A 57,671-nucleotide genomic window follows, 5' to 3' on the forward strand; every position below is an offset into this window, starting at 1 on the left:
AGCTCGACATGGAGTTCGCCTTCGTGCGCGAACGCGACGTGCAGGATTTCGTCGAGGACATGATCCGCGCCATCTTCAAGGAAGTGGTGGACGTCGAGCTGGCGGCGCAGTTCCCGCGCATGACCTGGGCCGAGGCGATGCGCCGCTATGGCTCGGACAAACCGGACCTGCGCATCGATCTGGAATTGGTCGATGTGGCCGAGCTGGTCAAGTCCAGCGAATTCCCGGTGTTCACCGCCGCCGCCAACGATGCCGACGGCCGCGTTGCCGCGTTGCGCATCCCCGGTGGCGCCACGCTGTCGCGCAAGCAGATCGACGAATATGCCGCGCATGCCGCCAAGTACGGCGCCAAGGGCCTGGCCTACATCAAGCTTTCGGAGACCGGCGAGGTCAGCTCGCCGATCGCCAAGTTCTTTTCCGAAGACGCGTTTGCCGCGCTGCTCAAGCACGTCGGCGCCGGTAATGGCGACATCGTGTTCTTCGGTGCCGGCGGCTACAACACCGTGTCCGATTTCATGGGCGCGTTGCGCCTGAAGGCCGGCAAGGAGTTCAACCTGGTCGCCGATGGCTGGGCGCCGCTGTGGGTCACCGATTTCCCGATGTTCGAATGGGACGACGAGGCGCAGCGTTACGTCGCCTTGCATCACCCCTTCACCGCACCGGCGGTGGACGATATCGCCGACCTGCGCGCCAATGCCCGCACCGCGGTGTCGCGTGGCTACGACATGGTGCTCAACGGCAATGAAATCGGCGGCGGCTCGATCCGTATCCATCGCCCGGACATGCAGAGCGCAGTGTTCGAGCTGCTCGGCATCGGCGCCGAAGAAGCGCGCGCCAAGTTCGGCTTCCTGCTGGATGCCCTGAACTACGGCGCACCGCCGCACGGCGGCATCGCCTTCGGTATCGATCGCATCGCTGCGCTGATGGCCGGCACCGAATCCATCCGCGACGTGATCCCGTTCCCCAAGACCACCGGCGCACAGGACCTGATGACCGACGCCCCGTCGCCGATCGCCGCCGAACAGCTGGCCGAGGTGCACGTGCAGGTGCGCCCCAAGCAGGCCTGACCCGCGTGCAAGCACGGCCCCGCCCCGCGCGTGGCCGTGTTGCCCTGCCAGGCGCCAACGACCTTGGCGAAGTAGTGGCGACCCATCCGTGCGCCGCGCTCAAGCGCCGCATCTGCCGATTCCCGATTCCCCCACTTGCAGCGGCGCCGCCGCATGCGAGAAGCTGCCACGTCCCATCCGGTACGAGAGGCCCGCATGACCCGCATTCGCCGCGCCACACCGGACGATGCCGAAGCGCTGTCGCTGTTGGCCGCACAGACCTTTACCGAAACCTTCGGGCATCTGTATCCAGAAGACGACCTGCGTGGTTTTCTCGAAGAAACGTATGCGGTCGAGCGCGCGCGCATCGTGCTGGCGCATCCGGACTACGCGATCTGGTTGCTGGAGATGGACAACCTGTTGGTTGGCCATGCCGCCGCCGGCCCCTGCGGGCTTCCGCATGACGACGTGCGCCCAGGCGATGGAGAGCTCAAGCGGCTGTATCTGCTGAAGGACTACCAGAACAGCGGTTGGGGCAGCCGGCTGTTCGAAACCGCACTGGAGTGGCTGGAGCGCGACGGCCCGCGCACCCTGTGGATCGGCGTGTGGTCAGAGAACTTCGGCGCGCAGCGTTTCTATGCGCGCTACGGTTTCGAAAAAGTGGGGGAGTACGATTTTCCGGTTGGCAAAGTTGTGGATCGCGAATACATCCTGCGTCGCAGGCCGCTGGTTGCAGCCGATTGACGGCATGCCGGCACCGTCCGCACTTGCCCGGCGATTGCGTGCCACCTGCAGGCAATCGCGCTGATGCCCGGCGCGGCCGCTGCATTTCCAGGTGCAGCCAGGCGCGCCTCGCGCAAGCCGGCGACCACCGCCACCGCCGACGTGCTGCTGGTCCACGGCATCTGGAACACCGCGCACTGGCTGCTGCCGCTGGCCCGGCGGCTGCGGGGCGAGGGACTGGCGCCTGCAGTGTTCGGCTATGCCAGCGTGTTCGGCGGTCCGGCGCAGGCAGTGCCGCAATTGATCGCAAGGCTGCGCGCCAGCCGTGCACAACTGTTGATCTGCCATAGCCTCGGCGGCCTGGTGGCCCTGCAGGCGTTGCAGGACGCGCCCGATCTGCCGGTGCGTCGAGTGGTCTGTCTTGGCTCGCCGCTGCGCGGCAGTGCCGCCGCGCGCAGCCTGGCCCGGCATGGCTGCGTATGGGCCATGGGCCGCAGCGCCGCGCTGTTGCAGCACGGTTTTAGCCGTTGGGACGGGCCGGCCGAGATCGGCCAGGTGGCCGGCTGCGTGCCACGCGGCGTCGGCCGCTGGCTGGCGCCACTGGACGCCGGCTCCGACGGCACCGTTGCGCTGGCCGAAACCCGCCTGCCCGGCCTGCGCGACCATTGCGTGGTGCAGGCCAGTCACAGCGGCTTGTTGCGCTCACCCGAGGCGGCCCGGCAAGCCCTGGCCTTCCTGCGCAACGGCCACTTTGCGGCTTGAACATCCGCTGGCGCATGTCGGCGCCCCGGTGCGGGCGGGCAATCAGGTAAAATCCGCGCCCTGTCATCCAAGCCAGTCTGGAACCACCCATGGGTAGAGGCCCCTCGATCGAAGGCCGCAAGAACGCCTCCGACGCCAAACGCGGCAAGATGTTCACCAAGATCATCCGCGAGATCAGCGTGGCCGCCCGCGCCGGCGGCGGCGATCCTTCCAATAATCCGCGTCTGCGCACCGCCATGGACAAAGGGTTGTCGGCGAACATGTCCAAGGACGTGATCGAGCGCGCCATCAAGAAGTCCACCGGCGAGCTGGAAGGGGTGGAGTACGAAGAAGTGCGCTACGAGGGCTATGCGCCCGGCGGCGTGGCGGTGATCGTGGACTGCCTGACCGACAACCGCGTGCGCACCGTGGCCGACGTGCGCCACGCCTTCAGCAAGTGCGGCGGCAACATGGGCACCGATGGCTCGGTGGCCTTCATGTTCAAGCGCCTGGGCGTGCTGAGCTTTGCCGCCGGCGCCGACGAGGACACCCTCACCGATGCCGCCATCGAGGCCGGCGCCGACGACGTGGTGGTGTACCCGGAAGACGGCGCCATCGACGTGCTGACCGCCCCGGACGCCTTTGCCCAGGTCAAGGACGCCCTGGTCGCTGCCGGGCTGGAACCGGCGCATGCCGAAATCACCTTCCGCGCCGACAACGACATCGCCGTGGACGGCGACACCGCCGTGCAGGTGCGCAAGCTGCTCGACATGCTCGAAGACCTGGACGACGTCCAGGACGTGTATTCGAACGTCGATCAAGCGGCGCTTGGCGCCTGAGGCGCCGGGAATCGGGAATGGAGAATCGGGAATCGAAACAGCAGCATCCTGCATCGCTCGGCAATGTCGAGCACGCCAGTAGGCCGCTTTACCCATTCCCGATTCCCGACTCCCAATTCCCGGCCGCTCAATGACCCGCATCCTGGGCATCGATCCCGGCTCGCAGCGCACCGGCATCGGCATCATCGATATCGACGAGGGCGGGCGCAGCCGACATGTCTACCACGCCCCGCTGGTGTTGCTGGGCGAGGGCGACTTTGCGCAGCGGCTCAAGCGCCTGCTGCACGGGCTGGGTGAGCTGATCGAGACCTACCGGCCGGACGAGGTAGCGATCGAGAAGGTGTTCATGGGCAAGAGCGCCGATTCGGCGCTCAAGCTTGGCCATGCACGTGGCGCGGCGATCTGCGCGGTCGTCATGCGCGACCTGCCGGTGCACGAGTACGCTGCCACCGAAATCAAGCTGGCGCTGGTCGGCAAGGGCGGTGCGGACAAGGTGCAGGTGCAGCACATGGTCGGCATCATGCTCAACCTGAAAGGCAAGCTGCAGCCCGACGCTGCCGACGCACTGGCGGTCGCCATCACTCACGCCCACGTCCGCGCCACCGCGCAACGTCTGGGCGTCAATACGCAACAGGCCTGGAGCCGCAAGAAATGAGAATCGGGATTCGGGAGTCGGGATTGGGGATTCGCAAAAGCGGGTCCGCCTGTGCTGAGCTGATCGGGCTGTACGCGGCAGTCCGTAACGGCCGCGCGGGAAATAACCAATCCCCAATCCCGAATGCCCAATCCCGGCACCGCCCCGGCGGTGCCCAATGATCGGCCGTCTGCGCGGGATCCTGGCCTACAAGCAGCCACCGTGGCTGGTGATCGACGTGGGCGGGGTGGGCTACGAGCTGGAGGCGCCGATGAGCACCTTCTATGACCTGCCCGACGTCGGTCGCGACGTCATCCTGTTTACCCATTACGCGCAGAAGGAAGACAGCGTGGCGCTGTACGGCTTCCTGCGCGAAGGCGAGCGGCGGCTGTTCCGCGACGTGCAGAAGGTCACCGGCATCGGCGCCAAGATCGCGCTGGCAGTGCTGTCCGGAGTCAGCGTGGACGAGTTCGCCCGCCTGATCACCAGCGGCGACATCACCGCGCTCACGCGCATCCCCGGCATCGGCAAGAAGACAGCCGAGCGCATGGTGGTGGAGCTGCGCGACCGCGCGGCCGACTTCAGCAGCGGTGCGCCGATCACCGGCCAGCTCGGCCCGGATGCGGTGTCCGAAGCCACGGTGGCCTTGCAGCAGCTGGGTTACAAGCCGGCCGAGGCCACACGCATGGCACGCGAGGCCGGGGCGGAAGGCGACGACGTCGCCATGGTCATTCGCAAGGCTCTGCAGGCCGCGCTGCGTTAAGCAGCCTCGACCTTTCCCATTCTTCACGCCCTTCGGCGATACCCTGCCAACCCATGTCACAGACCTCCACCCCTGCAGCGGGCCACGGCCACGCGCCCGCCAACAGCCATATGGCCTTGGTCATCGGCGCCATCGGCGTCGTGTTCGGCGATATCGGTACCAGCCCGCTGTACACCCTGAAAGAGGCGTTTTCGCCGCACTACGGGCTGAGCAGCGACCACGACACGGTGCTGGGGGTGCTGTCGCTGGCGTTCTGGGCACTGATGATTACGGTGACGCTCAAGTACGTCACCATCATCATGCGCGCCGACAACGAGGGCGAGGGCGGCATCATGGCGTTGATGGCGCTGACCCAGCGCACCCTCAAGCAGGGGTCGCGTTCGGCGTATGTGGTGGGCATCCTCGGCATCTTCGGCGCCTCGCTGTTCTTCGGTGACGGCGTGATCACCCCGGCCATCTCGGTGATGGGCGCGGTGGAAGGCCTGGAAATCGCCGCGCCCAGCCTGCATCCCTTCATCGTGCCGATCACCGTGGTGGTGCTGCTGATCGTGTTCATGGTGCAGCGTTTCGGCACAGAGACCGTGGGCAAGGTGTTCGGCCCGATCACCTGCCTGTGGTTCCTGTCGCTGGGCGCGATCGGCGCCTGGAACATCGTCGATGCACCGGAGGTGATGAAGGCCTTCAATCCGTGGTGGGCGATCCGCTTCTTCATCGAGCACGGCTGGCACGGGGTGTTCATCCTCGGCGCGGTGGTGCTGGCGGTGACCGGCGGCGAGGCGCTGTACGCGGACATGGGGCACTTCGGCGCGAAGCCGATCCGCCACGGCTGGTATTTCTTCGTGCTGCCGATGCTGCTGCTCAATTACCTGGGCCAGGGCGCGCTGGTGCTCAATCACCCGTCCGCGCTGAAGAACCCGTTTTTTGAAGCGGTGCCTGGCTGGGCGTTGTACCCGATGATCATCCTGGCCACGCTGGCGGCGGTGATCGCCTCGCAGGCGGTGATCACCGGCGCCTATTCGGTGGCCCGTCAGGCCATGCAGCTGGGCTACATCCCGCGCATGCTGATCAAGCACACCTCGCGCGACACCATCGGCCAGATCTACGTGCCCGGCATCAACTGGCTGCTGATGGTGATGGTGATCGCGCTGGTGCTGATCTTCCGCAGCTCCACCAATCTGGCGGTGGCCTACGGCATCTCGGTGTCGATGACCATGCTGATCGACACCCTGCTGCTGGCCCTGGTCGCCCGCGCGCTATGGCCGCGCTGGCGCAACTGGGTGCTGCCGCTGTGCGTGGTGTTCTTCATCATCGAACTGGCCTTCGTGATCGCCAACGGCGCCAAGCTGCTGCAGGGTGCCTGGTTCCCGCTCGCGCTGGGCATCGTGGTGTTCACCCTGATGCGTACCTGGCGCCGCGGCCGCGCGCTGCTGCGCGAGGAAATCCGCAAGGACGGTATCCGCATCGACAGCTTCCTGCCGGGCCTGATGCTGGCCCCGCCGGCGCGCGTGCCGGGCATGGCGGTGTTCCTGACTGCCGACCCGATGGTGGTGCCGCATGCACTCATGCATAACCTCAAGCACAACAAGGTGCTGCACGAGCGCAACATCTTCCTCAACGTCGATACCTTGCCGATTCCGTATGCGCCGGTGGACAAGCGCCTGCAGATCGAATCGATCGGCGACGAGTTCTACCGCGTCTACGTGCGCTTCGGCTTCATGGAGACGCCAGACGTGCCGCTGGCATTGATGCGCTCCTGCGACCAGGGCGGCATCCATTTCGATCCGATGGACACCACCTTCTTCGCCAGCCGCGAGACCATCGTGGCCAGCGCCAACCGCGGCATGCCGATCTGGCGCGACAAGCTGTTCGCGCTGATGCATCGCAATGCCGCGCCGGCCACCGGTTTCTTCCGCATCCCGGGCAATCGCCTGGTGGAGCTCGGCGCGCAGGTGGAGATTTAAATGCCGGGACCCGGGACCCGGGGCCGGGGACCGGTAAAAGCGGGCTGCAGTCTTCTACAATTGCCGGATCATGATTTCTTTCCTGTCCTCCGCTGCCCCGCCCGCAATCGCACGCCATGCGCTTGCCGGGTCCCCGGTCCCCGGTCCCGGGTCCCGCTGATGGACCAGCGCATCATCGCCGGCAGCTCCACCCGCGAGGACGAAGCCGCCGATGCGAGCATCCGTCCCAAGCGCCTGGCCGACTATCTCGGCCAGCAGCCGGTGCGCGAGCAGATGGAGATCTACATCCAGGCCGCCAAGGCGCGCGGCGAGGCCATGGACCATGTGCTGATCTTCGGCCCGCCCGGGCTCGGCAAGACCACGCTCAGCCATGTGATCGCCAACGAGCTGGGCGTGAGCCTGCGGGTGACGTCCGGCCCGGTGATCGAGAAGGCCGGCGATCTTGCGGCGCTGCTGACCAACCTGCAGCCGCACGATGTGTTGTTCATCGACGAGATCCATCGCCTGTCGCCGGTGGTGGAGGAAGTGCTGTACCCGGCGATGGAAGATTTCCAGATCGACATCATGATCGGCGACGGCCCGGCTGCGCGCTCGATCAAGATCGACCTGCCGCCGTTTACCCTGATCGGCGCCACCACGCGTGCCGGCCTGTTGACCGCGCCGTTGCGCGACCGCTTCGGCATCGTGCAACGCCTGGAGTTTTATTCGCCCCAGGAGCTGACCCGCATCGTGATCCGCTCGGCCGCGATCTTGGGCATCGACTGCACACCCGAGGGCGCCGCCGAAATCGCGCGCCGCGCCCGCGGCACCCCGCGGATTGCCAACCGCCTGCTGCGCCGGGTGCGCGACTACGCCCAGGTCAAGGCGGCCGGCCACATCGATCTGCCGGTGGCGCAGGCCGCCATGCAGATGCTGAAAGTGGACCCGGAAGGCTTCGATGAGCTCGACCGCCGTATGCTGCGCACCATCGTCGAGCATTTCGATGGCGGCCCGGTCGGCGTGGAATCGCTGGCCGCCTCGCTGTCGGAAGAGCGCGGCACGCTGGAAGACGTGATCGAGCCCTACCTGATCCAGCAGGGCTTCCTGATCCGCACCGCGCGTGGCCGCATGGTCACCACCAAGGCCTATCTGCACCTGGGCCTGAAGCCGCCACGCGACCGCGCCGCAGGCATCGGTGAACCGGGAGACCTGTTTTGATGGCGCTCCGTTCGTCGCCAGCCGCGGCCGTCTCGACCAACAATCGGTGCCCATGACCACCAATCCCGTCATCCCGAATCCCGAATCCCCGCCTGTATTCAGTTGGCCGACACGCGTCTACTGGGAAGATACCGACGCCGGCGGGGTGGTCTACCACGCGCGCTACGTCGCCTTCCTGGAACGTGCGCGCACCGAGTGGATGCGCGCGGCCGGTTACGGGCAGGAACTGATGCGCCAGGACCACGGTCTGGTGTTTGCGGTCCGCTCGATGCAACTGGATTTCCTCAAGCCGGCCCGGCTCGACGACGCGCTGTCAGTGTCGGCGGTGTTGTTGAAATGCAGACGGGCCAGCCTGCAGTTTGCGCAGTCGGTCCGCCGCGAAGGCGAAGTGCTGCTGACGGCCGAGGTGCGGATTGCCGCACTCGCTGCCAGCGACTTCCGCCCGCGCGGCATGGACGATGCGGTATACGACGTGTTGAAAGCTCTAGAAACCACAGAATCCGATTACTGAGGAACGAACGGATGTCGATTGCATTGCTCCTGGCCCTGCAGGACACGGTAGTGGAAGCACTACCGCAGGACGTCACCGCGGCCGCGGCGCAAACCGCCACGGCGGCGCACAACAGCAGCATCAACTACGTGGATCTGATCCTGCGGGCCAGTATCCCGGTGAAGATCATCGTGCTGTTGCTGTTGATCGGCTCGTTCATCAGCTGGGTCATCATTTTTCGCAAGGCGCGCGCGTTCAAGCAGGCCAACCGCGAGGCCGATGAATTTGAAAACCGCTTCTGGTCCGGTGCCGACCTGGCCAAGCTGTACGCGTCGGCGACCGACCGCAACCGCACTGTCGGCGGCCTGGAATCGATGTTCGAGAGCGGCTTCCGCGAGTTCTCGCGGTTGCGCGACCGCCGCCGCCTGGACGCACGCGTGCAGCTGGAAGGCGCACAGCGCGCCATGCGTACCGCCTTCACCCGTGAGGTCGACCAGCTCGAGCGCAATCTCGAACTGCTGGCCAACATCGGTTCCACTGCGCCCTACGTCGGCCTGGTCGGCACCGTGTTCGGCATCATGGTGACCATGCACGACATGGTCAGCAGCGGCGAGCAGGCCGGTATCGCAGCGGTGGCACCGGGCATCTCCGAAGCCCTGTTCGCCACCGCCATCGGCCTGTTCGTGGCGATCCCGGCCGTGTGGGCCTACAACCGCTTCACCACGCGCGTGGAACGGCTGTCGGTGCGCTACGAGACCTTCGCCGACGAGTTCAGCTCCATCCTGCAGCGCCAGGCCGGCGCGGACGAGTAATGCGCGCGCCTTGCAAGCCTGTGACGGTTCGCGCATCCGGCCATGGGCGCCGCGCCGCAGTGGGTGGAGCCCGCCGCGCGCAAGTCAGCCCACGGACGTGCGCATCGGCCTGCACTAGCGAGCCACTCGCGACAGATCGCACATGCATGTGCGAGGGATTAATTAGGAACGTTTCGCGATGATCTCCGGTATTTCCCGCCGTAAGAAGCGCAAGCTCAAATCCGACATCAACGTCGTGCCGTACATCGACGTGATGCTGGTGCTGCTGATCATCTTCATGGTGACCGCACCGTTGTTGACCCTGAGTACAGATGTCAGCCTGCCGAGCTCGCGCGCCAAGGCGCTGGAGAGCAAGCAGGACCCGATCGTGGTGGTGGTCGCCGCCGATGGCCAGCTTGCATTGCAGCTGCCCAAGGGCAAGCCGCAGGCGATGGATGTCGCTGCCCTGCAGGCGCAGTTGGCCGCCATCGTGGCGCAGGACAAGGACGCGCGCGTGGTCGTGGCCGGCGATCGCGCCGCGCCGTACCAGAAGATCATGGACGCCATCGACGTGCTCAAGCAGGCCAAGGTCGAGAAGGTCGGCCTGATCTCCGACTCCGGCGGCACTGCAGGCAGCGATGCACGCTGACGCACTCCCGACCCAAGGCGCGCGCGAGGATGGCTGGCTGCGACCGGTCATGCTGGCCCTGGTCGTGCACATTCTGGTCGCGCTGGTGTTCATCGCCGGCTGGCTGTGGTCGCCCGAACGCTCGGTCGAGCCGGCCGCGGGCGACCCCAGCATGGAAGCCTCGCTGGATGTCTCTGCCGCGGAGGCGCGCGTCGCGCGCCAGGCGTTGAAGGCCACGCCGGTGGAAGCGCCGCCTCCGCCGGCACCATTGCCCGAGCCCGCGCCGGAAGACACCGTGCCGCCACCGCAGCCGATTCCCGAGCCGCGCCCGCAGGACGCGCCCACGCCGCAGCAGGCGCAGGCGCAGGAACGCGTGGCCCAGCCGGACAAGGTGGACCAGGAGAAGGTCGACGCATTGGCCATTTCCGCCGAAAAGGCCAAGCAGGAGCAGGAAGCCAAGCGCCGCCAGGAGCAGATCGACCTGACCGAGCGCAAGCGCCAGGAAGAGGCCGAGCAGAAATTGCGCCTGGCCAAGCAGCAGGAAGAGGCCGACGCCAAGAAGAAGCAGGCCGCCGCGCAGCAGGCGGCCGCCGATGCCGAGCGCGAAAAGAAGATTGCCGACATCCGCCGGCAGCGCGAGCAGGCCACCAAGGAAGCGGCACTGGCCGAACAGAAGCTGCGTCAGGTGGCTGCCGCGCGCGCCCAGCAGGCGTCCGCGGCCGCGGCGTCCAGCGCGCAGCCGACCGCGGGGCAGGGCGGTACCAGTACCGATTTATCGGCCAAGTACGCCGCGGCGATCCAGCAGAAGGTGCTGGCCCAGTGGGTGCGCCCGCCGTCGGTGCCGCCGGGTCAGAAGTGCACCATCAACATCCGCCAGTTGCCCGGTGGCAGCGTGATGGAGGCAAAGGTCGCGCCAGGCTGCCCGTATGACGAGGCCGGCCAGCGTTCGATCGAAGCCGCGGTATTGAGTGCGCAACCGCTGCCGTACCGTGGCTTCGAATCGGTGTTCCAGCGCAATCTGACCTTCGTGTTCACCGCGCAGGACCAGTAAACGCGTCGGTACTGGCCGGGCCGCGGCTGCCTGCGCGCGCTGCAGCCCGGCGACGACGGCAGGGCCGTCGGAGCCGGTGTACGCGTGACCGCCGCCGCCAGGCAGTGGCGCAGTTGCTGCGCACCGGCGATTGGCCGGCAGTGCCACCCAATTCGCTACACGATCAATCGCTCCATTTTCACGTTGTCTCGTTCACGATTGCGAGTATGTTCACTCGCTGATTGGTATCCCTTGCCCACTTTTCCTGCCCGATCCGAGCCGTCCATGAAAAAACCGCTGCGTTGGCTAGCTGCCCTGACCGCCCTGTTGTTGCCGCTGAGCGCGCTCGCGCAGCAGCAGGGTCTTACCATCGATATCGTGGGCGGTAGCGCCTCGGCCACGCCGATCGCGATCATCCCCATGCCGTATCAGGGCTCCGGCGCTGCGCCGCAGACCGACGTGTCCGCCGTAGTCGGTGCCGACCTGGATCGCTCCGGCCAGTTCCGCACCTTGCCGGCTGCCCAGATCGTGGAAAAGCCGACCCGCGGGACCGAGGTGCAGTTCCCGACCTGGCGCACCCTGAAGCAGAACTACATCGTCGTCGGCCGCGTGATGGACGCAGGCGAGGGCGCGTATCGCGTCGAATACGAACTGTTCGACGTGGCCAAGGGCGAGCGCCTGCTCGGCCTGGCGATGACCGCACGTGCCAACGCGATGCGCGATGTTTCGCACCAGATGGCCGATGCGATCTACGAAAAGATCACCGGCGTGCGCGGCGCGTTCTGGACCCGCATCGCCTACGTCACCGCCAGCGGCAAGGGTGGCGCCATGCGCTATGCGCTGATGGTGGCCGATTCGGACGGCTACAACCCGCAGACCATCGTGCGTTCTGCCGAACCGCTGCTGTCGCCGAACTGGAGCCCGGACGGCAAGAAGCTTGCGTATGTGAGCTTCGAGCGCGGCAATTCGTCGATCTATCTGCAGGACATCGCCACCGGCGCCCGTGAGCTGGTGTCCAGCTTCCGCGGCATCAACGGCGCACCGGCGTTCTCGCCCGACGGCCGTCGCCTGGCCCTGGCCCTGTCGCGCAGTGGCAACCCTGAGATCTATGTGATGGATCTGGGCAGCAAGCAGCTGACCCAGCTGACCAACCACTTCGGCATCGACACCGAGCCGACCTGGGCGCCGGATGGCGGCAGCATCTATTTCACCTCCGATCGCGGCGGTCGCCCGCAGATCTACCAGGTGGCCGCCAGCGGCGGCAGCGCCAACCGCGTGACCTTCCAGGGCAACTACAACGCGACTGCCAGCGTGTCGTTCGACGGCAAGAAGATCGCCGTGGCGCAGGGCAGTGGCAACAGCTACCGCATTGCCATGATGGACCGCAGCTTGGGTTCGCCCAGCTGGAGCACGCTCTCGCCGGGGTCGCTGGACGAGTCGCCGAGCTTCGCGCCGAACGCCAGCATGGTGTTGTATGCGGCACGTGAGGGTGGTCGTGGCGTCCTTTATGCGGTGTCCGCCGACGCTCGGGTCCGCCAGCGCCTGGTTCTGGCCGACGGTGATGTGAGAGAACCTGCTTGGGGGCCTTACCGAACCGCGCATTAATGTTAATATTTCGCTGCGTTAAACCACTCATTGGCCCAGAGCCTCCATAGGTATCCCATGAACAAGTCCACCCGCGTCTTGCTTGTCTCCCTGCTGTCCGTTGCCGTGCTGGCTGGTTGCTCGAAGAAGGTGAAGGAAACTCCGCCTGCTCCGACCGACACCACCGCTGGCTCCTCCGTTCCGACCGGCCCGGCCACCTCTGGCCTGTACGGCCCGGGCGACCTGGATACCGATGCCTGCCTGCGTCAGCGCGTTGTCTACTTCGATCTGGATCAGGACTCCCTGAAGCCGGAATTCCAGGCCATCATGGCGTGCCACGCCAAGTACCTGCGTGACCGTCCCTCCTCGCGCATCACCCTGCAGGGCAATGCTGACGAGCGCGGTTCGCGCGAGTACAACATGGGCCTGGGCGAGCGCCGCGGCAATGCCGTGTCCTCCTCACTGCAGGCTGCCGGTGGTTCGGCCAGCCAGCTGACCGTCGTCAGCTACGGCGAAGAGCGTCCGGTCTGCACCGAAACCAGCGAAAGCTGCTGGTCGCAGAACCGTCGCGTCGAAATCGTGTACACGGCTCAGTAAGAAGCGATGCGCTTTCGAGTGACATCCCTGTTCGTCGCGGCGGCCCTTGTGGTCGCCGCGCCGGCTCACGCCCAGCGAGCAAGTCTCGCTGATCGTGTGGCGGTGCTCGAGCAGCAGCAGGCCAACAGTCAGGCCAACAACGATCTGCTCAATCAACTGCAGCAGGCGCGTTCCGACCTGCAGGCGTTGCGCGCGACCGTTGAACAGCTGCAGCACGACAACGAGCAACTCAAGCAGCAGTCCAAGGACCAGTATCTGGACCTGGACGGACGTCTGAACCGGCTGGAAGGTGCAGGTGGCGCAACGCCCCCGCTGCCTCCTGCCACCGGCAGCGTCACCCCAGCCCCGGCTCCGGCCGCGCGGCCTGCAACGGCGGCTACCTCCGAGAAGCCGCCGAGCGTGCATGGCGACCCAGGCACCCTGGCCGTCAGCAATGACGAGCGCACGGCCTATAACGTGGCGTTCGATGCACTGAAGAACGGCAAGTACGACGATGCATCACAGCTGTTCCTGAGCTTCCTGGAGCTCTACCCCAATGGCGTCTACACCCCCAATGCTTTGTACTGGCTGGGTGAGAGTTATTACGCCACCCGCAATTTCCAGCTGGCCGAGGCGCAGTTCCGCGATCTCGTCAGCCGCTATCCCACGCATGACAAGGCGGCCGGCGGTCTGTTGAAGCTTGGCCTGTCGCAATATGGCGAAGGCAAGAACAACGAAGCCCAGCAGACCTTGCAACAGGTCGTGGCGCAGTATCCCGGTTCCGATGCCGCGCGCGTCGCGCAGGAACGTCTGCAATCCATCCGTCTCGGCCAGCAGCTGCGCTGAGCCCGCGCGTCGTCGCCGATTGGCGCGGCGCATACCTTGCCCATGAACGCCGCCGCCGTCCCCAGCGAGATCGTCCAATCGCAACTGCCGCGATTGAAGATCACCGAAATCTTCCTGTCCCTGCAGGGCGAAGCCGAGACGGCCGGCTGGCCGACCGTGTTCGTACGCCTGACCGGCTGTCCGTTGCGCTGCCAGTATTGCGACACGGCCTACGCCTTCCATGGCGGGCAGTGGCATGACATCGACGCGATCGTTGCCGACGTTGCAAGCCACGGCGTTCGCCACGTCTGCGTCACCGGGGGAGAGCCGCTGGCGCAGAAGCGCTGCCTGGTGCTGCTGCAGAAGCTCTGCGATGCCGGCTTTGATGTCTCGCTGGAAACCTCCGGTGCGCTGGATGTGTCCGAGGTCGATGCGCGCGTTTCGCGGGTGGTCGACATCAAGACGCCGGCATCCGGTGAAGCGCATCGCAACCGCTGGGACAACTTGGCATTGCTGACGGCACGGGACCAGATCAAGTTCGTGATCTGCAGCCGCGCCGACTACGATTGGTCGCGCGAGATCGTGGCGGCCCATGCGCTGGATCGCCGCTGCACGGTGTGGTTTTCGCCAAGCAAGAGCGAGGTGACGCCACGCCAGCTGGCCGACTGGATCGTGGCCGATCGGGTGCCGGTGCGCTTCCAGATGCAGTTGCACAAGATTCTCTGGAACGACGAGCCGGGGCGCTGATGCCCGATCACGCGGCGAGGGTCGGGAGCGTCGGTTCCTGATCCTCACGTTCACATGGTTCTTGGGTCCGGATGATCGAGTCCGCATGACCGCCATGGATCAGGGCGTGTGCAGGTCTGTCCTTTGCGGGGTGGCGGACAGCATCTGCCGCGTCGGCGCGACGCTCGCTGGATCGGCGCGCCGTCTACCGAGCCTTCTGGCTGCCTGGATCGGCGCGCCGTCTACCGAGCCTTCTGGCTGCTGGCCATGGCGTCGCCTCTCGATGCCGCTGCACTCCTGCCTGGGCGCGGGACCGCGCGGTAAGCGTTGTCGCTACCAGTCGGTTCGATGCGTCTGGATGGTCGCGACGGGATGGGGGCGCGTCATCGACCAGACGGTCAAACGTCGTCGGCGCCATCGGCTGCGTTAACCCATCGCGGACCGAGCCTGCTAGCCTTCCCTTTCTGTTGTCATCGTCTGATTAGTCATGAAAAAAGCTGTCGTGTTGTTGTCCGGAGGCATGGATTCTGCCGCCGTCATTGCGCTCGCGCAGGAGCAGGGCTTTGTCGTCTACGCGCTGAGCGTGCGCTACGGTCAGCGCCATACCTCCGAGCTGGATGCGGCCGCACGGGTGGCGGCGGCGCAGGGCGTGGCGGCGCACAAGGTGGTCGATGTGGACCTGCGCAGCATCGGCGGCTCGGCGCTGACCGACGACATCGAGGTGCCCGATGCAGGCGGCGAGGGGATTCCGGTCACCTACGTGCCCGCACGCAATACCATCATGCTGTCGCTGGCGCTTGGCTGGGCCGAAGTGGTGGGTGCCAACGACCTGTTCTGCGGCGTCAATGCCGTGGACTACTCCGGCTATCCGGACTGCCGACCCGAGTTCGTCCGCGCCTTCGAAGTGCTCGCCAATCTAGCCACCAAGGCCGGTGTGGAAGGTGTAGGCTTGCGCGTCCACGCCCCGCTGCAGTTCCTCAGCAAGGCCGACATCGTGCGCGAAGGCGTGCGCCTGGGCGTGGATTTCGGGCTGACCGTGTCCTGCTACCGCGCCGATGCCGACGGACGTGCCTGCGGCCACTGCGACGCCTGCCGGCTACGCGCAGCCGGCTTCGCCGACGCGGGGGTTCAGGATCCCACGCACTACGCGATTTCGTCTTGACGCCGGTGTAGGGTAGAATGCGCACCCCGACGCACAGTCGGGCAATGGGCCGTTAGCTCAGTCGGTAGAGCAGAAGACTTTTAATCTTTTGGTCGATGGTTCGAATCCATCACGGCCCACCATATACAGCAAGGCTTTCAGCCTAACCTCACGCTCCGCAATCCTGCATCCGCTCCGCAATTATCGCGTTGGAGTGGTGCGCGCGCCGCGGCACTTTCGCACGTAGTGCTCCGTCATCGTGATGTTTTTGTGGCCCAGCTGCGCCTGTGCCTGCCGCATGTCGCCACTCGCATCGGCCTTGTCCGTGCCCGCCTTGGCGCGCAGATCCCGGAACTAAAAATCGGCCTTGACGATGCCCGCGGCGAGCCGGGCCTGATCGAATCGATACCTTAGCGCGTCGCGGCCGATCGGCATCCCGTTGTTGTCCACCAGCAGTCGCGTGCTGCGCACCGAGTGCGTACGCTTGCGCTCCATGCTTTGCAGACTTGTCGAAAGCGACGCATTCCATGTTCTTCGCCTCCGTGCCCCGCGGCGCAATGCCGTGTTACTGGGGCGACGGGAAGATAAGTCGCTAATTGTCCCTGGAAATAGGGGCGCGAATAGTTAAGCGAGCTCCTTTCTCGGATCGCCCGCGGCAAACAAGCCCTTGTTACTATTGGGCTAGCTGTAGGGATACGGCCCCATGCCGTGATGGATGCAATGCAACAGGGGAATGGAATGAAGAAGCTACTCGCCGCTGCGATCGTGATCGTGGCGCTCTCGGGCTGTGCGGCCAATCCGCCGCTCAACTTCTCGGTGCCGGGTGTAGGCGTCAGCAGTAAGAAGATCGATGCCGAACTGAAGTCCCTCACCGTGACGCTGGCGCGGCCGGACGAGGCGAAGGGCAAGGTGCCACCTGAGGCTCAGCACGAAGTTCCACAGATGTGGCAGAACGCCCTAACGGAGGCGCTTAATCGAATGGCGATCTTCCGCGACGACGCGCCGCGCAAGTTGAGCTTGTCGGTAAAGATCCTAGCGATCGACATACCCGCGTTTGGGGCGTCTATGACCACCAAGACGATCGCTCGCTACGAGCTGATCGACCGAGCAAACGGTAGCATCGTGTACACGCAGGACGTGAGCGCCTCAGGGACGGTACCGGCGACGTACGCGTTTGCTGGTGTCATTCGCGCTCGTGAGTCGGTCAGCCGCTCCGCCCAGAACAACATTGCGCAGTTCCTGCAGGCTCTGGAAACGGTGGACGCGAGCAAGCCGATGTTCCCCAGCAACCAGGCGACGCCGTGAAGCCGCTCATCGTCGCGGCCATCCTTGTGGCCGCAGTGGCCGGGTGCGCACCGAATGTGCGCACCGACAGTTATTCAGTCGGCTCGGTAGGCCAGGTGAACCGAACGGTGGCGGGTACGGTGATCAGTGCGCGCGCTGTTTCGATCGATGGCACCCAGGGTGGCGGCGCCGCGGCGGGCGCGGCAGCAGGCGGCATTGCAGGGTCATCGGTGGGCGGCAGTGGTCGGGCCAATGCCGTTGGGGCAGTTGGCGGCCTGGTAGCAGGGACCATCGTGGGCGCTGCAGCGGAGCGCTCGGGCTCGCGGGCCGATGGCATAGAGTATGTCGTCCAGACCGAGAACGGGTCACTGATGACCGTAGTGCAGGGCGCGACGCCAGCCTTCGCAGCTGGCGCCCGCGTGCTCGTTCTGTACGGCTCGCCGTCCAGGCTGATCGCCGATCCTCGCAACTGATCGGCAGCACCTGACCCCATAAAGCAAAGGGCCGCCGGGGCTGGCGCGCGTTAGCCTGCTTCCGGATGAGCTTTTACAGCATCCCAATTCAAGGCTGAATCATGGAATTCATTTACCTCGCAGCTGCAATCTTCGGGCTCGTATTGTCAGTGTTGTGGCTGTTGGTGCCGTTCGCCGTGTTTGGCATCAAGCCGCTACTGGGGCAACTGCTGGCTGAGCAGCGCAAGACGAATACCGCGCTGGCAACAATGTCGCAGCAGCTGCACTTTATCGCTCAGCGGCTGGACGGAGCGGGACAGCCAGCCTCGCAGGCCGTCCACCCTTTGAGCAGCAAGTAGCCCAAGTATGACTTAGCGGCGCGAGCGGTCTCGGCACATGGCGCTCGAGCAGCCGCAAAAGGTGGCCCTCAAAAGTCAGCTCCTTCGTGGAAGGGCGGTGTCGATGAAGTGTCCCAACCGTTCGCCCCGAGAGCGCGGCCCTGGCCAAATGCCTGATCACCATGAAGGACGACGGCCGCGAACAGGCCTTATCCGATGCGGTGCTGTGCAACAAGGTTAGCCCGAACACATGCACGCACCACCTGACGTTGGCCGAGGTCACCCAGATCATAGGCGTGGCCGGCGATGATCGGCGCGCTGGCCGCCGAACACGGCGACACGCTGCAGCGCACGAGACGCCTTCCAGCGGCAACATGCTGTCAGCTCTGCTGCTGGAATCGTCCGCCAAGGGCACGCTGGCCAGATTATCAGCGAGTCGATCGCGGACGACCGGATCACGCCGAACGAAGCCGCCGCGAGTGCGGTGGCATGCGGCGACGCCCAGGAAATGGACACCGACCAGACCGCACATCAACCCCTGCAGATCCACCTTCCGGTGACCTGGAACGTCCTTGCATTGATCGCGCGGCTGTCGACCCGGCTCAGCTGCACCGAGGTGGTCTGTGGAAAGGACTCACGGCATTGCGCTGCGCCTTCTGCCCATTGCCGATGGAAGACTTCGGATCTGCTCGGCCCGCCGGTTTTGAATGACCTCATCTGATCGGTACGGGAGACGGTATGCAACGATGTCGCAGAGGCCGCGGTGGCCAACGTAGCGGACATCAAGACGCCGAACAGGATGACGTTCTGAAAGACGTTTCTAGACGACCAAGCGCTGTTTTCATCTGGGCGACCACTGGTGAGTGGGTGGAGACACTGAATCCGGGCGCGAGGCTACGGCGCGGATAAGTCGCTCATATGACGATGGCTTTGCCTTAAATAGTGGGTTATTCGGGCATTCAGAGCACGGCTGCTTCGGCGGCGCCAGAGCGGCGGTCGCCGGCCGAGCCCAATCGACATCGCACGCTGAAGGCTGCATGCGGGCGATGCGATTAGTCCGGCGCAACGATGTCGCGAAGAACGGCGCCTCGCTGATTCGCGTATGGCAACACCCTATCTGTCGCGAGGATTTGTTTGAGGCAGATAAGACAGGGTGGCCCGGGTAATTGCATTCGATGAAATGGGCGAATGCGGTTGGCGAGTCGGCAAGTTGAGTGACCACCCCGAGCGCCCCCGGCGTGGATCGGGTCGTGTTGATGAAGCAATGCCGCGTTGGCCACATGCTTTGGGTCAAACTCGCGCATGTCGCGTATCTGGTATCGAAGGCTGAGCGAGGTTGCGCGCACGGTGCGACAAGGCGTCATGTCGCTGCAGGGTGTCGCGCACAGATGCCGCGTCGCATGGACCAGATCGATTTGTTGAGTCCGCTTATTCAGGGCGAACTGCATTGGTATAACGATAAAAGCATATTAGTCAGGATAAGGCTTGGTACGTCGGCCCACTTTGATGCAGATATAGGCATGATCAAGCGTTCACGGCAATCGCATTATTGTGCCGTCCAACTTCAGGACCACGACGTAAATGGCCGAGCACCAGGAAGACGCCGCAAAGTCTCGTATCTACGAGGCCTTGTTGCAGGCAACGCCGGACCTTTTATATGTGTTCGACACCCAGCACCGTTTCGTCTACGCCAATCAGGCATTGCTGACGATGTGGGGCATGCGCTGGGAAGAGGCATGCGGAAAGACCTGCCTGGAGATCGGGTATGAGCCCTGGCATGCCGCGATGCACGATGAAGAAATCGAGCGCGTCATCGCAACCGGCCAGCCGCTGCGTGGCGAAGTGCCATTTCCGCATACGGTCAAGGGATTGCGGATCTACGATTACATCTTTACGCCGGTTTTCGGGCCAGATGGAGAAGTGGAGGCCATTGCCGGCGCCACGCGCGACATCACCGAACACAAACAGCACGAGCAACACCTGCAGCTGTTGATCAACGAGCTCAACCATCGGGTCAAGAATTCGCTGGTGATGGTGCAGTCGCTGGCGCGGCAGTCATTCAACAATGCCGACAGCCTGGCCGATGCACAGGAGAAGATCGATGCGCGCCTGCTGGCGCTGTCGCGTGCGCACGATACGCTGACGCGGGAAAACTGGGTCAGTGCCGATATTCTGGAACTTACCCGCGATGCGGCGACGCTCTACGAATCGCGCGACAGCCAGCGCTTCACCCTGCAGGGCGAGTCCTGCCGTCTCGATCCGCGGCGCGCACTGGCATTGTCGATGGCGCTGCACGAGCTGTGCACCAACGCGCTGAAGTACGGTGCGCTGTCCTCGTCCGATGGTGCGGTTCGGATCGTGTGGGAGCGCCACGTCCGCGATGGACAGGCGCTGCTTGAGCTGGTCTGGCAGGAGTCCGGCGGGCCGCGCGTGCAACCGCCGACGCGCAAGGGCTTCGGCTCGCGGCTGTTGGAGCGCGGCTTGAAGCATGATCTCAAGGGCGAAGTGGACCTGTCGTTCGAACCTGCCGGCGTGTGCTTCCGCGTGTCGATCCCATTGCCGGTCGAGCTTGCCGAGGTGCAGCCGTGACCATGCGCGTGTTGCTGGTCGAAGACGAATCGCTGGTTGCGATGCTGCTGGAAGATTGTCTGGCCGAGCTGGGCTACGAAGTCGCAGCGACCGTCGGTGACGTCGATACGGCACTGGCGGTCGTGCAGCAAGGCCACCTGGATCTGGCGGTGCTGGACGTCAACCTGGGCGGAACGCTGTCGTTTCCCATTGCAGAAGAACTGGATGCGCGCGGCGTGCCGTATATCTTCGTGACCGGCTATGCGCAGAGCGGAATCCCGGAGAAGTTCCGGCACCGGCATGGGCTGCAGAAGCCGTTCCAGTTCCGTGACCTGCAACAGGCGTTGTCGCTACTGGAGCAGGGCGTCAAAGTCGGGTGATCGGGTTGCCGTGCACGCACATCAAGACTGTGCGCGCACTGACCCGGTAGAGAATCAGAGCGACTCAGGCGCCGGCGCGTAAGGCCATTCCCAGCGTGCATCATCGCTGGCAGTTGCGTCTGCGCCCGATCACACGCCGAGTGCAGGCGGAAAGGCGCTTGGACACCGGTGTGTTGTCGACGCCCGCAGCTTGCAGCGATGTCGGCCAGCGCCGGCATCGCTGCAAGCCAACGCAGCGCCGCTAGGCGCTGCGGACCTTGCTCAACAGCTGCGCGACCGGTGTGGCTGCGCGCGGGCCGGCCTGTCGTATTGCGGCTGTTTCGATCCGGAAGATGGCCACCGCATCGGTAAGCTGGACGGCCTGTTCTTCCATGGCGCGCGCGGCGGCAGTGGCTTCTTCCACCAGCGCCGCATTTTGCTGCGTGGTTTCGTCCATGTGGGTGATGGTCTGGTTGACCTGCTCGATGCCGGCAGACTGTTCCTGCGAGGCTGCGGAAATCTCGCCCATGATGTCGGTCACGCGTTGCACGCTTGCGACCACATCGCCCATGGTCTTGCCGGCGCTGTGCACCAGCGCCGAGCCTTCGGCCACGCGCTGCACCGAATCGTCGATCAGGTCCTTGATCTGCTTGGCCGCGCCGGAGGAGCGCTGCGCCAGCGTGCGGACTTCCGATGCCACCACCGCAAAGCCGCGGCCTTGCTCACCCGCACGTGCTGCTTCCACCGCAGCGTTCAACGCCAGGATGTTGGTCTGGAACGCGATGCCGTCGATGACGGAGATGATGTCGGAAATCTTCTTGGACGAGGCTTCGATGCCGCTCATGGTCTCGACGACCTTTCCCACCACATCGCCGCCCTGCGAGGCCACGCGTGCGGCGCCGATGGCGAGCTGATTTGCTTGGCGCGCACTCTCGGCGTTCTGTCTGACCGTGGAGGTCAGCTCTTCCATCGAGGCAGCGGTTTCTTCGAGGTTTGCGGCCTGCTGCTCGGTGCGTTGCGAAAGATCCTGATTGCCCGCCGCGATCTCGCTGGCCGCCGCGTTGATCGACACCGCCGATTGCTGGATGTTGCCGACGATCTGCGCCAGCTGGCTGGCGGTGGCATTGGCATCGTCACGCATCTGCGCGAAGACGCCGCGGAATTCGCCACTCATGCGTGCAGTGAGGTCGCCGGCGGCGATTGCCTGCAGCAGCGACGACAAGGACTGCAGGTTGCCGTCTGCGGTGGACATCAGGTGGTTGAGGCTTTCGACCATGATGCGGAAGTCGAACTGGAAACGCTCGACATCGCCGCGCGCGCTGAAGTCGCCATTGGCCGCGGCCTGCGCCAGATGCTTGATCTCGTGATTCATGGCCGACAGGTTGAGTTTGACCTGCGACATGGTGTCGCTGAACACGGCTTTTTCGCCTGGCAACGGCTGCATGTCTTCGGACAGCTCGCCCACCGCGTAGCGGCCCATGATGCGTGCCAGGTCGGTCTGCACGGCGACGTGCGAGGCCACCAGCAGGTTGGTGTCGTTGGCCATGCGGCCGTAGTCGCCTGGAAATGCGCTGGCGTCGATGCGGAAGCTGATCTGGCCGGCGTCATGGCGCCTGGCCATGTCGGTCTGTGCGGTGATCAGGTTGCGCAGCTGCAGCTGCATCTTGTCCATCGCCTGCAGCAGACGGCCGGTTTCATCGTTGGCGGTGGTGTGGACGTCGTTGTGCAGGTTGCCGGCGGCGATGGCTTCGGCAGTGCGGGTGGCCTGGCTCAGTGGCTTGGTGAGGCTGCGGGTGATCAGCCATGCCAGCAAGGTGCTGATGACCAGGGCCGCGATGCCGCCGCTTGCCAGGATGACCTTGCCACGATGCATCGATGCGACTGCAACTGCATAGGCCTCCTTGCTGAGGCGTCGTTCCAGCGCGGCATTGGCACCAATGGCCGCCTGCTGTTCGTTCATTGCGGTGGCGGCAGCGCCTTGCAACAGCGCCTGTGCCTGCTGATTCTGGTCGTGGATGCCGTAGTCCAGGATCTGGTTGTTGAATTTGACCGAGACGTCGCGCTTGTCCTGCACCTGCTTGAGCGCGTTCTTTTCCAGCGCGTTGCTGGGCATGGCCGCCAACGCATCGTGGGCCTGGCGGTAGCGCGTGCGATTGTCTTCGATCATCTGCATGGCGCGGCGGTTGGCCGCCTCGCCGGAGACCATCACGATGTCGCGCAGACCGATCGCCACATTGGTATTGGCATCGAGCATGTCGGAAGAAAGTCGGATCCGCTCCATGTTGTTGTTGACGATGGTGTCCAGCTCATAGCGGGCGTTGGACATGGTGATCAGGCCGGCGGCCACGAGCAGGCCAGAGAGCAGGATCAGGATGCCGAAGGCCGCGCCCAGGCGACGACCGACGTTGAGGCGTTGCAGATAATCGTTCATTTCCACATCCAGGTAGTGCAGCTTCGCCTGGCGGATGCGGGGTGCGTCCGCTCTGGCGTCTTGCCCAGCTAGCGGCAGAATCTGGACGAGCTAAAGCTTCCGTTCTGAAAATAGTTAGAGCGGATTCACCCCGCGCAAGACATTCCCCGACAGCTGTCCAGCCGGCCCTGACAGCACCTGATCCGGCGGGCACTTTCGATGTGTTTGCATGGGCCGTAGCGTGCCAACTGCAGAACGATGGACAGCTTGCTGCTGGCCCAGAACAGAGTTTGTTGTTGCAGCCACGGGCAACAACCGCGTCACATCGCGCTGCATTGCACAACGCGCCTCATAACAGCAGGCGAACGCACTCACCAAGCAGCATGCGGCGCTGCGGCGACAGGGCGAAACCCTCAGCGCCGTGCAGCGTGACGCTGGGGCTGATGCAGCGCTTGCCGGCGCGGTGCGGTGTGGTGACGGCAGGTCAGCCTTCCAGCGCCTTCAACACATCGGCGTGGAGCTGCTGTGCACCGGCTTCGCTGTTGAAGCGTGCAAAGACCTCTTCGCCGGAGATCAGGCCGACTCGTACCGAGTGGCAGTATGAGCCGAAGTTCTCGCCGGCGTTGAACGGATCGCTGATGACGGAAATATGGTTGAGGCGGACCCGGGTGGTGCCGAACTGGATGAACATCTGCGATCTCCTGTGTGAGCGCCGAGTTTCCCATTTTGGCGTGCATGGAAGAAGCATGCATCGGCGTGCACGCCAGACAGGCAAGGGCGGTACGTGAACGGGTTCGCCATTGCCATGGCGGGCGCTGCAGACCGGCACCTCACGCATCCGGGGAACCAGCACGTACACTGCCGTGCCCTAGTGCCGAGCTCGCCCGATGTCCGATCCGATCCGTCTCGACAAATGCGTGGCTGCGCGCTACGGCTGCTCGCGTGGCGAGGCGCAGCAGTACATCGAAGGCGGCTGGGTCAGTGTGGATGGCGTGGTGGTCGAAGAGCCGCAGGCGTTGGCGACGATGGAGCAGGTGAACTTGGCCGCCGACGCTGTGCTGGCACCTGCGGAGCCTGCCACCTTGCTGCTGCACAAGCCGGCCGGCATGCGTGCCGACGCCGCGGTGGCCTTGGCGAGCCCGCAGTCGCGTAGCGAGCTGGACCACTCCGCGACGCGCGTGCTCAGGCGCCACTTCCTGCGCCTCAATGCGCCGTTGCCGCTGGAGGACGAGGCAAGCGGCCTGCTGGTGCTGACTCAGGACGGTCGCGTGCTGCGCAGGTTGAGTGCCGATGCCAGCGCCATCGAGCAGGAATTCCTGGTGGAAGTGCGTGGCGCCTTGCGTCCCTACGGCATGGCCAGGCTGGCGCAGGGGTTGGTCTATCAGCAACGGACCCTGCCGCCGTGCAAGGTGAGCTGGCAGAACGAAGAGCGGCTGCGCTTTGCCATCAAGCACGTGCAGCCCGGCCAGATGCGTTTCATGTGCGGCGAGGTGGGGCTGGAGGCGGTGAGCATCCGCCGTCTGCGCTTGGGGCGTGTTTCGTTGGGCAAGCTGGCCATCGGCCAGTGGCGCTATCTGCCTGCAGGCGAGCGCTTTTGAGCAAGCGCGGCGGAGGTTGCATCCGGTCTGCGCAGACGGCGTTGACGCTGTCCGCGGCCCCGGCCGTGTCGCCGGCTTCAACAGGCTGGCCGTGCCGGCAGACAAGTTGTCGCCACTAACCGCGACGCTGCTGCCGTGCTGGAAGTGGCCAGACCAAGGCCAACTCCTGTCGACCGACGCCTGACCGGCCGCGCGTTGCATGTACGGCGGCATGCGTTGCGGGCCGGTGTCCGAACGCTTACTTCTTGTTGCGCTTTTTCTTGGCGCGGGTCACCAGCCAGAACACGACGGCGATGATGCCGATCACCAGGATGACGAAAGCCGGTGATAGAAACGAATTGTCGCCCATGAGGATCTCCTGAAAGTCGTCTGCAGCGAAGCACTGCACTGGCGTTAGCCTAGCGAGCGGCCTGCTTGATAGCGTGAAATGCGCTGGATGTGCAGATCGACGCGGTGCGTTGGCGCGACCCAGTGGCAGGGCTGGACGCACGCCATCGAGGCCATCCGTCCATGGTGACGGAGCGCTGCATGCAATCACGCATGCGGGATGACCCATTGCCTGCACCGCGCAAGGCGCGTCGGCGCCGCTCGTCCAGCGGCTGCGCAGATCTGCTCGTATCGCCCGCGTAGGGCGCCGGTGCGCTGCACACGGCGCGACAAGTCGGCGGATCGATGCGATCGGCCTGTCCGACAGGAGGTCAAGAGATGAGTCGAGGGGCCGGCTTGCTCGCCGGATCAAGCGCGCGTTAGGGACAACGTCCGCACGCTGCGTGCATTGGCTGGCATGGGGACTGACGGTGCATCGCTCACGTGCGACAGACATGCGTTGCCTGACGCCGTCGCAAGACGACATGGCGCTGGCACTGCCATGGCAGTGTCCCGGCAGGGGCGTGCTCAGCGCCTCGCGAGTTGAGCGGCCCAACAGGCCTCGCGTCCGGTCGCTGCAGTTTAAATGCGAACTGCGTCACGTAAATCGGGACGGCGCCGACAGGCTATCGGGGCGATCCCTACGATGGATTCCCCCGCCACGTCGGCCTCCGGGCGCAACCGTTGCAGGTCAGTGCAGGATCGAAGTGCGGCAGAGTTCGAAGCAATCGATCTGGACAGTACGACGCCTTGGCAGACCGCAGTGAAGCTGTCATCGTCGAGCTGTAGTGGCCTGCGCAGCCCTGGCGCAGCGTGTCGTGCTCAGTTCCGGCCGCCGCCGCACCGCGCGACGGTTGAGGCTTCATGCCGAAAGTGTGGGCGGCGGTCCAACCGGTCCTGACGCGTCAGGCGCTTGGCGTCGCCAGCACGCGGCGCTTGGCCATCACGCTTCGGATCGCGGTCAACAATTGCTCCGGGGTGTAGGGCTTTTCGAGGAAGGCTACGCCGTCGGGCAGGATCTCTTCGACATATTCCACCGCCAGGCCGGAGGTCAGCAGCACCGGCAGGTTGTACGGTGCATGTGCCGTCTTCAGCGCCAGGTCCACACCGGTCAGGCCGCCTGGAAAATGGATGTCGGAGAACAGCACGTCTACGCGCGGGTCGCTTTCGATCAGGGTCAGCGCTTCCTCGACCGAGCCGGCACTGCGGCAGGTAAAGCCATAGCTTTCCAGGACAAGGCAGCTGAGTTGTCGGGTGCCGTCGCCGTCCTCGACAACGAATACAACCGGCCGTTCCTTGTTCTGTGACATGAGCACGTCTCGTAAGGCAGACCACATTCTCAGCGATGCGGCAGTGAACCCCTCGTCAACGCAGACGGAGCCGTATGGTTACCAGCCGAACGGGCCCGGACCATAGCCGCCGGGGGCGTAACGTGGGCCGAAGACCGGGCCTTCGCCGCGCCCGACGCTGATGCTGACGCCGATCTGGTGCGCCTTGCCGTCATCGTCGTAATAGGTCTTGCAGGAATTCAGATTGGCGGCCTGCCAGTTGCTGTTGCCGCCGCGACTGGAGTAGCCCATGCCGGTCTCCACAGCGCCATGCAGCTTGCCCTGGCATTGCTCGGCGCGTTCGGCAGCGATTGATGCCGCACTCGGGCGCGCCAGGGCAGGCCGTGGCCCGCTCTTGTCGCCGTAGTAGGTGCCCGGCGGGTCGGTGCTGTATTCCGGGTCGGACCGATACTGCACCGGGGCCTGCGGAACGCTCAGGTCTAGCGACCGCGCGCTGGCGGGCTCGGCGCCGCCGTCGCCAGTCTGGGCGAGCGCGCTGCCGGCAGCAAACAGAATGGCCAGGAAAAGCAGGCTGCGTTTCATCGGGTGGACTCTCATCAAGAGGGACTGACAGCGCGTGCTGGATCGCCTTGTGAAACTAGCAACGGCCGATTGAATGCGCGCTGTCGATTCCGTGGATTTTTTGCGCCGGCGCCGCCACCGTAATGACGCACGCTATTGCATCAACCCTGCTCGCGCACGATCTCGATCAGTTGCGCGCCATAGCGCGCCAGTTTGCCGCCGCCGATACCGCCGACGCGCGACAGTGCGTCGATGCTGGTAGGCCGTTGTTCGGCGATATTGCGCAGGGTGCTGTCGTGGAAGATCACGAAGGCCGGCACGTTCTGCTCCTTGGCCAGTTCTGCGCGCAGGCCGCGCAGGGCATTGAACAGCACCAGGTCCTGCGGTTGCACGGGCAGGCCGGTGCGCTGCGCGCTGCGCTCGCGCCCGGCGGCCGGGTTCTCGCGCCGCATCATCACCTGACGCTCGCCCTTGAGCACCTGACGGCTGGCATCGGTCAGGCGCAGGCCGCCATGGCCTTCGCTGTCGACCTCAAGCAGGCTGGCCGCCACCAGTTGGCGGAACACGCCGCGCCAGGTGCGTTCGTCCAGATCGCGGCCAATGCCATACGTGCTCAGCTGGTCGTGGCCGAGCTGCTTGATGCGCTCGTTTTCGCTGCCGCGCAGGATGTCGATCAGATGGCCCACGCCGAAGCGCTGGCCGCTGCGATACACACAGCTGAGCGCCTTCTGCGAGGCAACGGTGGCGTCCCAGGCGGCGGCGGGCGTCAGGCAGTTGTCGCAGTTGCCGCAGGGCTTGGGGTAGGTCTCGCCGAAGCCGGCCAGCAGCACCTGGCGGCGGCATTGCATGGATTCGCAATAGCCCAGCAGGTGGTCGAGCTTGGCGCGCTCCAGGCGCTTGCGCTCCTCGGCCGCTTCGCCCTGTTCGATCATCTGCTTGAGCAGCACCACATCGCCCAGGCCGTAGCAGAGCCAGGCTTCGGCCGGGTCGCCATCGCGGCCGGCGCGGCCGGTTTCCTGGTAATAGCCTTCCAGCGACTTGGGCAGGTCCACGTGCGCCACGAAGCGCACGTCCGGCTTGTCGATGCCCATGCCGAACGCGATTGTGGCGGCCATGATGATGCCGTCCTCGCGCAGGAAACGGCGCTGGTTTTCGGCACGGACCTCGGCCGGCAGGCCGGCGTGGTAGGGCAGGGCATTGAAGCCCTGCGCGCACAGCTGCTGGGCGGTCTCTTCGACCTTGCGCCGCGACATCGCGTAGACAATGCCGGCCGAGCCACGATGGCGGGTGAGGAATTCCTGCAGCTGTTTGCGCGCGTTGTCCTTCTGCACCACGGTGTAGCGGATGTTGGGGCGGTCGAAGGAGCTGACGAAGTGGCGCGCCTCGACCAGATCCAGGCGCTCTGCGATTTCGCGCTGGGTGGGCGGGTCGGCGGTGGCGGTCAGCGCCATGCGCGGGATGTGCGGCCAGCGCTCGTGCAGCACGGTGAGCTGGCGGTATTCGGGGCGGAAATCGTGGCCCCACTGCGATACGCAGTGCGCTTCGTCGATGGCGAACAGCGCGATGCGGCTGCGTTCCAGCAAGGACAGGAAGCGCTGGGTCAGCAGGCGCTCCGGTGCGACATAGAGCAGGTCCAGATCGCCGGACAACAAGGCACGCTCCACCCGCTGCGCGTTTTCTGCATCCAGCGTGGAGTTGAGGAACTCGGCGCGCACGCCGAGCTGGCGCAGGGCTTCGACCTGATCCTGCATCAGCGCGATCAGCGGCGAGACCACGATGCCGATGCCATCGCGCAGCAGTGCCGGCACCTGGTAGCACAGCGACTTGCCGCCGCCGGTAGGCATCAGCACCAGGGCGTCGTTGCCGGCAGCGACGTGTTCGACAATGGCCTGCTGCGGGCCGCGGAAGTCGTCGTAACCGAAGACGCGGCTGAGCAGTTCGTGAGTGGGGGAAGACATCCGCTTAGGATACCGTGCGGGTCAAGCCCGGGTGGCTGTCATGCCTGCAGTGTTGCGGACTGGCGAGTCGGGGAACGCCGCGATGCGAGCGTGTGCGCCGAACATTCCCTAGAAGGGGGCGTCCGGCGTTGCGTCTGAAACGACCCTGACTCCCGCCGTACCCTCACCCCAACCCCTCTCCCGGCGGGAGAGGGGCTCAAACCCGAAGGGCGAAGCCCCAAGGGTTTACTGCAGCAGCGAGCGCAGCATCCAGGCGTACTTTTCGTGGGTCTGCAGGCGCTGGGTCAGCAGGTCCACGGTCGGGTCGTCGCCGGCGTCGTCGGCGGTGCCCAGCACCTTGCGGGCGGTGCGGCAGACCGCTTCATTTCCGCTGACCAGCTGGCGCACCATTTCGCGCCAGTCGGCGCTGTCGCTCAGGCCCGGTTCTTCCGGGATCGAGGTCAGCGCGACGAATTCGCGATACGAGCCCGGCGCGTTGTAGCCCAGGGCGCGGATGCGCTCGGCCACTTCGTCCAGCGCGCCCCACTGCTCGGTGTACTGGGTCTCGAACATGGTGTGCAGCGAGTTGAACATCGACCCGGTGACATTCCAGTGGAAGTTGTGGGTCTTCAGATACAGGGTGAAGGCGTCAGCCATGTAGCGGGCCAGACCGTCGGAGATCTGCTTGCGATCGGTGTCCTTGATCCCGATATCGATATGCGGCGCCGAGGCGGCTGCAACCGGCAGGGCATCGTTGACGATGACGGGCTTGTTGGCGTTCTTTTTCTTGGACATGGAATGGTCCTTCTGAGGGTTGGTGTCTGACAGAACAGTTATGGCGTCACAATAGACAGGCTAAAGGATCAAACGTCATTCAATCTTTCACATTTTCCGATCAATGAGCGCTATCGATACCGACCTTGCCAATACCTTGCGCGAGCGCCGCCGTGCCGTGGATGGCGCGATGAGCCGCGACCGTGGCCGTTTGCTGGGCCTATGGTCGCGCTGGCAGGGCAAGCCCGGCAATGTGCAGGTGCGCGAGGCGTTCGAGCAAGCCCTGGCGGCATCGCAGGCACAGCGCCAGGCGCGCGCCGAGCAGCTGCCCGCCATCACGCTGGACGAGCAGCTGCCGATTGCGCGCGAGGCCGAACGCATCATTGCGCTGATCCGCGACCACCAGGTGGTGGTCATTGCCGGCGAGACCGGCTCGGGCAAGACCACCCAGTTGCCCAAGCTGTGTCTGGCGGCCGGGCGCGGTACGGCCGGCATGATCGGCTGTACCCAGCCGCGCCGGATTGCCGCGCGTGCGGTGGCGGCACGCGTGGCCGACGAGTTGAAGACCCCATTGGGCACCACGGTGGGCTTCCAGGTGCGCTTCACCGACCGGGTGAGCGAGCAGTCGCGCATCAAGTTCATGACCGACGGCATCCTGCTGGCTGAAATCGCCAGCGACCGTTGGCTGTCGTCCTACGACACCATCATCGTGGACGAGGCGCACGAGCGCAGCCTCAACATCGATTTCCTGCTGGGCTATCTCAAGCAATTGCTGCGCAAGCGCCCCGATCTGAAGCTGATCGTCACCTCGGCCACCATCGATACCGAGCGCTTCGCCCAGCACTTCAACAATGCGCCGGTGATCAGCGTGGAAGGGCGCACCTTCCCGGTGGAAGTGCGCTACCGCCCGTTGGAGGGCGAGGCGGGCGGCGAGGAGGACGACGGCAACGGGCGTGACGGCGAACGCACGGTCAACGATGCGATCGTGGCGGCCATCGATGAAATCACCCGCATCGACCCGCGTGGCGATGTGCTGATGTTCCTGCCGGGCGAGCGCGAGATCCGCGATGCGCATCATTCCCTGGAGCGGCGCAAATACCGCGACACCGAAGTGGTGCCGCTGTATGCGCGGTTGTCGGCGGCCGACCAGGACCGTGTCTTCAACCCCGGCCCGCGCCGACGCCTGGTGCTGGCCACCAACGTGGCCGAGACCTCGTTGACGGTGCCGCGCATCCGCTATGTGGTGGACCCGGGGTTTGCGCGGGTCAAACGCTACAGCCCGCGCCAGAAGCTGGACCGCCTGCACATCGAGCCTATTTCGCAGGCCAGCGCCAACCAGCGCATGGGCCGCTGCGGACGCATCGCCGAGGGCATCTGCTACCGGCTGTATGCCGAAGCCGACTTTGCTGCGCGCCCGGCGTTCACCGACCCGGAGATCCGGCGTTCGTCGTTGTCGGGCGTGATCCTGCGCATGTTGCAGCTGGGGCTGGGGCGGATCGAAGACTTTCCGTTTCTGGAAGCGCCGGACGAACGTGCGGTGGCCGATGGCTGGCAGCAGCTGCTGGAACTGGGTGCAATCGATGCCGAACGCCGTCTGACCGCCATCGGCAGGCAGATGGCGCGCCTGCCGGTGGACGTCAAGCTGGCGCGCATGCTGGTGGCCGCGCAACAGCATGGGTGCCTGCGCGAGATGATCATCATCGCCTCCTTCCTGGGCATCCAGGACCCGCGCGAGCGCCCGCCCGAAGCACGCGAGGCCGCCGACAACGCGCATGCGCTGTTTGCCGATGCGCGTTCGGAATTCGTCGGCATCCTGCGCCTGTGGGAAGCGTACCGGCAGGTGCACGAAGATCTCACCCAATCCAAGTTGCGCGACTGGTGCGGCCGGCATTTCCTCGGCTTCTTGCGCATGCGCGAGTGGCGCGAACTGCATCGTCAGTTGCGGCTGCTGTGCGAGGAGCTCGGCTGGAGCGAAGAGCCGGCCACCGCGGTGCTGGCGCCGCTGCTGGCCGGTGCCAGTGCGCCGGCACGCGACGACGGCCACAACGCCAACCGGCCCACGCGCGGGCAACTGCATCGCGCCGCGCGCCTGGCGCGCGAAGGCAAGCCCGATCCCACCGCGCCGGCGCTGCAGCGCACGCCCGCGGCGGCAAGCCGGCAGGCCGACGCGGCCGAGGTGTCGGCACGCACCAGCGAGCGCGAACGCGCGGCCGCCTATCAATCGCTGCATCGCGCGCTACTGGCCGGCCTGCCCACGCAGATCGGCCACCGCACCGAAAAGGGCGACTTTCTGGCGGCGCGGCAGCGGCGGTTCGTGCCATTCCCCGGCTCGGCCCTGGCGCGCAAGCCGCCACCGTGGATCCTGGTGGCCACGCTGCTGGACACCCAAAAGGTCTGGGGCATGACCAACGCGGCGATCGAGCCGGACTGGGCCATCGCCGAACTGGGGCACCTGCTGGCGCGCAAGCACTTCGATGCGCATTGGTCGCGCGCCCAGGGGCAGGTGGTCGCTTCCGAACAGATCAGCCTGTTCGGCCTGGTGCTGGCACCGAAGAAGCCGGTGCACTACGGCAAGATCGACCCGGCCGGCGCACACGAGTTGTTCGTGCGCCAGGGCCTGGTGACCGGCGAGATCAACACGCGCGCGGCCTTCGTCGCCGACAACCTCAAGGTGCTGGAGCAGGCACGCGAAGAAGAAGCAAAGCTGCGGCGTGCCGGCATCATGGCCGACGAAGGCTGGCAAGCGCGCTGGTATCTGGACCGCATCCCGGCCGAACTGCATTCGGCCAGCGGGCTGGATGCGTGGTGGAAGACCCTGCCGCCGGACAAGCGCCGCAGCCTGCATTGGAGCTTGAACGACCTGCTGCCGGGCGAAGGCAGCGAGGCGGACCGCTTTCCGAAGTATTTCCCGCTTGGCGATGCGCGGCTGCCGTTGCACTACCGCTTCGAGCCGGGTGCCGTCGATGACGGTGTCACCCTGGAGGTGCCGCTGCACCTGCTCAACGCGCTGGACCCGGCGCGCCTGTCGTGGCTGGCACCGGGCTTTGTGGCCGACAAGGCGTCGGCGCTGATCCGCAGCCTGCCCAAGGCGCTGCGGCGCAATTTCGTGCCGGCGCCGGACTTCGGGCGTGCGTTCTACGAGGCCTACAGCCTGCCCTCGGCCGACGATATCCGCGGCGAGCTGGCGCGGTTTTTGTCCAAGGCCACCGGTGTGCAGGTGGCGGCGCTGGATTTCGATGAGGAGTCACTGGACACGCATCTGCTGATGAACCTGCGCCTGCGCGACGATGACGGCAAGGTGCTCACCGAATCGCGCGATCTGGACGGGCTGCGCGCGCGCTTCGGCGAGGGCGCCGGCCAGGCATTTGCCGCGCGGGCCGGGCGTGCGCTGGCCGCCGAAGGTTTGCGCGACTTTCCGGCCGCCGCGATCCCCGAGCAGGTGGCCGGCGAGGCCGGTGTGCCGGCCTATCCGGCCTTGGTGGATCAGGGCGACAACGCGGCGCTACGCATCTTCGCCGACCGCAACGAGGCGGCGCGCGCGCATCCGCGCGGGGTGCGGCGTCTGCTGGAAATCGCGCTCGCCGACAAGATCAAGCAGGCGCGCAAGCAGTTGCCGGTGTCGCCCAAGACCGGCTTGCTGTACGCGGCCATCGAATCGCAGGAGCGCCTGCGTGGCGATCTGGTCGATGCCGCGCTCAATGCGGTGCTGGCCGAGGGGCTGGCTGCGATTCGCGACCCGGCTGCATTTGCGCAACGTCGCGACGATGCCACCAAGCGGCTGTTCGGCGAGGCGATGGCGCGGCTGACCCTGGCCGAAAGCATCCTGGGGGCAGTCGCCGAGCTCAAACCCCTGCTGGAAGCGCCGTTGATGGGCTGGGCACGCGGCAATCTGGACGACATGGAGCAGCAGTTGCGTGCGCTGGTGCATGCCGGGTTCTTGCGTGACACGCCGGCCGAGGCGCTGGCCAACTATCCGCGCTACCTCAGGGCGATGATCCTGCGTACCGAGCGGGCCAAGCGCGACCCGGCGCGCGACCAGGCGCGCATGCTCGAACTCAAGCCCTTCGTGGATGCGCTGGATGACGCGGCCGCGCGCGGCTTGCAGCAGCGCGAGGAATGGCAATCGCTGCGTTGGGATCTGGAAGAGCTGCGTGTGTCGGTATTTGCGCAGGAACTGGGCGCCAAGTCGGGCGTGTCTGCGAAGAAGTTATCGCAGCGCGTCGCGGCGCTGCGGAGCTGAGCGGCATTTGATTTATGGCAGCGCGTTGCCCGTCGTCGGGTGCGCACGCCGAACCAGGAACGCACCCCCAGCAGGCCGGCCGCTCCGATCGCATCGGGCGGCCGGCGCGGCGTGCAGTTCACATGGCCGAAGCGTCGTGGCGCGGTGTCGGCGGTGCGGTCGGCGGCAACGGCTTATACGCACGCACAAGACACGCAGCAAGCCCGCGCCGGCTGCCAACCCATCAAGCAATGGCCGCACCGACCCATGGCCGGTGCGGCCGTTGCCTGCCCGTTTCAGAACTTCACATGCAGGCTGGCCATGTAACGGCGCCCACTCCTGTAACGGCCGGCCAGGTGATCCTTGTCGCCCAGATACTGCAGGTATTCTTCATCCAGCAGGTTTTGCGCATCCACCTGCAGCGACCAGTTGGGGCTGAAGGCATAGCCGATGCTTGCCCCCAATTCGGCATAGTCGTCCACGCTGGCCGGTGCCGCGCCGGCGACATAGCCGCCGGCCAGATAGCTGTCGCGCCAGTTGTAGGTAAGCCGCGCGTTGAGCGGGCCTTTCTCGTAGTACGGGCTGAACGCCACGCTGTTGCGCGATTGGTAGGGCAGGGCGTCGCCGGTGTTGTTTTCGCCGTTGGCGTAAGTGTAGTTGGCGGTCAGGCCGAAGCCACTGTCGCCGAACGGTTGCTGGAAGGAAATGTTGAAGCCCTTGACCTTGCCGTCGCCGGCATTGCGCGGCCGCTGGATGCTGTAGTCGCAATAGCCGTCGGCGGTACAGCCGTTGCTGCCGAGCAATTGCGCCCAGCTTTGCGGCGCGGTGTCGCGGAGCGCGTTGTACTGGCGCTCCACGCTGGCGCTGGTGTCGATGTAGTTGTCGATCTTCTTGTAGAACACCGACCAGGCCACCACCGATTGCTGCGCGAAGTAGTACTCGGCCGACAGGTTGAAATTCCACGATTCGTAGGGCGACAACTCCGCGTTGCCGCCGCTGCCGGTCAAGGTGGTGTCGTTGAGGAAGGTGTTGTTGACCATCTGGTTGTAGGGCGCCCAGGCGATCACCTTGGCGGCCGCAAAGCGGAACACCCAATCGTCGGCAGCGTCGTACGACAGCGTCAGCGAAGGCAGCAGAAAGTCTTCCTTGCGGGTGCGGGTCTGCCACAGGCTGTCGGCATTGGCCAGCGAGGGCGTGCCGCTGTAGACGAAACCGCTGCCCTCGGTCTTGGAATCCACATAGCGCACACCCAGGTTGCCGCGCACACCGCCGCCGGAAAAATTCAGCTGCGCATAGGCTGCGTTGTTGGTCTGCTCCAGCGCCCAGCTGTTGTTGAGATAGCTGGCCGGATCCGGTGCGCCGTAATCGACCGGGCTGTTGCGGATCCAGTTCAGCACATTGTTACGGCCCGCCTGCACATGCCGGCCGTGATCGGGATGGAAATCCTGCAGATTGGTGAGCCCGATCGTGCCGACATCGGCCAACGTGCCGGGGGTCACTCCGCCGTAGACATTGAGCTCGAAGCGCTCCTCGTGTTTGCCATGGCGCACGCCCAGCAGCAATTGGTTGAACACGCTGTCGAACTGCAGGTTGAGGTCCAGCTGGCCGTAGGTGTCCTTGCTCTCAGTGGAGAAGATGCCGTTGTTGCCGAACCAGCCGCCGGCCGAGCCCCAGTTGGCCGGGTTGCGCGCCGCCGCAGGGTCGTCGAAGCGGATGCCACGGCGGGTGTCCCAGCTGAAGCCGCCGTTGTAGAACGGTTCGATGAAGTATTGCGACAGATCGGTGTTCTCCGATTTGCTCTGGCCCACCTGTCCGTTCAAGCCCCAGCCGTCGCCGCGGAACGCGCCGCGCAGGTCCAGGCCCTTGGTGGTGACTTCCGATTCGCGCACGTTGTTGTCGTAGATCACCGTGCCGCCGAGCGGATCGGCATTGGCGCTGGAGTGGCCGCTGGTCACCACGCCATTGCGCACGCTGCCCAGCTGGTCCACCGCCGCCACCGTGCCGGCGTTCCAGGTGAGAAAGCTGTACATCGACTGGTTGTAGTTGTCGAAATTCTCATTGATGTACAGGCCGCTCAGGTTGAACTCCAGCGCATCGCTGGGCTTGAGTTGCAGGTTGACCACGGCACTGTCGCGCTCACGGTCCTGCTGGAACCAGGCGGCATTGATCGAGTTGGGTACGTCCGCATCGGCCGGCACCGTGCCTGCTGCATTAGGGAAGCTACTGGCCGGCGCGTAGCCGAAGACTTCCATGCCACGGCGGTCGACGCGCTCTTGGTAATGCTGCGCGGAGACCGCGATACCGAAGGTGTCTGCAGCGTTCTTCCAGCTGTAAAGCAGCGCCGCGTTGGGTTTGCCCGTGCTGGCCTGGTCGCTGTAGCTGTAGCCGATGGAACCGGCAATCTCGTTGGCCTCCAGGTCCAGCGGCTGGCGCGTATGCATCAGGACCGTGCCGCCCAGGCTGCCTTCGGTCAGTCGCGCCTCGGAGGATTTGAGGATTTCCGCGCGGCCCAGGATTTGCGGTGCCAGCAAGGTGTAGTCGAAACCGCGGCTGGGTTGTTCGCCGTACAGCCAGATCGCCTGCGCCACCGGGTGGCCGTCCAGGAATGACAGGTTGAGGCTGGGATCGGTACCGTCGATGCTCACGCGTTCGCCTTGTCCGAAGCGGCGATCCAGGGTGACGCCAGGAATCTGCGACAGCGCTTCGGCCACGTTGGTGCTCGGGAACTTGCCGATGTCCTCGGCAGTGATGGCCTCGGAAATGCCCGTGTTGTTGCGTTTGGTGTCGAGCGATTTTTCCAGGCTGGCACGGATGCCGACCACCTGGACCGCATCCAGGTCGGTGGCGTGCTGACCATCGCTCTGCTGGGCATGCGCACTGAATGCCAACGACAACGCAATCGCACTGGACAGCAGGGTGGTGCTGTATTTCATGATGTCTCTCCTCATCACGCACAGGGATGGACGGCGGGCGGCTGCTCGCCGGATGCGGGGTGTTGCCGCCGCGCGTTCTCGACACGCGCGGCAGATCGCCTACGACACGTCAGCGTGGTGCTGCAGGTACCAATTGGCCGCACCGAGCACGCCCAGTTGCCCGTGCTCGACCAGCTTGACCGGGATGCGTTCGAGCACCTCGCGCATGTTGCCCTTGGCCAGGAAGCGCGCACGGAACTGGCTGGTGGTCAGGAAGTGCCCGATCGTCGGCAGGATGCCGCCGGCCAGATAGACGCCGCCCGCGCCATAGGCCAGCGCCATGTCGCCGACGGCATGCCCGAGCAGCGCGCAGAACACCTGCAGGCATTCGCCGGCCAGCGCGTCGTCCTCGTGCAAGGCGGCCTGGGTGATGGCGGCAGGCAACTGATGACGTGGCGCGGCGCCATGGAGTTGGCAGACAGCGGTGTAGAGCCGGAGCAGACCGGGGCCGGACAGTACGTGCTCCAGCGGCAGGTAGTGCTGACCGCGCAACAGGATGCGCAGCAGCTGCAGTTCGTGGTCGTGGGTGCTGGCCAGCGCGACCTGGCCGGCTTCGGTGGCCAGCACCAGCGGTCTGGGTGGGGCATCGATCCAGACCGCCGCGCCCAACCCGGTGCCGGGGCCGACCACCAGGATCGGGCCGGTGCTGCGGACATGCCGGGGCGTGGGGCCGCTCAGCTGCAGCACCGCACGCGGCTCCATGTGCGGCGCCGCGTAGGCGACGGCTTCGAAATCGTTGACCAGGTGCACGCTACGCAGCGCCAACGTGGTGCGCAGGCGCTTGGGCGACATGCTCCACGGCAGGTTGTTGCTGATGAAGGTGTCCTCGTCCAGCGCAACGCCGGCGCTGGCGATGACCACCGCCTCCACACGACTCACCTGCGGCAGGAACTCGGCAAGGATGGCGTCGAGGCTGGCGTATTCGGCGCAGCGATAGGTGCGGTAGTGCGACAGCTCCACCGCGCCGTCGTCGGCCTGCATCACGTGGGCAAGCCGGACATGCGTGCCGCCGACATCGGCCGCGACGAAGCCGGTGGCAGCGGATACCGCGGGCGAGGCAGAAGCGTGAGCAGAACGCGAGGTCGCAGCCACATGCAGTCCTTTGATCCGTCCGATTGGCCGATGCCATCAGCGCGTCACGGCTGTTTAGGAGTTGGTGACAACGATGTCAATGGTCAAGTCGGGTTGGATCGATCTTGCTGGCGGGCTCAAGTGCCAAATCGGGGCCTGGGAGTGGTTCTGTGCGGACTTCGTTGCGCAAGTCGGTCAAGAGTGTCCACTTGGTCAACCGCAGCGGTGGCGCCCGTCGACAGCAAGCCAACCTGGACGTCGCCATCGGTGCGCACGCAGCAGGTGTGGCTGCAGTTGGCCGTCGCCGCGACAGCACGCAGGCAGGTGGAATGGCGACCTGCGCAGTGACCGCGACGACATCTCAATGCCGTTCGGAAGCCGCGGGCAGCAGACGTACACGCGGATCAGCACCGCCCAACGCTGCGCTTCGCTGGCGACACCTGCGGCAAACGCTGTCTCCGCCAAGTTGGCGGTGCACGACATCAACGTGTAGCGGCACTGCTCGCCATGCCCGGCAAGGTGCTGCAGGCGGCGTTGTCGGTCGGCGGCGCCTGCTGCGGATACTGCTGTTTGCCGAGGATGTAGGTCTGGCTGGTAGCCACAAAGCCATCGGCATAGGTGGCTTCGACGAAATACGCGCTCCAGCCGGTCTCGGGCACCTGCACCGGCACGGCGATCGTGTGACCGCGCCCCGCAACGAGCGGACTGGCGTGATAGCGGATGCCGCAGGCGTAGCGGAAATCGCGTGCCTGCGGGTTGCTGGCCGTCCACAGTTGCAGCTGCGTCGGTCGCTCGGAAGACCGCAGGCGGATCTGCGGCGCGGCGCCCCTCCGCAAGGTATCGCTCAGCTGCGGAAGCGGGCGCTGTTGCTGCAGCCGGGTCACGAAGGGCACCAACGTGTCGACGACCGCGGCACGGATGCCGTTGTGCGCGCTGTTGGGCACCACACGCAAGGCCTTGCTGCCAGGCAGCGCCGCATAGAAGAACTGCGTGTTGTCGGGCAGGAAAAAATCATCGCCGCTGGCGTTGACGATGTATTTGGGCACCGAGAGCCGCTTGCGGTACGGCGAGTGCAGATAGCTCAGCGGGTCCTGCAGTTGCACCAGCTGCGCAAACGCCGGCGTCTGCAGCTGCGTGGTGATGCCTTGCCGGGCGTAGGCATTGAATGCAATCGGCCAGTTGCCCCCGTATGTCCGGTACATGTGGTCCAGCACCGCCGGCATGTTGAGGATGTCGATCACGAACGGCACCACGGCTTCGACGCGCGGGTCGGCGATCGTGGCATGCCAGCTGGCCCAGCCGCGCTTGGACGCACCGGCAAGGATGAAGCGGTGGATCTTCAGCGGCGCCAGCTCACGCTCGGCCAGGCTCATGGTGCGTGCGATCGCCGCGGCCATGGGCACATGCAGCGGCATGGTCTTGCGTTGCTGTGGCGCCTTGAGAAACAGCGACCAGGTGTAGGCGACGCTGTCGTCCTCGCGCCGTGGCGCGGCGTCGCCCTGATAGCGCAAGGCCTGATTGGGAATGTCGCTCAATGCGATGACCACGGTGCGGCTGCGTTGCGCCAGCGCAGCCAGCGCCTCCGGCGGCAACTCGCTGGCCGGCTGCGCCGCGCCGCCGTCTGCCGGGTGACGCGTGCCGTTGGTGGAGATCAGCACCGCGCGGGTCGGCAAGGCATCGGACGGCACATAGATCGCCACATCGTGCTGCCAGACGGCCGGCGTGACACGCGCCTCAGGCGACCAGGTCTGCGAGGTGAGCAGGTAGTCGCGCCGTTCCACGCCAGCAACGCGGCTGGTACCCACCCGCGTGTAGACCAGCGGCTGTTGTTCCACCGCGTCGTGATAGCAGACCAGGGCCTGATCAAACCCGACCTCCGGCGAGGTGGCGCATCGCTCGGCGGCGGTAGAGGCCAACGCCGGGCAGGAGAGCAGGGCCAGCAGGGCAAGACCGCAACGTGTCATCAAGCGCATCGGTGTCCTCCGAAAGCGGTGCAACGCGCCAGCGCAGTCATGGGCAGGTCGAGCGGAAAGCACATGGCGCGCCGGGACGTGATGGCAAGTCTTGCACGTTACGGACGTCCGGGTCGCGGTGCCAAGGCCGCCAGCGGGTTGGGACGAAGGCCACGCTGCCATTGCACGGCAGGAGGCACCCATGCCGCGCCGTTACCCGTGCTTACTTGATTCGCCGTACCTTGGCCGGGGTGTTGTAGCCCTCGATCTGCAGATACCAGACGCCGACCAGGCCGGGCTTGATCCTGACCTTGGGGGACGCCTTGCGCACGCCGGACAGGCTGGCGGCGTCGGTCTGTTCCCAGTCCTGACCATTGGCCAGCGTGTAGACGCGGCCCTTGGAGAAGCCCTTGAACTCGCCGACGATGCTGCTTTCGATCGGCTCCTTGCTGCCGAAATCGAAGAAGCCGCGGTTCTTGACGATGACTTCCTGGCGGCCGGCCTCCTTGGCCTGCTCGACCACCACGGCCGCTTCCTTGGCCACCTTGCCCTGCAGCCAGTCGTTGAGCGCGGCCAGTTCGCTGGCGTCGAGCTTGTCCAGGCCGGCGGCCTTGAACTGCTCGGCGCTCATCTGCGACTGCAGATCGCCCTGGACGGCACGCTGCGCCAGGGCCGGGGTGGCAGACAACGCAAGGGTCAGGCAGACCAGCAGGGGAATGCGGCGCGCGCGCGACATGGAAGCCATCCAGGAGGAAAGAGGTGGCTAGTGTAGACGCTGTTCTGCGCCGGCCACCGCGGGTCAGTCCGTGCTGCCTGCGGTGGCGGGTTCTGCACGGGCGGGACGGGCCGGCCGGCGATAGACGAAGTCCGGCGCTGGCGCGGCCGCTTCGCGTTCGGCGGTGGCACGCACCTGCGCGTGGGTGGGCGAGCGTTCGCACACCGGGTCCAGCGTGGCGGCATCGCCGCTGAGCGCCAGCGCCTGGCAACGGCAGCCGCCCCAGTCGATCTCGCGCTTGGGACAGCCCTGGCAGACCTCGGGCATCCACGCGGTGCCACGGAAGCGCACGAACGCCTCGCCGTTGTTCCAGATATCGGCCAGCGAGCGCTCGCGCAGATTGTCGAAGCGCATGCCGTCGATGGTCTCGGCGGCATGGCAGGGCAGCACGTCCCCGCGGGGGGAAATGTTGACGAAGCGCTGGCCCCAGCCGCCCATGCAGGGTTTGGGCTGGCGCGCGTAGTAGTCGGGCGTGACGAAGTCGATCGCCAGGCGGTCGCCGAGTTCGCGGCGCGCGGTTTCCACTGCCTCGATGGTGGCCATCAGCTGCTCGCGGCTGGGCATCAGCGCCGCACGATTGCGCAGGCCCCAGCCGTAGTACTGGGTATGGGCAACTTCGATACGCTCGGCCTGCCATTCCAACGCGAGCGCGATCATGCCGGGCACGCGCTCGGCGTTATGCCGGTGCAGCACCGCGTTGAGGGTCAGCGGCAGGCCACGCGCACGCACGGCGCTGGCGAACTCGCGCTTCTTTGCCAGGCTGTTGCGATAGCCGGCGATGCGGTCGGCGCCGGCCGGGTCGACGTCCTGCACGCTCAGTTGCACGTGCTCCAGCCCGGCGGCCTGCAGCTGGTCCAGCATCCGCTCGCCGCCCGCCACGCCGGAGGTGATCAGGTTGCTGTACAGCCCGAGCGCGCGCGCATGCGCCACCAGTTCGGGCAGGTCCTTGCGCAGCATCGGCTCGCCACCGGAAAAATGCGCCTGCAGTACGCCCATGTCGGCGGCCTGCTGCAGCAGCGAGCGCCAGCCGGCGGTGTCCATCTCCTCGCGCAGTGCGGCCAGTGCAATCGGGTTGGAGCAATACGGGCACGCCAGCGGGCAGCGATGGGTCAGCTCCAGCAGCACCGACAGCGGCGGCGGTGCGCTGTTCATGGCCGCAGCAGACGCTTCTGATGCAAGGTGGTCGTCAGCTCGATCACATCGGCTTCGATCTCGGTGGCGTCGGCGTCGAACTCGGCGGCCAGCTCCACTGCAATCTGCGCCAGCGACCGGACGCCATCGAAGCGCTGCGCCACCACCAGGGCGATCTCGTCCAGCTCGACAACGCGTTCAGGTGCGAGCAGCACCCATTGGTCGCGTGCGCGGTCATGCTGCAGACGTACGCCTGCGCGCAGGGCCGGCTGGCTGTCGCGCGTGATGCTGCTCACGCGGCGGCCCGGGTGGCGTCGCGCGCCGGCACGAAGGCGTCCGGCCACACGATGCCGGGCGCAACATAGGCCACGTGCAAGGCATCCAGTTGCGCCCAGAGGACCGAGCATTTGAAATGCAGCGCGTCCTTTACCAGTTGTTGTTTCTCGATGGTGTCGGCGTGCTGCTTGACGTAGTCCAGCGCGAAATCCGAATCGCGCGGCGCTTCGGTCAGGCGATGCTCGAAATAGGCCAGCGCCTCGGCTGAGACGAAGTCGTAATGCGTGAGCATGCCGGCCACGCGCTTGCCGATGATGTTGGGAGCGAACAATTCCGTCAGCGACGACGCGATGGCCTCGAGCAGGCTCTTTTCGCGCACGAAGTGCAGATATGCCTGCACCGCAAAGCGGGTGCCGGGCAGCAGTGCACGCCCCGATTCCACCAGCTGGCGGTCCAGGCCGAGGGCATCGGTCAGATGCAGCCAGCGGGCGATACCGCCATCGGCCGCGCTATTGCCGTCGTGATCGAGGATGCGCTGGCGCCAGATGCGCCGCAGCGCCGGGTCTTCCATGCGTGCCAGGATCGCAGCGTCCTTCAATGGAATGCAGCGTTGGTACTCGAAGCGGTTCAAGGCCCACGCCTGCACCTGGCCGCGATCGAGCTTGCCGTCGTGCAGCAGCGCGTGGAAGGGGTGCTGGTCGTGATACAGGCGTGCACCGATGGCACGCAGGTCTGCTTCCAGCTGGTCGGGGGTGAGCAGGGCGGTCACAGCGTGATCTCCAGGCCGTCGTGGGCGACATCCCAGCCGCTGGCACGCGCGCTGGCGTACTCCGGGGAGTGGATATCGAGCACGGGATTGGTGGTGTTGATATGGATGAAGATCTTGCGCGCCACGTTCAGCGTTTCGAACGCGGCGATAGTGCCCTCGGGTCCGTCGATGCTGAGATGGCCCATGCGCCGGCCGGTCTTCTGGCTGACGCCCAGCTGCACCATTTCATCGTCGCGCCACAGCGTGCCGTCGAAGAACACCAGCTCGGCGCCTTGCAGGCGGGCGCGCAGTGCATCGGTCATGACGGCGCAGCCGGGAATGTAGTGCGCCCGGTGCCGGCCATCGTCGATGGTGAGCCCGAGGGTTTCCTCGTTGGAGCCGGCGAGGTCGCCGCCACTGCGCGATTCCATGAACAATGGCACCTTGCCCGGCACCGAGAACGGTGTGAGCTGCAGGCCGAGCAGCGGTAAGGGTGTATCGAGCGCGAAGGGCGTGCGCGTGACGTAGTGCGGGTTGACTGCGTCGAAGATCGGGTTCTGTGCCAGCAGGTCGAGCACGCGGCTGCTGGCATGCAACGAGAAGGGTTGGCTCTCGCGCATCGACAGCAGCCCGGCGATGTGGTCGATTTCACCGCTGGTCAGCAGCACTGCCTCGATCGGCGAGTGACGCAGCCCCTGCTGTGGCCATAGCGCGGGCGTGGCAAGGATCTGCTGGCGGAAATCAGGAGAGGCGTTGATCAACACCCAGCGCTGGCCATCTGCGCTGACAGCGATGCTGGCCTGGGTACGACGTTGGGCACCGTCTGCTTGTTGCCACGCCCGCTGGCTGGCGGGTGTGTGGCAATTCCACTGCGGGTGCCCACCGCCGGCCGCCGATCCCAGAACAATGATGCGCATGGAGAACTGTTACCTAATCTGCCGGCAACTGCCGGACATGCATCAAGAAGGAAGGGCGGCAGGTGCGTGTGAAACGGGCCGGATCAAAACTCGCCGGAGACGTAGCAGTTGATTTCGGCGCCACAGTTGACTTCTCGAACGACAGGCTTCTTCCAGGTCTTCATCGGCTACCTCGCAGTTGGGTGAGTGACGTCGCCGCTGCGCACGGCAGCGACGACGTGCAGGGAGCATAGGCAGCCGGTTTGGGCGAGTTGTAAAGAGCACGTAAAAAGCGGCGGATGCGGCGCAGATGGACTGTGACGGCGCCTGCCGCATTGCGCCGAGCGGTTGCGAATCAAGACGTTGGCGCGTGAACCGACCATAAGCACGGCGGTCATGCGGCAGCGCACGGGCACCGAAATTTCGCGTTGTGGAGAGGGTGACGCGCACGTTACCGTAGTTGTCAGCCCCTTGTTATTGCCGCCACCGTGTCCACCGTTGTGACCAGTTCCTCATTCGAACGCCTGCAGGCAGTGCTGCAGCGCCCGGCTGTCGCCTCGATCGCACCCACCCTGCGGGACGCGCTTGCGCAGGCCTGGCAGGACATGCCGCCCGCGCCAACCGACAGCGTGCCGTGGTCGCTGCTCGGCGACACGCTGGATGCGCTGGCCTCGCTGGCGGCCGACGAGGCCACCCTGATTGCGGCGCTGCTGTTCGACCTGCCGGCGTTGCGCGGCACCGTTGCCGCCCTGCCGTGGCAACCGGCGGAGCGGCGCGTGGCGGTGGAGGGCCTGCTCGATGGCCTGGATGCGGCCGACCAGGTCTGGGCGCTGCATGCCGGGCGCGAGGCTGGGCGCAACAGCGAGGGCCTGCGCCGCTTGTTGCTGTCGATCATCCACGACCTGCGGGTGGTGCCGATCCTGCTGGCGCGGCAGTTGTCGCGCATGCGCGTGGCCGACCGGCTCAACGAGGAACAGCGCCGCGCGCTGGCCCAGCTCACCCGCGACATCCATGCCCCGCTGGCGAACCGTCTGGGCATCTGGCAGGTGAAGTGGGAACTGGAAGATCTGGCGTTCCGTCACCTGGAGCCGGAGACCTACCGCCGCATCGCCCGCGAAGTGGATGAAACCCGCGTTGCACGCGAGCGCTATATCGAAGCGGTCAAGCGCAGCCTGTCGAGCGCGTTGGCCGGGCAGGGGCTGCGTGCGGAGGTGAGCGGGCGGCCGAAGCACATCTACAGCATCTGGCGGAAGATGCAGAAAAAGCGGTTGTCCTTCGACCAGTTGTACGACGTGCGCGCAGTGCGGGTGATGGTGGACGACGTGGCGGCCTGCTACGCGGCCTTGGGCGCGGTGCATTCGCTGTGGGCGCCGGTGCCCAGCGAGTTCGACGATTACATCGCCCGTCCCAAGGCCAACGACTACCGCTCGCTGCACACCGCTGTGGTCGGCCCGGAAGGGCGCACCATCGAAATCCAGATCCGTACCTTCGAGATGCACGCCCAGGCCGAACTTGGCGTGGCCGCGCATTGGAAATACAAGGAAGGTGGCAAGGGCGCCGAAAAGGCCTTCGACCGCAAGATCCTGTGGATGCGCCAGTTGCTGGAGCAGGTGCAGGAAGGCGAGCACGGCGAGCTGGCCGGTGCGCTGGATGCCGAGTTGATCGAAGACCGCGTGTACGCGCTGACCCCCAAGGGCGAGGTGATCGATCTGCCACAGGGCGCCACGCCGCTGGACTTTGCGTATCACGTGCACACCATGGTGGGGCATCGCTGCCGTGGCGCGCGCGTCAACGACCGCATCGTGCCGCTGACTTATCGGCTGCGCAGCGGCGACCGCGTGGAGATCATGACCGCCAAGGAAGCCGACCCGCGTCGCGACTGGCTGCTGGCGTCCAACGGCTTTCTGGCCAGCGGGCGGTCGCGCGACAAGGTGCGTGCGTGGTTCCACAAGCTCGACCGCGCGCGCAACGTGCAGGCCGGCAAGGACCTGCTCGATCGCGAGCTCAAGCGGCTGGGCCTGCAGCATGCCGATCTGGGCGTGGCGGCACGCAAATTCCACGCCGAGAACATCGACGAGTTGTATATCCAGGTGGCGCTGGGCGATACCGGCCCGAACCAAGTCAGCCGCGCATTGCTGGAAGCCGAGCGCGCCGCGTCGCAACCGGCGGTGCCGGCGCCGCCACGCCCGACTGCGCGTCGCGATGGGTTGGGCAAGCCCAAATTCACCGTGCAGGGCGTGGGCAACCTGCTGGTGCAGCTGGCGCGCTGCTGCCAGCCGGTGGCCGGCGAGCCGATTGCCGGCTACCTCACCCGCGGGCGCGGCATCACCGTCCACCGCACCGATTGCGCGGCATTGGCGCGGCTGGCCGCCGCCCACCCGCAGCGCGTGTTGCCGGTGGAGTGGGGCAAGGCCGGCAGCGGCTACGAGGTGGATGTGCAGGTGCGTGCGGTGGACCGCCGTTGGCTGCTCAAGGACATCACCAACCTGATCGCGCAGGAAGACGCCCACGTGCTGGAGATCAACAGCGACAACGTGCGCGACACCGGCAGGGCGCAGTTGCGGCTGCGGCTCAAGGTCAGCGACTACGACCAGTTGTCGGCCCTGCTCGGCAAGCTGGACGCCTTGCCCGGCGTCAACGAGGTCCGACGCCTGGGCTGAGGCTGGGTAAAGGCGGTGGCGTTCGCTTGACGGGCGCCGCACAGACGAGCGGCGTCATCGTCAGAGCGCATGCCGTGGCATCCATCGATGGTCAGCAAGCGGACGATGGAGGCCATGCGGTGCAAGTCGCTGCGCCGCTATGCTGTCCGTGTCGCGACCGTTTATCCGTGGATCTGCAAAGCGCATCAGCCGATCAGCCATGTTTGCCTGACGATTCCCGATTCCCGATTCCCGATTCCCGATTCCCGAATCCCGAATCCCGAATCCCGAATCCCGAATCCCGAAACGCACATCGTCTTCGCAGCAGGCAGCTACCATAGTCGGGTGAACGCGTCCCCGTCAGGTCGCGCCAAGGATGGACGCCACCGCATGTTCCCGCTGCCGCGCTGGGCCAGGTCGCCCCGCCTCTGGGCGCCGTTGCGCAGCCGCGCGCTATGGCGCGTGGTGTTGGCGCTGTCCGCGTGCCTGCTCCTCAGCGTCATCGTGCTGCGCAAGCCGCTTGCCGACTGGCTGTGGCCGGATACGCGCATCCAGCAGCTGCTGCAACGCGGCGATGCGGCCTTGCTGCGCGGCCGGCTCAGCGCAGCCGACGGCACCGGGGCGCGCGAATTGTTCAACGCTGCGCTCGCGCTGGACAGCGATCGCACCGAGGCGCGGACCGGCCTGGCGCGTACCGGTGCCGCCGCCGTGGTGCAGGCGCGTGCGGCCATCGCGGCCGGCGATGCGCCCGGTGCGCAGCGCGCGCTGACACTGGCAGGTGCGCTGGAGGTGCCGCAGGCGCAGACCGCCCCGGTCGCGCTGCGCCTGCGCGACCTGCAGGCGCGCCGTGCCGGGCTCGATGCCTTGCTCGCACAGGCGGTGATCGCCCAGCAACAGGGGCGCCTGGATGGAACCCCCGACAGCGCGCTGCCGCTTTACCAGCGCATCCTGACCCTGGCCCCGGACCGCACCGACGCGCTGGAAGGACGCGAAGATGCCCTGACCGATCTGCTGGCGCAGGCGCGCCATGCGCTGGTACGCGGCGCACTTGCCGATGCCGCCGCCCTGCTGGCCGCTGCCAAGCGCTACGACGCCGGGCATGCCGACCTGCCGCTGACCGAGGGGCACTATCACCGTCTGCTCGAGCAGCGCCGTCAACGTGCTCAGACCTTGCTGCGCCGCGGCCGGTTGGCCCCGGCAGCGCGCGATTTTGCCGCGGTGCTGGCCGCCGAGCCGGCAGATGCCGGGGCGCAGCGCGGGCTCGAACGGGTGGCCGGCGAATACGCTGCGCAGGCGGGTCGCCAGGCTGCGGATTTCCATTTCGATGAGGCCTTGCAGTCGCTGCAACAGGCGCAGGCCCTGTTGCCGGGCGCTGCATCGATCGCGCAGGCCGAGCAGGCGATCGCGCGTGCGCGCGATGCGCAACGCGACCCGCAGACCGGTCTGTCGCGCGCAGTGCGCGAGCGCCGCCTGCGCGTGTTGCTGCAACGCGTGGCCGACGCCGAAGCACGCCAGCAGTGGATGACGCCGCCCGGGGCCAGTGCATACGATGCCGTGCGCGCGGCACAGGCGCTTGCGCCGCGCGATCCACGCGTGGTGCAGGCGGCCGCGCGGGTGGTGCCTGCCAGCCAACGCTGCTTCGAAGACGAACTGCGCAACAACCGCCTGCGCGCGGCGCGCGGATGTCTGGATGCCTGGCAAGCGCTGACGCCCAACGGCGACGCGCTGGCCGGCGCACGTCGGCGCCTGGCGCAACGCTGGGTTGCGGTCGGCAGCGAGCGGCTGGGGCAGGAGGATGCAGCGTTCGCCCGACGTGCCCAGGACCAGGCGCATCAGCTGGATCCAGGCTTGCCGGAGCTGGCCGAGTTCACGCGACGGGTGCGGGCGGTGGCCGAGCAGCGCTGAGGCATGCGTCGGCGGGGAGTGAGTGATGTCGGTCGCAGAGCCCCGGCCGGCCAGGTGACACGTGCGATACCGGCCGGTCAAGGCGCGATAAACAACGCGCGCACCGTGTCGCGTGCGGCCTCCAGCGAGAAATGCCGGGCCACGTTGCGCAAGCCGTTGTCCGCCAGGCGTTGCCATAACGCCGCATCCTGATACAGCCGTACGATGGCGCTGGCGAACGCGTCGGCGTCGTCGGCCACGCAGACATCTTCGCCGTCGCGCAGGTGCATGCCTTCCACTGCACAGGTGGTGCCGACCACCGGTTGGCCGTGCGCCATGCTCAGGTTGATCTTGCCCTTGACGCCGGCGCCAAAGCGCAGCGGTGCCACCGACAGGCGCGCGCTGTCCATGAACGGCACCAGGTCCGGCACATGCCCGTGCAACTGCACGCCCGGGCATTCGTCGGCCAGCAGCTTGAGCGCTTCGGGCAGGTCGGCGCCGATGCAATGAAAGACCACGTCGGGCAGTTGCGCGCGGACCTGCGGGAAGATGGCGCTGATGAACCACTGCACCGCGTCCACGTTCGGCGCGTGACGGAACCCTCCGACGAACACCAGGTCGCGGCGTTGTTCGAAACGGTGGCCGCTGCCGGCGACATCATGCAGGTTGGAGAGCAGGGCGGTGCGGATCTGCGGTGCGTCCGCGCGCAGCTGCGCCTGTTCGGCGGCCGACACCAGCAGGGTGACATCGGTGGCAGCCATGATCTCCAGTTCGCGCACCCGGGTGCGCTCTGCGCTGCGCAGCAGGTTGGCATCGCCGGCAAGCTCGGCACCGCGGCGTTCGCGCAGGTAATGCAGGTCGACGGTATCGAACAGGGTGCGTGCCTGGGGCGCGTATTGCCTGAGCAACGGCAGGCAGGCATGCGCCACGTGATGACGCACCAGCAGCACCACCTCAAAGCGCGACCCATGCGTGCGCAACCAGCTGCCGATGCCCTCCAGGAACGGCGCGTACCAGACCTCCACGCCCAGCTGCTGCAGCGCCTGGGTGTGGCATCCGGCATGTTCGCGGCGGGTCGGCACGAACACCACGTGCGCGCCTTCTTCGCAGAGCAGACGGATCAGGTTGAATTGCCGCAACGAGCCGGAGTCGCGGTCCGGCTGCGGCACGCATTCGTCCAGGATCAGTACCTGGCGCTGCCCGCGATGCAGCTGCGCGGGGCCGGGCACGCGGCCGACCGGCAACTGCCGGATCAGCGCCTGCCGCCATTTGTCCGCAAAGACCGCCTGATTGCGGACCTGGTAGGCCTTGACCCCGGTACGGGTGTCGGTGCCGTTGCTGGTGCCTTCGTCATGCACCACCACGCTGGCCGGTTGCACCAGCACCTGATGCCCGGCGGCGCGTACGGCGAAAGCCAGGTCGGTGTCTTCGTAGTAGGCCGGCATGTAGCGGCGATCCAGCCCGCCCAGTGTCTGCAACAGCGCCCGTGGCAGGGCAATCGCCGCACCCGAGCAGTAGTCCATCGCGCGCACATAGGCGTAGCGCGGGTCCTCGGCCGATTCGAAGCGGCCGTAGCTCCAGGCGCTGCCATCGGCGAACACCACGCCACCGGATTCCTGCAGACGTCCGTCCGGGTAAACGAGCTGCGCGCCGACCAGCCCGGCAGCCGGGTGCTGGTCAAACGTGGCGATCAGCCGGTCCAGCCAGCCGGGCTGCGGGATGGTGTCGTTGTTGAGCAACACCACGTAATCGCCGCGCGCAAGTTCAATGCCATCATTGCAGGCTGCGATGAAACCGCCGTTGCTGGCGCGCAGGTGATAGTGCAGGCCCTCGACCTGCGGCAGCTGCACCGCGGTGGCATCGCTGCTGCCATCGTCCACCACGATGATCTCGATGGCGAGCCGTGGCGGATGCGCGGCGAGCGCGCGCAGGCAGGCCAGCGTATGGGCGATGTGGTTGTACACCGGAATCACCACCGTCACCCGTGGCGCGGCGCTGTGCGGTACCGCGAATACGTCGAACGGCGTGGCGTCCGGCAACCAGAGCGGGGTGCCGAGCGCGACCGGCGGCGCCTGCGTGTGCACGCGAATGCGTTGCCAGGTGGCGCGCCACCCGCGGGTGCGCATGCTCGCCACGCTGCGGTGGATCAGGCCAAGCACGCGATTGAACAGGTAGCGCGCATCGGCCAGGGACATCGACATTCCGTTGGAACTCCAGCGTAGAGACGAGTGACACAGGGCGAGCCGTCGCCGGATGGGGCAAGGCGGGCCTGAGCGCGCAGTGTACCGAGCGGGCCATGCCGCGCCGAGCATCGCCGGACCACAGCGCGAGGCGTGTCGGCGTTTGTTAGCCGCGCTTAAGTCGCCAGGCCCGGTGAACCGCAACCATGACACCGCTGCGCTAGACTCGCCGGACTCTACATTCTCGCATTCCCGTGCCCCGACGCTACGACCACGACGATTCCGACGATTTCCAGGACGACACCGACGAGCAAGGCTCCCGCTGGCAGCGCAGACTGATTGTCTGGGGATTTGCCGGCATTGCGCTGGCGCTCGGTTTCCTGATCCCCTACACGGTGTATCTGAACAAGCAGGTCAGCCAACGGTTCGGCGAACTGCGCTGGCAGATCCCGACCCGCGTTTACGGGCGGCCGTTGGTATTGGCGCCCGGCAATGCGCTGGATGCGGCCACCTTGAAGACCGAGCTGGATGCGGCGTCCTACCGCGACGACGGCCAGGCCAAGCTGGCCGGCACCTACCAGCAGGACGGCAGCCGCTTCACCATCGCCAGCCGCGGCTATATCGACGTGGACGGACGTGTGCCCGCGCGGCGTGTCGAGGTGGCGCTGTCCGGTGGCCGCGTGGCCAGCCTGCGCGATGCCGGCGACCGCAAGGCGCTCAAGAGCGCACGTCTGGACCCGGCACGCATCGCCACGCTGTACGGACAGAAGCAGGAAGAGCGCCGCCTGGTGCGCATGGAGGAAGTCCCGGAGCTGCTGGTGACCGGCTTGCAGGCGGTGGAAGACCGCGACTTCAACAGCCATCACGGCATCGATCTCAGCGGCATGGTGCGTGCGGCCTGGATCATGCTGCGCTCCGGCGGCCAGGTGCGGCAGGGCGCCAGCACCCTGACCCAGCAGCTGGCCCGCAGCGGCCTGCTCGGCATCGGCAAGGAGCAGACGCTCACCCGCAAGTTCAACGAGATCCTGTACGCGGTGATCATGGAGGCGCGCTACGACAAGCGCACCATCCTGGAGGCCTATCTCAATCAGGTCTACCTGGGTCAGCGTGGCGGGCAGGCCATCCACGGGGTGTCGTCGGGCGCGGAGCTGTGGTTCGGTCGTGAGTTGAATTCGATGACCACCGAGCAGATCGCCCTGCTGATCGGGCTGGTCAAGGGGCCGTCGTATTACGACCCGCGCCGCAACCCGGAACGCGCGCTGGACCGGCGTAATTTCGTACTGGGCAAGCTGCACGAAAACAGCCTGATCAACGATGCCGAATACAAGCGCGCGCTGGCCGCACCGTTGGGCGTGCCGCAGGAGCCGGGCCTGGTCGCAGCCAACCGCTTCCCGGCCTATGTGGATCTGGTGCGCCGCCAGCTGGCGCACGACTACCCGGAAGGCGTGCTGCAGGGCGCCGGCATGAGCGTGCTCACCGGTATGTCGCCGTCTGCGCAGGCGTATGCCGAAGGCGCGGTGACCGGCACCATCAAGCGCCTGGACAACAAGAAGCGCCCGCCCTTGCAGGCCGGCCTGGTGCTGACCGATGTGCACAACGGTGACGTGCTGGCGGTGGTCGGCAGCCGCGACGTGGCCAAGCCCGGGTTCAATCGCGCGGTGGAAGCGCAGCGCCAAGTCGGCTCGCTGCTCAAGCCGTTCGTCTACCTGCTGGCCCTGGCCTCGCCGGATCGCTGGGCGCTATCCAGCTGGGTCGACGACTCGCCGGTGACCGTGCAGCTCAGCCGCGGCAAGACCTGGTCGCCGGGCAATTCCGACAACCGCAGCCACGGCACGGTACGGCTGATCGATGCGCTGGCGCATTCCTACAACCAGGCCACGGTGCGGGTGGGCATGCAGGTCGGTGCCGACCGCATCGCCCAGCTGATCCAGGTACTGGCCGGGATCAAGGCCGACCCCAATCCTTCGCTGATCCTGGGCGCTACCGACCAGAGCCCGTACGGCATGGCGCAGCTGTACCAGTTCCTGGCCGCCGGCGGCGAGATCCAGCCGCTGCATGCGGTGCGTGGCGTGCTCGACCCGCAGGGCAAGTTGCTCAAGCGCTACGACAAGACCCCGGCACCGGCACAGGAAGGCGACTCGGTGGCGGCCAACCTGATCAGCATCGCGCTGCAGCAGGTGGTCAGCGGCGGCACCGCGCGTCAGTTGCTGAGCGACGGGCTGGGGCGGCTGTCGCCGGCCGGCAAGACCGGTACCTCCAACGATGGTCGCGACAGCTGGTATGCCGGCTACACCGGCGATCACCTGGCGGTGATCTGGATGGGCAACGACCAGAACGAGCAGACCGGCCTGTACGGCGCTACCGGTGCGATGCGGGTGTGGTCGAGCATCTTCGCGCGCCTGCCCAGCGCGCCGCTCAAGGTCAGCGGCAAGGGGCTGGACTGGCAGCCGGTCGATGCCGCCGGGACCGGTGTGACCGACGCCGGTTGCCCCGGCGCGCGGCAGTTCCCGTTCGTGGTTGGCTTCACGCCCGCGTATGCTCCCTGCGCCGGCAGTGCGCCGTCGATCGAGGGCGTTCCCGGCGAGGCCACAGCGCCCGCCGAGCAATCCAGCGGTGGCGGCTGGCGCCGCTTCTTCGGTCTGGAGAAGAAGCCCGAAGGACCCGCCCCCGCACCTGCCACGGCCCCACCCGCGCATTGACTGGAGTGACCCCATGACCCGAATCCACCGCTTGCTTGCCCTGGTTGGCGTGTTGACCGCAGTCACCGCCTGCGTCAGCGCGCCGCCGCCGCCGCCGCCGGCCCCGGTGGACCCGACCACCCCGACCCAGCGGTTGTTGCTGATCGAACGCGAGGCCGGTGTGGACGACACCGAACTGTCGGTGCAGCCGCTGCGCGACCCGCAGGTGGACGATCTGCGCGAGACCGCCAAGAGCAAGCGCCAGGCCGGCGATCTGCCCGGCGCGGCAGCCGCGCTGGATCAGGCGCTGGGACTGGTGTCCGGCGACCCGGCGATCCTGCAGGAGCGCGCGGAAGTATCCGTGCTGCAAGCCGACTGGCCTGCCGCCGAACGCTTCGCCAAGCAGGCGATCGCGCTTGGCTCCAAGACCGGCCCGCTGTGCCGTCGCCATTGGGCGACCATCGAGCAGTCGCGGCTGGCACGGGGCGAAAAGGAAAATGCAGCCTCTGCCAAGGCGCAGATCGCCGGCTGCACCGTGCCGGGCGTCAAGCGGTACTGAGTGCGCACGGCAGCAGTCGTGCTGCCAGCAGCGCGAGCGGCCCGGTCGGCTGCCTCCTGCGGGTGGGCTGTGTCGCTTCGTGGGCCAGCCCGCGCAGCACAACGCAAGACGAGCGCCCTCGGCCACCTTGGTCCTGGTCTGATGTGCCTGGATGGGGCGCGGCATCTGTAGCAACGAAGGTGCAACAGCCTGTCGGACCACGCGGATGACGCAAGCGCCATCGCGTGGTCCGGCATCGAAAGGCGCCTGAACTTTGTCGGCAATCATCGACAGCTGTCGCTGGCATGGCGCAATCACGAAATCGATGCGCCCCGCGTCCACCGTAGTGTCCTCGCTGCAATGACGTGTTTGCCGGCTGCTGCAAGCCGGACCCAGGCAGCATCACTGCGCACGCGCTAGGCTGTCGTGCTTCCTGTCCGCTCTTCGTTCGGTCCCATGTCCCAACTTGTCACTGCCAGCATCGAGGCGCTCAGCGAGGGCGGGGCGCTGGCGCGTCAGCTCGATGCGTTTGCGCCGCGCACGGCGCAGTTACGCCTGACCGGCGCCATTGCCGAGGCCTTCGAACAGCGCGATGTATTGCTGGCCGAGGCCGGCACCGGCACCGGCAAGACGTACGCGTATCTGGTGCCTGCGCTGTTGTCCGGGCTCAAGACCATCGTCTCCACCGGTACGCGTGCGCTGCAGGATCAGCTGTTCCATCGCGATCTGCCGCGTGTGCGTGCCGCACTGGGTGTCGGGCTGCGCAGCGCGTTGTTGAAGGGGCGTGCCAATTATCTGTGCAAGTACCGCACCCAGCAGGCGCGTGGCGAGCCGCGCTTTGCCACGCCCGAGCAGGTGTCGCAGTTCCAGCGCATCGTGGCCTGGAGCGGGCGCACCCAGTACGGCGACATGGCCGAGCTCGAAGCCTTGCCGGACGACTCGCCGCTGCTGCCGATGGTGACCTCCACCGTCGATAACTGCCTGGGCACCGAATGCCCGTTCTACGGCGAGTGCTTCGTGGTGCAGGCCCGTCAGCGCGCGCAGGCGGCCGATCTGGTGGTGGTCAACCACCATCTGCTGCTGGCCGATCTGGCGCTCAAGCAGGAAGGTTTCGGCGAAATCCTGCCGGGCGCACAAGCCTTCGTCATCGACGAGGCGCACCAACTGCCCGAGCTGGCGGCCAATTTCTTCGGCGAAAGTTTCGGCATGCGGCCGTGGCAGGAACTGGCGCGCGATTGCATGGTGGAAGCGCGGTTGGTGGCCGGCGCGCAGGCCAGCCTGCAGGCACCGATCCTGGCGCTGGACGAGGCCTTGCGCGGACTACGTGCCGGCATGGAGGGGCTGCCGCCACGTGGCACGCAATGGCGCGCGCTGGCCAAGCCGCAGGTGCGCGAAGGCTTCGATGCAGTGCTGTCCGCCCTGGCGCGGTTGGGCGAGGCGCTGCTGCCGTTGCGCCAGGCGTCGCCGGGTTTCGATGGCTGCACGGCGCGTGCGCAGGAGGCCTTGAACCGGTTGTCGCGCTGGCTGGGCGAGGATGTGCCGATCCCCGATTTTGCGCAGGATCCGCCGGAAGCGACGGTCGACGACGATGTGCTCTGGTACGAACTGAGTCCGCGCGGATTCCGTTGCCAGCGCACACCGCTGGATGTCTCCGGCCCGCTGCGCGAACACCGTGAAAAATCGCACGCGGCCTGGGTGTTCACCTCGGCCACGCTGGCGGTGGGCGGGGAGTTTGACCATATCGCGCAGCGGCTGGGCCTGAGCGACCCGGTGACCCTGCTGCAGCCCAGTCCCTTCGACTGGGCGCGCCAGGCGCTGTGCTATCTGCCGCCGAATCTGCCCGACCCGGCCGCGCGTGGCTTTGGCACTGCCTTGATCGCGGCACTGACGCCGGTGCTGGAAGCATCCAACGGCCGTGCGTTCTTGTTGTTCGCCTCGCATCGCGCGCTGCGCGAAGCGGCCGAGGCCTTGCGTGGTGCGCCGTGGCCGTTGTTCGTGCAGGGCGAAGCGCCGCGCGCAACCTTGCTGCAGCGCTTCCGCGATTCCGGCAACGGCGTGCTGCTGGGCTCGGCCAGTTTCCGCGAGGGCGTGGACGTGGTCGGCGATGCCTTGAGCGTGGTGGTGATCGACAAGCTGCCGTTCGCCGCGCCCGACGATCCGGTATTCGAAGCGCGCCTGGATGCGATCCGCCGCGACGGCGGCAACCCGTTCCGCGACGAGCAACTGCCGCAGGCGGTGATCGCGCTCAAGCAGGGCGTGGGCCGCTTGATTCGCAGCGAAACCGACCGTGGCGTACTGGTGCTATGCGACCCGCGCCTGGTGAACAAGAGCTACGGACGCACCTTCATGAAATCGCTGCCGCCGTTTGCGCGCACGCGCGAGATTGCCGATGTGCAGGCGTTTTTTGAGCCGCAGGGGACGAGACCGGGAACCGGGGACCAGGAACCCGGATAAACGCAGGGCGAGCTGGTGGTGGCCGTCGGAAGTACGCAGGGGCGGCCGCGCATGCCGCATTGATGTGCAATGGCCGTCGCGGATGTCGCGTTGCCGGTCGGTCCGCCCAGTCGCTTGTGCATACCTACCCGCATGGATCGGTTGGCACGCGCGGACACGGTCCCGGCCCCTCGAATCGATCAGTTAAACTTTGCCCCTTTCCGGGTTCCCAGTCCCGGGTCCCCGGTTCCGGCTCTCCCATGAACATCCTCGCATTCGAAACGTCCACCGAAGCCTGCTCCGTTGCGCTGCACGTGGATGGCCGCGTGATCGAGCGTTTCGAACTGGCGCCACGCCGCCATGCCGAACTGGCACTGCCGTGGGCCGAGCAGCTGTTGGCCGAGGCAGGTATCGCGCGCCGCCAGCTCGATGCGATTGCGGTGGGCCGTGGCCCCGGTGCGTTCACCGGCGTGCGTCTGGCGATCGGCATCGCGCAAGGCATCGCCCTGGCGCTGGATCTGCCAGTGCTGGCCATCTCCACGCTGCAGGTGCTGGCCCTGCGCGCGCCGGCAGATGCACCCCATGTGCTGGCCTGCATCGACGCGCGCATGGGCGAGGTGTATGCCGGCGTGTTTGCGCGCAGCGGCGACACCTTGCTGGAACTGGCACCGGAAGTGGTGTGCGCACCGGACGCGCTCGCGCTGCCCGACAGCGCCGCGCGTATGGCCGGTGTCGGCACCGGTTTCGCCGCGGCCGACGCACTGCTGCAACAGCGTTTTGCGACCCGCCTGACCAGTGTCGATGCAACCGCGCTGCCACGTGCGGCCGATCTGCTCACGCTCGCGGTGCCGGCGTTGCAGCGCGGCGAAGGCGTGGCGCCGGAGCGGGTGGAGCCGGCTTACCTGCGCGACAACGTCGCACTCACCCTGGTCGAGCAACAGGCCGCCCGCGCTGCCAAGGCGGCCGGCGCGACGCCGTGAACGACGCTGCATAACGCACCCGTTTTCGCAGGTGCCTGCTCGGCCTGGCAGTCGGCGATGCGCTGGGCACCACGCTGGAATTCTGCCCGCCGGGTAGCTTCACGCCGATCGACGGCATGCGCGGCGGCGGCCCGTTCGCATTGCGCGCCGGGCAGCACCGTCACCCCATCCGCAGCGCGGCACCGTGCGCGCATCGATCAGGCGCGCACCGCCTCACCGGTCGTCGTGTAGCTCCCCACCGGGCAGGAACAGCCAGGTGCGGGTGACTTCCAGGATGTCCACGTCGTCCTTGGTCGTGGGAAGCGGCGGGAACGGCTGTGCCAGCTGCACCACGCGCAAGGCGGCATCGTCCAGCGCCGGCACGCCGCTGGAGATCAGCACGCGGCTGCTTTCCACGCTGCCGTCGCGGCGCACGCCCACGCTGATCACCACCTTGCCGCCCAGCCGGCGGCGCCGCGCCTCGTCGGGATAGTTCAGGTTGCCCACGCGCTCGGCACGGTCCACCCATGCACGCAGATAGTTGGCGTAGGCGTATTCGCGGGTACTGGCAGAGACGAACTTGCGGTTCGGGCGCTTGGCGTACTGCTCCGAGCGCAGGTGCACTTCGGCAGCCAGCCGGGCCATTTCCGCATCGCGCTGCACGCGTTGCGCATCGGCCGGGGTGAGCG

General features: G+C 66.4%; 50 protein-coding genes, 1 tRNA gene and 1 pseudogene (1 of these 52 running past the window's edge). 34 read left to right on the plus strand and 18 right to left on the minus strand.

The genetic code is table 11. The features are described from left to right. The 18 genes from aspS to OZ10_RS00410 all read left to right on the plus strand — a co-directional run. A partial coding sequence (aspS, locus tag OZ10_RS00325; protein WP_039563624.1) for an aspartate--tRNA ligase occupies positions 1 to 1,067 on the plus strand: 1,067 nt, incomplete at its 5' end. Positions 1,068 to 1,262: 195 nt separating this feature from the next. Then, the gene (locus OZ10_RS00330) at positions 1,263 to 1,790 is read left to right on the plus strand and encodes a GNAT family N-acetyltransferase (protein WP_039563626.1); all 528 of its coding nucleotides are present in this window, start codon (positions 1,263 to 1,265) and stop codon (positions 1,788 to 1,790) included. Between the two features lie 63 nt (positions 1,791 to 1,853). After that, complete coding sequence (locus OZ10_RS00335) at positions 1,854 to 2,531, plus strand: alpha/beta fold hydrolase (protein ID WP_039563627.1); 678 nt, start codon at positions 1,854 to 1,856, stop codon at positions 2,529 to 2,531. Between the two features lie 89 nt (positions 2,532 to 2,620). Beyond that, positions 2,621 to 3,349 carry a YebC/PmpR family DNA-binding transcriptional regulator gene (locus tag OZ10_RS00340; protein WP_039563629.1) on the plus strand — a complete coding sequence of 243 codons (729 nt, stop codon included), beginning with the start codon at positions 2,621 to 2,623 and terminating at the stop codon, positions 3,347 to 3,349. A 130-nt stretch (positions 3,350 to 3,479) separates the two neighbouring features. After that, complete coding sequence (gene ruvC / locus OZ10_RS00345) at positions 3,480 to 4,004, plus strand: crossover junction endodeoxyribonuclease RuvC (protein ID WP_039563630.1); 525 nt, start codon at positions 3,480 to 3,482, stop codon at positions 4,002 to 4,004. 157 nt (positions 4,005 to 4,161) lie between these two features. Continuing rightward, complete coding sequence (gene ruvA, locus OZ10_RS00350; protein WP_039413813.1) at positions 4,162 to 4,746, plus strand: Holliday junction branch migration protein RuvA; 585 nt, start codon at positions 4,162 to 4,164, stop codon at positions 4,744 to 4,746. 53 nt (positions 4,747 to 4,799) lie between these two features. Beyond that, a complete protein-coding gene (locus tag OZ10_RS00355) occupies positions 4,800 to 6,707 on the plus strand; it encodes a potassium transporter Kup (RefSeq protein WP_039563631.1) in 1,908 nt (635 codons plus the stop codon). A 156-nt stretch (positions 6,708 to 6,863) separates the two neighbouring features. Beyond that, positions 6,864 to 7,904 carry a Holliday junction branch migration DNA helicase RuvB gene (gene ruvB / locus OZ10_RS00360; RefSeq protein WP_081419194.1) on the plus strand — a complete coding sequence of 347 codons (1,041 nt, stop codon included), beginning with the start codon at positions 6,864 to 6,866 and terminating at the stop codon, positions 7,902 to 7,904. A gap of 52 nt (positions 7,905 to 7,956) precedes the next feature. Then, positions 7,957 to 8,415, plus strand: a complete 459-nt coding sequence (ybgC, locus tag OZ10_RS00365) for a tol-pal system-associated acyl-CoA thioesterase (protein WP_039563634.1) — start codon at positions 7,957 to 7,959, stop codon at positions 8,413 to 8,415. An 11-nt stretch (positions 8,416 to 8,426) separates the two neighbouring features. Continuing rightward, entirely contained in the window at positions 8,427 to 9,206 is a 780-nt protein-coding gene (tolQ, locus tag OZ10_RS00370) for a protein TolQ (protein WP_039415390.1), read from the plus strand. Positions 9,207 to 9,384: 178 nt separating this feature from the next. After that, a complete protein-coding gene (tolR, locus tag OZ10_RS00375; protein ID WP_039415386.1) occupies positions 9,385 to 9,834 on the plus strand; it encodes a protein TolR in 450 nt (149 codons plus the stop codon). After that, entirely contained in the window at positions 9,824 to 10,864 is a 1,041-nt protein-coding gene (gene tolA / locus OZ10_RS00380; protein ID WP_039415383.1) for a cell envelope integrity protein TolA, read from the plus strand. The genes tolR and tolA overlap by 11 nt, the downstream gene beginning before the upstream one ends. A gap of 264 nt (positions 10,865 to 11,128) precedes the next feature. Then, on the plus strand, positions 11,129 to 12,448 hold the full coding sequence (tolB, locus tag OZ10_RS00385; protein WP_039415540.1) for a Tol-Pal system beta propeller repeat protein TolB: 1,320 nt from the start codon (positions 11,129 to 11,131) through the stop codon (positions 12,446 to 12,448). 57 nt (positions 12,449 to 12,505) lie between these two features. Next, entirely contained in the window at positions 12,506 to 13,024 is a 519-nt protein-coding gene (gene pal / locus OZ10_RS00390; RefSeq protein WP_039563635.1) for a peptidoglycan-associated lipoprotein Pal, read from the plus strand. Positions 13,025 to 13,030: 6 nt separating this feature from the next. Then, positions 13,031 to 13,849, plus strand: coding sequence for a tol-pal system protein YbgF (gene ybgF / locus OZ10_RS00395; RefSeq protein WP_039563636.1), 819 nt, complete (start codon positions 13,031 to 13,033; stop codon positions 13,847 to 13,849). 42 nt (positions 13,850 to 13,891) lie between these two features. Then, positions 13,892 to 14,575 (plus strand): 7-carboxy-7-deazaguanine synthase QueE, encoded by a 684-nt coding sequence (queE, locus tag OZ10_RS00400; protein ID WP_039410951.1) that lies wholly within the window; start codon positions 13,892 to 13,894, stop codon positions 14,573 to 14,575. A gap of 466 nt (positions 14,576 to 15,041) precedes the next feature. Continuing rightward, positions 15,042 to 15,716: a 7-cyano-7-deazaguanine synthase QueC gene (gene queC / locus OZ10_RS00405; protein WP_039410953.1), complete on the plus strand. Its 675-nt coding sequence runs from the start codon at positions 15,042 to 15,044 to the stop codon at positions 15,714 to 15,716. A gap of 46 nt (positions 15,717 to 15,762) precedes the next feature. Continuing rightward, positions 15,763 to 15,838, plus strand: a tRNA-Lys gene (locus tag OZ10_RS00410). 211 nt (positions 15,839 to 16,049) lie between these two features. Here OZ10_RS00410 and OZ10_RS22755 read toward each other — a convergent pair. Continuing rightward, on the minus strand, positions 16,050 to 16,190 hold the full coding sequence (locus tag OZ10_RS22755; protein ID WP_228889212.1) for a hypothetical protein: 141 nt from the start codon (positions 16,188 to 16,190) through the stop codon (positions 16,050 to 16,052). A gap of 243 nt (positions 16,191 to 16,433) precedes the next feature. Between OZ10_RS22755 and OZ10_RS00420 the strand changes: the two genes are divergently transcribed. The 7 genes from OZ10_RS00420 (at position 16,434) to OZ10_RS00440 (ending at position 20,717) form a co-directional block, all read left to right on the plus strand. Further along, a complete protein-coding gene (locus OZ10_RS00420; RefSeq protein WP_039410997.1) occupies positions 16,434 to 17,000 on the plus strand; it encodes a putative periplasmic lipoprotein in 567 nt (188 codons plus the stop codon). Next, positions 16,997 to 17,452: an outer membrane lipoprotein gene (locus OZ10_RS00425; RefSeq protein ID WP_039410955.1), complete on the plus strand. Its 456-nt coding sequence runs from the start codon at positions 16,997 to 16,999 to the stop codon at positions 17,450 to 17,452. Before OZ10_RS00420 ends, OZ10_RS00425 begins: the two co-directional genes overlap by 4 nt. Before the next feature lie 101 nt (positions 17,453 to 17,553). Next, positions 17,554 to 17,790 carry a hypothetical protein gene (locus OZ10_RS00430; protein WP_039410956.1) on the plus strand — a complete coding sequence of 79 codons (237 nt, stop codon included), beginning with the start codon at positions 17,554 to 17,556 and terminating at the stop codon, positions 17,788 to 17,790. Positions 17,791 to 17,951: 161 nt separating this feature from the next. Beyond that, positions 17,952 to 18,329: a phage regulatory CII family protein gene (locus tag OZ10_RS23090; protein ID WP_425511557.1), complete on the plus strand. Its 378-nt coding sequence runs from the start codon at positions 17,952 to 17,954 to the stop codon at positions 18,327 to 18,329. Continuing rightward, positions 18,278 to 18,490 (plus strand): hypothetical protein, encoded by a 213-nt coding sequence (locus OZ10_RS22465; RefSeq protein WP_158002152.1) that lies wholly within the window; start codon positions 18,278 to 18,280, stop codon positions 18,488 to 18,490. The genes OZ10_RS23090 and OZ10_RS22465 overlap by 52 nt, the downstream gene beginning before the upstream one ends. 860 nt (positions 18,491 to 19,350) lie before the next feature. Further along, positions 19,351 to 20,358: a sensor histidine kinase gene (locus tag OZ10_RS00435; protein WP_039410958.1), complete on the plus strand. Its 1,008-nt coding sequence runs from the start codon at positions 19,351 to 19,353 to the stop codon at positions 20,356 to 20,358. Then, on the plus strand, positions 20,355 to 20,717 hold the full coding sequence (locus OZ10_RS00440; RefSeq protein WP_039410960.1) for a response regulator: 363 nt from the start codon (positions 20,355 to 20,357) through the stop codon (positions 20,715 to 20,717). The genes OZ10_RS00435 and OZ10_RS00440 overlap by 4 nt, the downstream gene beginning before the upstream one ends. Before the next feature lie 241 nt (positions 20,718 to 20,958). Here OZ10_RS00440 and OZ10_RS00445 read toward each other — a convergent pair whose 3' ends face one another. Next, the gene (locus OZ10_RS00445; protein ID WP_039410962.1) at positions 20,959 to 23,127 is read right to left on the minus strand and encodes a methyl-accepting chemotaxis protein; all 2,169 of its coding nucleotides are present in this window, start codon (positions 23,125 to 23,127) and stop codon (positions 20,959 to 20,961) included. Between the two features lie 463 nt (positions 23,128 to 23,590). Next, positions 23,591 to 23,797 (minus strand): hypothetical protein, encoded by a 207-nt coding sequence (locus OZ10_RS00450; RefSeq protein ID WP_039410964.1) that lies wholly within the window; start codon positions 23,795 to 23,797, stop codon positions 23,591 to 23,593. 196 nt (positions 23,798 to 23,993) lie between these two features. On the opposite strand from OZ10_RS00450, the gene OZ10_RS00455 reads away from it, so the two are divergent. Beyond that, positions 23,994 to 24,704 carry an rRNA pseudouridine synthase gene (locus OZ10_RS00455; protein ID WP_039563637.1) on the plus strand — a complete coding sequence of 237 codons (711 nt, stop codon included), beginning with the start codon at positions 23,994 to 23,996 and terminating at the stop codon, positions 24,702 to 24,704. 1,271 nt (positions 24,705 to 25,975) lie between these two features. Here OZ10_RS00455 and OZ10_RS00460 read toward each other — a convergent pair. From OZ10_RS00460 to OZ10_RS00475, 4 genes are all read right to left on the minus strand, one after another. After that, on the minus strand, positions 25,976 to 26,380 hold the full coding sequence (locus tag OZ10_RS00460; RefSeq protein WP_039410969.1) for a response regulator: 405 nt from the start codon (positions 26,378 to 26,380) through the stop codon (positions 25,976 to 25,978). Between the two features lie 78 nt (positions 26,381 to 26,458). Then, positions 26,459 to 26,941 carry a hypothetical protein gene (locus tag OZ10_RS00465; RefSeq protein ID WP_039410971.1) on the minus strand — a complete coding sequence of 161 codons (483 nt, stop codon included), beginning with the start codon at positions 26,939 to 26,941 and terminating at the stop codon, positions 26,459 to 26,461. A gap of 140 nt (positions 26,942 to 27,081) precedes the next feature. Next, entirely contained in the window at positions 27,082 to 28,878 is a 1,797-nt protein-coding gene (gene recQ / locus OZ10_RS00470) for a DNA helicase RecQ (protein ID WP_039410973.1), read from the minus strand. Between the two features lie 225 nt (positions 28,879 to 29,103). Further along, a complete protein-coding gene (locus OZ10_RS00475) occupies positions 29,104 to 29,652 on the minus strand; it encodes a Dps family protein (RefSeq protein ID WP_039410975.1) in 549 nt (182 codons plus the stop codon). Positions 29,653 to 29,755: 103 nt separating this feature from the next. On the opposite strand from OZ10_RS00475, the gene hrpA reads away from it, so the two are divergent. Then, entirely contained in the window at positions 29,756 to 33,871 is a 4,116-nt protein-coding gene (gene hrpA, locus OZ10_RS00480) for an ATP-dependent RNA helicase HrpA (RefSeq protein ID WP_039563639.1), read from the plus strand. A 275-nt stretch (positions 33,872 to 34,146) separates the two neighbouring features. Here hrpA and OZ10_RS00485 read toward each other — a convergent pair whose 3' ends face one another. From OZ10_RS00485 to pqqA, 9 genes are all read right to left on the minus strand, one after another. Then, entirely contained in the window at positions 34,147 to 36,783 is a 2,637-nt protein-coding gene (locus OZ10_RS00485) for a TonB-dependent receptor (RefSeq protein ID WP_039563640.1), read from the minus strand. A gap of 99 nt (positions 36,784 to 36,882) precedes the next feature. Beyond that, complete coding sequence (locus OZ10_RS00490; RefSeq protein WP_039563641.1) at positions 36,883 to 37,914, minus strand: glucokinase family protein; 1,032 nt, start codon at positions 37,912 to 37,914, stop codon at positions 36,883 to 36,885. A 461-nt stretch (positions 37,915 to 38,375) separates the two neighbouring features. Next, positions 38,376 to 39,866, minus strand: a complete 1,491-nt coding sequence (locus OZ10_RS00495) for a PhoPQ-activated pathogenicity-related family protein (protein ID WP_039410984.1) — start codon at positions 39,864 to 39,866, stop codon at positions 38,376 to 38,378. A 202-nt stretch (positions 39,867 to 40,068) separates the two neighbouring features. Then, positions 40,069 to 40,581 carry a hypothetical protein gene (locus tag OZ10_RS00500; protein ID WP_039410986.1) on the minus strand — a complete coding sequence of 171 codons (513 nt, stop codon included), beginning with the start codon at positions 40,579 to 40,581 and terminating at the stop codon, positions 40,069 to 40,071. 63 nt (positions 40,582 to 40,644) lie between these two features. Next, a complete protein-coding gene (pqqE, locus tag OZ10_RS00505) occupies positions 40,645 to 41,772 on the minus strand; it encodes a pyrroloquinoline quinone biosynthesis protein PqqE (protein ID WP_039410989.1) in 1,128 nt (375 codons plus the stop codon). Then, a complete protein-coding gene (gene pqqD / locus OZ10_RS00510) occupies positions 41,769 to 42,047 on the minus strand; it encodes a pyrroloquinoline quinone biosynthesis peptide chaperone PqqD (protein ID WP_039410990.1) in 279 nt (92 codons plus the stop codon). The genes pqqE and pqqD overlap by 4 nt, the downstream gene beginning before the upstream one ends. After that, complete coding sequence (gene pqqC / locus OZ10_RS00515) at positions 42,044 to 42,796, minus strand: pyrroloquinoline-quinone synthase PqqC (RefSeq protein WP_039410992.1); 753 nt, start codon at positions 42,794 to 42,796, stop codon at positions 42,044 to 42,046. The genes pqqD and pqqC overlap by 4 nt, the downstream gene beginning before the upstream one ends. Continuing rightward, positions 42,793 to 43,692, minus strand: coding sequence for a pyrroloquinoline quinone biosynthesis protein PqqB (gene pqqB, locus OZ10_RS00520; protein ID WP_039563642.1), 900 nt, complete (start codon positions 43,690 to 43,692; stop codon positions 42,793 to 42,795). The genes pqqC and pqqB overlap by 4 nt, the downstream gene beginning before the upstream one ends. 83 nt (positions 43,693 to 43,775) lie before the next feature. After that, positions 43,776 to 43,856 (minus strand): pyrroloquinoline quinone precursor peptide PqqA, encoded by an 81-nt coding sequence (pqqA, locus tag OZ10_RS20790; RefSeq protein ID WP_002812057.1) that lies wholly within the window; start codon positions 43,854 to 43,856, stop codon positions 43,776 to 43,778. 315 nt (positions 43,857 to 44,171) lie between these two features. Between pqqA and OZ10_RS00525 the strand changes: the two genes are divergently transcribed. Further along, entirely contained in the window at positions 44,172 to 46,331 is a 2,160-nt protein-coding gene (locus OZ10_RS00525) for a RelA/SpoT family protein (RefSeq protein ID WP_039563643.1), read from the plus strand. Positions 46,332 to 46,700: 369 nt separating this feature from the next. Next, entirely contained in the window at positions 46,701 to 48,215 is a 1,515-nt protein-coding gene (locus OZ10_RS22590) for a hypothetical protein (protein WP_039563644.1), read from the plus strand. Positions 48,216 to 48,292: 77 nt separating this feature from the next. Here the strand turns inward: OZ10_RS22590 and OZ10_RS00535 are convergent, their stop codons facing one another. Continuing rightward, positions 48,293 to 50,395: a glycosyltransferase gene (locus OZ10_RS00535; protein WP_039413861.1), complete on the minus strand. Its 2,103-nt coding sequence runs from the start codon at positions 50,393 to 50,395 to the stop codon at positions 48,293 to 48,295. Between the two features lie 233 nt (positions 50,396 to 50,628). Here OZ10_RS00535 and mrcB point away from each other — a divergent pair, with 233 nt between their 5' ends. From mrcB to OZ10_RS21930, 5 genes and pseudogenes are all read left to right on the plus strand, one after another. Continuing rightward, positions 50,629 to 53,073, plus strand: a complete 2,445-nt coding sequence (mrcB, locus tag OZ10_RS00540) for a penicillin-binding protein 1B (RefSeq protein ID WP_039563645.1) — start codon at positions 50,629 to 50,631, stop codon at positions 53,071 to 53,073. Between the two features lie 13 nt (positions 53,074 to 53,086). Then, positions 53,087 to 53,611 carry a tetratricopeptide repeat protein gene (locus OZ10_RS00545; RefSeq protein ID WP_039413866.1) on the plus strand — a complete coding sequence of 175 codons (525 nt, stop codon included), beginning with the start codon at positions 53,087 to 53,089 and terminating at the stop codon, positions 53,609 to 53,611. Between the two features lie 435 nt (positions 53,612 to 54,046). Then, complete coding sequence (gene yoaA, locus OZ10_RS00550) at positions 54,047 to 56,044, plus strand: DNA repair helicase YoaA (protein WP_039563647.1); 1,998 nt, start codon at positions 54,047 to 54,049, stop codon at positions 56,042 to 56,044. Positions 56,045 to 56,283: 239 nt separating this feature from the next. Beyond that, on the plus strand, positions 56,284 to 57,003 hold the full coding sequence (tsaB, locus tag OZ10_RS00555; RefSeq protein WP_039413872.1) for a tRNA (adenosine(37)-N6)-threonylcarbamoyltransferase complex dimerization subunit type 1 TsaB: 720 nt from the start codon (positions 56,284 to 56,286) through the stop codon (positions 57,001 to 57,003). A gap of 35 nt (positions 57,004 to 57,038) precedes the next feature. Then, positions 57,039 to 57,215: pseudogene (locus OZ10_RS21930) on the plus strand (ADP-ribosylglycohydrolase family protein); the annotation flags it as partial. Position 57,216: 1 nt separating this feature from the next. Here OZ10_RS21930 and OZ10_RS00560 read toward each other — a convergent pair. Then, positions 57,217 to 57,671, minus strand: the 3' portion of a protein-coding gene (locus tag OZ10_RS00560) for an energy transducer TonB family protein (RefSeq protein ID WP_039413875.1). 421 nt of this gene lie beyond the right edge of the window; the window shows 455 of its 876 coding nt (coding positions 422–876); the start codon falls outside the window, past its right edge — the gene reads right to left on this strand; the stop codon is at positions 57,217 to 57,219.

Source organism: Xanthomonas cannabis pv. cannabis (assembly GCF_000802365.1).
In the GTDB taxonomy this organism is placed as follows: Bacteria; Pseudomonadota; Gammaproteobacteria; order Xanthomonadales; family Xanthomonadaceae; genus Xanthomonas; species Xanthomonas cannabis.

Coding starts and splice junctions, on each gene's coding strand:
- OZ10_RS00445 (WP_039410962.1), bottom strand. CDS start 23,127: ATGAACGATTATCTGCAACGCCTCAACGTCGGTCGTCGCCTGGGCGCG.
- OZ10_RS00340 (WP_039563629.1), top strand. CDS start 2,621: ATGGGTAGAGGCCCCTCGATCGAAGGCCGCAAGAACGCCTCCGACGCC.
- pqqE (WP_039410989.1), bottom strand. CDS start 41,772: ATGAACAGCGCACCGCCGCCGCTGTCGGTGCTGCTGGAGCTGACCCAT.
- ruvC (WP_039563630.1), top strand. CDS start 3,480: ATGACCCGCATCCTGGGCATCGATCCCGGCTCGCAGCGCACCGGCATC.
- OZ10_RS00430 (WP_039410956.1), top strand. CDS start 17,554: ATGGAATTCATTTACCTCGCAGCTGCAATCTTCGGGCTCGTATTGTCA.
- ybgF (WP_039563636.1), top strand. CDS start 13,031: ATGCGCTTTCGAGTGACATCCCTGTTCGTCGCGGCGGCCCTTGTGGTC.
- OZ10_RS00355 (WP_039563631.1), top strand. CDS start 4,800: ATGTCACAGACCTCCACCCCTGCAGCGGGCCACGGCCACGCGCCCGCC.
- tolA (WP_039415383.1), top strand. CDS start 9,824: ATGCACGCTGACGCACTCCCGACCCAAGGCGCGCGCGAGGATGGCTGG.
- OZ10_RS00495 (WP_039410984.1), bottom strand. CDS start 39,866: ATGCGCTTGATGACACGTTGCGGTCTTGCCCTGCTGGCCCTGCTCTCC.
- recQ (WP_039410973.1), bottom strand. CDS start 28,878: ATGTCTTCCCCCACTCACGAACTGCTCAGCCGCGTCTTCGGTTACGAC.
- OZ10_RS00475 (WP_039410975.1), bottom strand. CDS start 29,652: ATGTCCAAGAAAAAGAACGCCAACAAGCCCGTCATCGTCAACGATGCC.
- OZ10_RS00500 (WP_039410986.1), bottom strand. CDS start 40,581: ATGTCGCGCGCGCGCCGCATTCCCCTGCTGGTCTGCCTGACCCTTGCG.
- OZ10_RS00460 (WP_039410969.1), bottom strand. CDS start 26,380: ATGTCACAGAACAAGGAACGGCCGGTTGTATTCGTTGTCGAGGACGGC.
- pqqB (WP_039563642.1), bottom strand. CDS start 43,692: ATGCGCATCATTGTTCTGGGATCGGCGGCCGGCGGTGGGCACCCGCAG.
- OZ10_RS22590 (WP_039563644.1), top strand. CDS start 46,701: ATGTTCCCGCTGCCGCGCTGGGCCAGGTCGCCCCGCCTCTGGGCGCCG.
- OZ10_RS00420 (WP_039410997.1), top strand. CDS start 16,434: ATGAAGAAGCTACTCGCCGCTGCGATCGTGATCGTGGCGCTCTCGGGC.
- OZ10_RS00455 (WP_039563637.1), top strand. CDS start 23,994: ATGTCCGATCCGATCCGTCTCGACAAATGCGTGGCTGCGCGCTACGGC.
- OZ10_RS00450 (WP_039410964.1), bottom strand. CDS start 23,797: ATGTTCATCCAGTTCGGCACCACCCGGGTCCGCCTCAACCATATTTCC.
- yoaA (WP_039563647.1), top strand. CDS start 54,047: ATGTCCCAACTTGTCACTGCCAGCATCGAGGCGCTCAGCGAGGGCGGG.
- OZ10_RS23090 (WP_425511557.1), top strand. CDS start 17,952: ATGAAGGACGACGGCCGCGAACAGGCCTTATCCGATGCGGTGCTGTGC.
- tolR (WP_039415386.1), top strand. CDS start 9,385: ATGATCTCCGGTATTTCCCGCCGTAAGAAGCGCAAGCTCAAATCCGAC.
- OZ10_RS00335 (WP_039563627.1), top strand. CDS start 1,854: ATGCCCGGCGCGGCCGCTGCATTTCCAGGTGCAGCCAGGCGCGCCTCG.
- OZ10_RS22755 (WP_228889212.1), bottom strand. CDS start 16,190: ATGGAGCGCAAGCGTACGCACTCGGTGCGCAGCACGCGACTGCTGGTG.
- OZ10_RS00330 (WP_039563626.1), top strand. CDS start 1,263: ATGACCCGCATTCGCCGCGCCACACCGGACGATGCCGAAGCGCTGTCG.
- pqqA (WP_002812057.1), bottom strand. CDS start 43,856: ATGAAGACCTGGAAGAAGCCTGTCGTTCGAGAAGTCAACTGTGGCGCC.
- OZ10_RS00435 (WP_039410958.1), top strand. CDS start 19,351: ATGGCCGAGCACCAGGAAGACGCCGCAAAGTCTCGTATCTACGAGGCC.
- OZ10_RS00465 (WP_039410971.1), bottom strand. CDS start 26,941: ATGAAACGCAGCCTGCTTTTCCTGGCCATTCTGTTTGCTGCCGGCAGC.
- tolQ (WP_039415390.1), top strand. CDS start 8,427: ATGTCGATTGCATTGCTCCTGGCCCTGCAGGACACGGTAGTGGAAGCA.
- OZ10_RS00485 (WP_039563640.1), bottom strand. CDS start 36,783: ATGAAATACAGCACCACCCTGCTGTCCAGTGCGATTGCGTTGTCGTTG.
- queE (WP_039410951.1), top strand. CDS start 13,892: ATGAACGCCGCCGCCGTCCCCAGCGAGATCGTCCAATCGCAACTGCCG.
- tolB (WP_039415540.1), top strand. CDS start 11,129: ATGAAAAAACCGCTGCGTTGGCTAGCTGCCCTGACCGCCCTGTTGTTG.
- ruvA (WP_039413813.1), top strand. CDS start 4,162: ATGATCGGCCGTCTGCGCGGGATCCTGGCCTACAAGCAGCCACCGTGG.
- hrpA (WP_039563639.1), top strand. CDS start 29,756: ATGAGCGCTATCGATACCGACCTTGCCAATACCTTGCGCGAGCGCCGC.
- ybgC (WP_039563634.1), top strand. CDS start 7,957: ATGACCACCAATCCCGTCATCCCGAATCCCGAATCCCCGCCTGTATTC.
- pal (WP_039563635.1), top strand. CDS start 12,506: ATGAACAAGTCCACCCGCGTCTTGCTTGTCTCCCTGCTGTCCGTTGCC.
- OZ10_RS00545 (WP_039413866.1), top strand. CDS start 53,087: ATGACCCGAATCCACCGCTTGCTTGCCCTGGTTGGCGTGTTGACCGCA.
- tsaB (WP_039413872.1), top strand. CDS start 56,284: ATGAACATCCTCGCATTCGAAACGTCCACCGAAGCCTGCTCCGTTGCG.
- queC (WP_039410953.1), top strand. CDS start 15,042: ATGAAAAAAGCTGTCGTGTTGTTGTCCGGAGGCATGGATTCTGCCGCC.
- OZ10_RS22465 (WP_158002152.1), top strand. CDS start 18,278: ATGGACACCGACCAGACCGCACATCAACCCCTGCAGATCCACCTTCCG.
- OZ10_RS00535 (WP_039413861.1), bottom strand. CDS start 50,395: ATGTCGATGTCCCTGGCCGATGCGCGCTACCTGTTCAATCGCGTGCTT.